54 protein-coding genes, 1 tRNA gene, 1 rRNA gene, 1 pseudogene and 1 riboswitch (1 of these 58 running past the window's edge) are annotated in these 57,671 nt (G+C 37.1%); of the genes and pseudogenes, 21 read left to right on the plus strand and 36 right to left on the minus strand.

Annotated features, from left to right (window positions below):
- Positions 1-106, minus strand: a 16S ribosomal RNA gene (locus PDT38_RS07250); the annotation flags it as partial.
- Between the two features lie 1,877 nt (positions 107-1,983).
- Here PDT38_RS07250 and PDT38_RS07255 point away from each other — a divergent pair.
- From PDT38_RS07255 to thiT, 5 genes are all read left to right on the plus strand, one after another.
- Positions 1,984-2,361: a lactococcin 972 family bacteriocin gene (locus PDT38_RS07255; protein ID WP_270800190.1), complete on the plus strand. Its 378-nt coding sequence runs from the start codon at positions 1,984-1,986 to the stop codon at positions 2,359-2,361.
- Positions 2,362-3,289: 928 nt separating this feature from the next.
- On the plus strand, positions 3,290-3,985 hold the full coding sequence (locus tag PDT38_RS07260) for an ABC transporter ATP-binding protein (protein ID WP_270800192.1): 696 nt from the start codon (positions 3,290-3,292) through the stop codon (positions 3,983-3,985).
- Complete coding sequence (locus tag PDT38_RS07265) at positions 3,982-4,341, plus strand: hypothetical protein (RefSeq protein WP_270800193.1); 360 nt, start codon at positions 3,982-3,984, stop codon at positions 4,339-4,341. The genes PDT38_RS07260 and PDT38_RS07265 overlap by 4 nt, the downstream gene beginning before the upstream one ends.
- A gap of 307 nt (positions 4,342-4,648) precedes the next feature.
- Positions 4,649-6,622, plus strand: a complete 1,974-nt coding sequence (locus tag PDT38_RS07270) for a hypothetical protein (RefSeq protein WP_270800194.1) — start codon at positions 4,649-4,651, stop codon at positions 6,620-6,622.
- A gap of 275 nt (positions 6,623-6,897) precedes the next feature.
- A riboswitch (TPP riboswitch) is annotated at positions 6,898-6,996 on the plus strand.
- 96 nt (positions 6,997-7,092) lie between these two features.
- The gene (gene thiT, locus PDT38_RS07275; protein WP_270800195.1) at positions 7,093-7,665 is read left to right on the plus strand and encodes an energy-coupled thiamine transporter ThiT; all 573 of its coding nucleotides are present in this window, start codon (positions 7,093-7,095) and stop codon (positions 7,663-7,665) included.
- Positions 7,666-7,697: 32 nt separating this feature from the next.
- On the opposite strand, the pseudogene PDT38_RS07280 reads toward thiT, so the two are convergent.
- Positions 7,698-8,005, minus strand: a pseudogene (locus PDT38_RS07280) (sortase); the annotation flags it as partial.
- A gap of 136 nt (positions 8,006-8,141) precedes the next feature.
- On the opposite strand from PDT38_RS07280, the gene PDT38_RS07285 reads away from it, so the two are divergent.
- The 5 genes from PDT38_RS07285 to PDT38_RS07305 all read left to right on the plus strand — a co-directional run bounded on the left by PDT38_RS07285 (position 8,142) and on the right by PDT38_RS07305 (position 11,659).
- A complete protein-coding gene (locus tag PDT38_RS07285) occupies positions 8,142-8,330 on the plus strand; it encodes a hypothetical protein (protein ID WP_270800197.1) in 189 nt (62 codons plus the stop codon).
- 47 nt (positions 8,331-8,377) lie between these two features.
- A complete protein-coding gene (pcp, locus tag PDT38_RS07290; protein WP_270800199.1) occupies positions 8,378-9,025 on the plus strand; it encodes a pyroglutamyl-peptidase I in 648 nt (215 codons plus the stop codon).
- Positions 9,026-9,132: 107 nt separating this feature from the next.
- Entirely contained in the window at positions 9,133-9,789 is a 657-nt protein-coding gene (locus PDT38_RS07295; protein ID WP_270800201.1) for a potassium channel family protein, read from the plus strand.
- A 2-nt stretch (positions 9,790-9,791) separates the two neighbouring features.
- Positions 9,792-11,111, plus strand: coding sequence for a TrkH family potassium uptake protein (locus PDT38_RS07300; RefSeq protein WP_270800203.1), 1,320 nt, complete (start codon positions 9,792-9,794; stop codon positions 11,109-11,111).
- 62 nt (positions 11,112-11,173) lie between these two features.
- Positions 11,174-11,659, plus strand: coding sequence for a DinB family protein (locus PDT38_RS07305; RefSeq protein ID WP_270800206.1), 486 nt, complete (start codon positions 11,174-11,176; stop codon positions 11,657-11,659).
- 108 nt (positions 11,660-11,767) lie between these two features.
- On the opposite strand, the gene PDT38_RS07310 is transcribed toward PDT38_RS07305, so the two are convergent.
- Positions 11,768-12,352, minus strand: a complete 585-nt coding sequence (locus PDT38_RS07310; protein WP_270800208.1) for an MOSC domain-containing protein — start codon at positions 12,350-12,352, stop codon at positions 11,768-11,770.
- Positions 12,353-12,457: 105 nt separating this feature from the next.
- The gene (locus tag PDT38_RS07315; protein ID WP_270800210.1) at positions 12,458-13,375 is read right to left on the minus strand and encodes a class I SAM-dependent methyltransferase; all 918 of its coding nucleotides are present in this window, start codon (positions 13,373-13,375) and stop codon (positions 12,458-12,460) included.
- 448 nt (positions 13,376-13,823) lie between these two features.
- Here PDT38_RS07315 and PDT38_RS07320 point away from each other — a divergent pair, with 448 nt between their 5' ends.
- Together PDT38_RS07320 and PDT38_RS07325 are read left to right on the plus strand one after the other, a co-directional pair.
- Positions 13,824-14,522 carry a DUF421 domain-containing protein gene (locus PDT38_RS07320; protein ID WP_270800211.1) on the plus strand — a complete coding sequence of 233 codons (699 nt, stop codon included), beginning with the start codon at positions 13,824-13,826 and terminating at the stop codon, positions 14,520-14,522.
- Between the two features lie 557 nt (positions 14,523-15,079).
- Positions 15,080-15,601 carry a peptidoglycan recognition protein family protein gene (locus tag PDT38_RS07325; RefSeq protein ID WP_270800213.1) on the plus strand — a complete coding sequence of 174 codons (522 nt, stop codon included), beginning with the start codon at positions 15,080-15,082 and terminating at the stop codon, positions 15,599-15,601.
- A gap of 160 nt (positions 15,602-15,761) precedes the next feature.
- On the opposite strand, the gene PDT38_RS07330 is transcribed toward PDT38_RS07325, so the two are convergent.
- From PDT38_RS07330 to PDT38_RS07385, 12 genes are all read right to left on the minus strand, one after another.
- Positions 15,762-16,994 (minus strand): peptidoglycan-binding protein, encoded by a 1,233-nt coding sequence (locus PDT38_RS07330; RefSeq protein ID WP_270800215.1) that lies wholly within the window; start codon positions 16,992-16,994, stop codon positions 15,762-15,764.
- 211 nt (positions 16,995-17,205) lie between these two features.
- Positions 17,206-17,514, minus strand: coding sequence for a hypothetical protein (locus PDT38_RS07335; protein WP_270800217.1), 309 nt, complete (start codon positions 17,512-17,514; stop codon positions 17,206-17,208).
- A 52-nt stretch (positions 17,515-17,566) separates the two neighbouring features.
- Positions 17,567-18,814 (minus strand): peptidoglycan-binding protein, encoded by a 1,248-nt coding sequence (locus PDT38_RS07340; RefSeq protein ID WP_270800218.1) that lies wholly within the window; start codon positions 18,812-18,814, stop codon positions 17,567-17,569.
- Between the two features lie 43 nt (positions 18,815-18,857).
- Entirely contained in the window at positions 18,858-19,202 is a 345-nt protein-coding gene (locus PDT38_RS07345) for an NADH:ubiquinone oxidoreductase (RefSeq protein ID WP_270800219.1), read from the minus strand.
- 530 nt (positions 19,203-19,732) lie between these two features.
- A tRNA-Ala gene (locus PDT38_RS07350) sits at positions 19,733-19,805 on the minus strand.
- Positions 19,806-19,961: 156 nt separating this feature from the next.
- Positions 19,962-20,990, minus strand: coding sequence for an aldose epimerase family protein (locus tag PDT38_RS07355; RefSeq protein WP_270800221.1), 1,029 nt, complete (start codon positions 20,988-20,990; stop codon positions 19,962-19,964).
- Positions 20,991-21,014: 24 nt separating this feature from the next.
- Positions 21,015-23,012: a transketolase gene (tkt, locus tag PDT38_RS07360; protein ID WP_270800223.1), complete on the minus strand. Its 1,998-nt coding sequence runs from the start codon at positions 23,010-23,012 to the stop codon at positions 21,015-21,017.
- Positions 23,013-23,666: a fructose-6-phosphate aldolase gene (fsa, locus tag PDT38_RS07365; protein WP_270800225.1), complete on the minus strand. Its 654-nt coding sequence runs from the start codon at positions 23,664-23,666 to the stop codon at positions 23,013-23,015. It abuts the gene before it with no gap.
- A 189-nt stretch (positions 23,667-23,855) separates the two neighbouring features.
- On the minus strand, positions 23,856-25,226 hold the full coding sequence (locus tag PDT38_RS07370; RefSeq protein ID WP_270801671.1) for a sugar porter family MFS transporter: 1,371 nt from the start codon (positions 25,224-25,226) through the stop codon (positions 23,856-23,858).
- A gap of 166 nt (positions 25,227-25,392) precedes the next feature.
- Positions 25,393-26,811 (minus strand): L-arabinose isomerase, encoded by a 1,419-nt coding sequence (araA, locus tag PDT38_RS07375; protein ID WP_270800227.1) that lies wholly within the window; start codon positions 26,809-26,811, stop codon positions 25,393-25,395.
- A 34-nt stretch (positions 26,812-26,845) separates the two neighbouring features.
- Positions 26,846-27,541, minus strand: coding sequence for an L-ribulose-5-phosphate 4-epimerase (locus PDT38_RS07380; protein ID WP_270800229.1), 696 nt, complete (start codon positions 27,539-27,541; stop codon positions 26,846-26,848).
- Positions 27,535-29,160 carry a xylulokinase gene (locus tag PDT38_RS07385; RefSeq protein WP_270800230.1) on the minus strand — a complete coding sequence of 542 codons (1,626 nt, stop codon included), beginning with the start codon at positions 29,158-29,160 and terminating at the stop codon, positions 27,535-27,537. The genes PDT38_RS07380 and PDT38_RS07385 overlap by 7 nt, the downstream gene beginning before the upstream one ends.
- Positions 29,161-29,580: 420 nt before the next feature.
- Here PDT38_RS07385 and PDT38_RS07390 point away from each other — a divergent pair, with 420 nt between their 5' ends.
- Positions 29,581-30,669, plus strand: coding sequence for a GntR family transcriptional regulator (locus PDT38_RS07390; protein WP_270800231.1), 1,089 nt, complete (start codon positions 29,581-29,583; stop codon positions 30,667-30,669).
- Positions 30,670-31,573: 904 nt separating this feature from the next.
- Here PDT38_RS07390 and PDT38_RS07395 read toward each other — a convergent pair.
- The 4 genes from PDT38_RS07395 to PDT38_RS07410 all read right to left on the minus strand — a co-directional run bounded on the left by PDT38_RS07395 (position 31,574) and on the right by PDT38_RS07410 (position 35,965).
- Positions 31,574-31,951, minus strand: coding sequence for a hypothetical protein (locus PDT38_RS07395; protein WP_270800232.1), 378 nt, complete (start codon positions 31,949-31,951; stop codon positions 31,574-31,576).
- A gap of 537 nt (positions 31,952-32,488) precedes the next feature.
- Positions 32,489-33,274, minus strand: a complete 786-nt coding sequence (locus PDT38_RS07400; RefSeq protein ID WP_270800233.1) for a 1-acyl-sn-glycerol-3-phosphate acyltransferase — start codon at positions 33,272-33,274, stop codon at positions 32,489-32,491.
- Positions 33,275-35,352: 2,078 nt separating this feature from the next.
- Positions 35,353-35,442 carry a putative holin-like toxin gene (locus PDT38_RS07405; protein ID WP_270800234.1) on the minus strand — a complete coding sequence of 30 codons (90 nt, stop codon included), beginning with the start codon at positions 35,440-35,442 and terminating at the stop codon, positions 35,353-35,355.
- Positions 35,443-35,794: 352 nt separating this feature from the next.
- A complete protein-coding gene (locus PDT38_RS07410) occupies positions 35,795-35,965 on the minus strand; it encodes a hypothetical protein (protein ID WP_270800235.1) in 171 nt (56 codons plus the stop codon).
- A gap of 298 nt (positions 35,966-36,263) precedes the next feature.
- Here PDT38_RS07410 and PDT38_RS07415 point away from each other — a divergent pair, with 298 nt between their 5' ends.
- From PDT38_RS07415 to PDT38_RS07430, 4 genes are all read left to right on the plus strand, one after another.
- Entirely contained in the window at positions 36,264-36,917 is a 654-nt protein-coding gene (locus tag PDT38_RS07415; RefSeq protein WP_270800236.1) for an ArsR/SmtB family transcription factor, read from the plus strand.
- 88 nt (positions 36,918-37,005) lie between these two features.
- Positions 37,006-38,292: an MFS transporter gene (locus PDT38_RS07420; RefSeq protein ID WP_270801673.1), complete on the plus strand. Its 1,287-nt coding sequence runs from the start codon at positions 37,006-37,008 to the stop codon at positions 38,290-38,292.
- A gap of 801 nt (positions 38,293-39,093) precedes the next feature.
- Entirely contained in the window at positions 39,094-39,717 is a 624-nt protein-coding gene (locus PDT38_RS07425; protein WP_270800237.1) for a TetR/AcrR family transcriptional regulator, read from the plus strand.
- A 478-nt stretch (positions 39,718-40,195) separates the two neighbouring features.
- Positions 40,196-40,894: an L-2-amino-thiazoline-4-carboxylic acid hydrolase gene (locus tag PDT38_RS07430; protein WP_270800238.1), complete on the plus strand. Its 699-nt coding sequence runs from the start codon at positions 40,196-40,198 to the stop codon at positions 40,892-40,894.
- Between the two features lie 814 nt (positions 40,895-41,708).
- Here the strand turns inward: PDT38_RS07430 and PDT38_RS07435 are convergent.
- From PDT38_RS07435 to PDT38_RS07485, 11 genes are all read right to left on the minus strand, one after another.
- The gene (locus PDT38_RS07435) at positions 41,709-42,929 is read right to left on the minus strand and encodes a right-handed parallel beta-helix repeat-containing protein (protein WP_270800239.1); all 1,221 of its coding nucleotides are present in this window, start codon (positions 42,927-42,929) and stop codon (positions 41,709-41,711) included.
- Between the two features lie 539 nt (positions 42,930-43,468).
- Complete coding sequence (locus tag PDT38_RS07440; RefSeq protein ID WP_270800241.1) at positions 43,469-44,494, minus strand: ADP-ribosylglycohydrolase family protein; 1,026 nt, start codon at positions 44,492-44,494, stop codon at positions 43,469-43,471.
- Between the two features lie 594 nt (positions 44,495-45,088).
- Positions 45,089-45,292, minus strand: coding sequence for a hypothetical protein (locus PDT38_RS07445; RefSeq protein WP_270800242.1), 204 nt, complete (start codon positions 45,290-45,292; stop codon positions 45,089-45,091).
- An 844-nt stretch (positions 45,293-46,136) separates the two neighbouring features.
- On the minus strand, positions 46,137-46,340 hold the full coding sequence (locus PDT38_RS07450) for a hypothetical protein (RefSeq protein WP_270800243.1): 204 nt from the start codon (positions 46,338-46,340) through the stop codon (positions 46,137-46,139).
- The gene (locus PDT38_RS07455; protein WP_270800244.1) at positions 46,333-46,530 is read right to left on the minus strand and encodes a hypothetical protein; all 198 of its coding nucleotides are present in this window, start codon (positions 46,528-46,530) and stop codon (positions 46,333-46,335) included. Before PDT38_RS07455 ends, PDT38_RS07450 begins: the two co-directional genes overlap by 8 nt.
- Before the next feature lie 3 nt (positions 46,531-46,533).
- Positions 46,534-47,004, minus strand: a complete 471-nt coding sequence (locus PDT38_RS07460; protein WP_270800245.1) for a hypothetical protein — start codon at positions 47,002-47,004, stop codon at positions 46,534-46,536.
- A gap of 10 nt (positions 47,005-47,014) precedes the next feature.
- Positions 47,015-48,448, minus strand: a complete 1,434-nt coding sequence (locus tag PDT38_RS07465; RefSeq protein WP_270800246.1) for a hypothetical protein — start codon at positions 48,446-48,448, stop codon at positions 47,015-47,017.
- A 10-nt stretch (positions 48,449-48,458) separates the two neighbouring features.
- Complete coding sequence (locus tag PDT38_RS07470; protein ID WP_270800247.1) at positions 48,459-48,761, minus strand: hypothetical protein; 303 nt, start codon at positions 48,759-48,761, stop codon at positions 48,459-48,461.
- Positions 48,754-49,464: a DUF5081 family protein gene (locus PDT38_RS07475; protein ID WP_270800248.1), complete on the minus strand. Its 711-nt coding sequence runs from the start codon at positions 49,462-49,464 to the stop codon at positions 48,754-48,756. The genes PDT38_RS07470 and PDT38_RS07475 overlap by 8 nt, the downstream gene beginning before the upstream one ends.
- A 14-nt stretch (positions 49,465-49,478) precedes the next feature.
- Positions 49,479-49,841, minus strand: coding sequence for a WXG100 family type VII secretion target (locus tag PDT38_RS07480; protein ID WP_270800249.1), 363 nt, complete (start codon positions 49,839-49,841; stop codon positions 49,479-49,481).
- A 17-nt stretch (positions 49,842-49,858) separates the two neighbouring features.
- Positions 49,859-50,245, minus strand: coding sequence for a hypothetical protein (locus tag PDT38_RS07485; protein ID WP_270800250.1), 387 nt, complete (start codon positions 50,243-50,245; stop codon positions 49,859-49,861).
- A 266-nt stretch (positions 50,246-50,511) separates the two neighbouring features.
- On the opposite strand from PDT38_RS07485, the gene PDT38_RS07490 reads away from it, so the two are divergent.
- The 3 genes from PDT38_RS07490 to PDT38_RS07500 all read left to right on the plus strand — a co-directional run bounded on the left by PDT38_RS07490 (position 50,512) and on the right by PDT38_RS07500 (position 51,473).
- On the plus strand, positions 50,512-50,838 hold the full coding sequence (locus PDT38_RS07490) for a hypothetical protein (protein WP_270800251.1): 327 nt from the start codon (positions 50,512-50,514) through the stop codon (positions 50,836-50,838).
- 227 nt (positions 50,839-51,065) lie between these two features.
- Positions 51,066-51,272 (plus strand): zinc ribbon domain-containing protein, encoded by a 207-nt coding sequence (locus PDT38_RS07495; RefSeq protein WP_270800252.1) that lies wholly within the window; start codon positions 51,066-51,068, stop codon positions 51,270-51,272.
- Positions 51,273-51,299: 27 nt separating this feature from the next.
- Positions 51,300-51,473: a hypothetical protein gene (locus tag PDT38_RS07500; RefSeq protein WP_270800253.1), complete on the plus strand. Its 174-nt coding sequence runs from the start codon at positions 51,300-51,302 to the stop codon at positions 51,471-51,473.
- Positions 51,474-51,494: 21 nt separating this feature from the next.
- Here PDT38_RS07500 and PDT38_RS07505 read toward each other — a convergent pair whose 3' ends face one another.
- A complete protein-coding gene (locus tag PDT38_RS07505; protein WP_270800254.1) occupies positions 51,495-52,967 on the minus strand; it encodes an alkaline phosphatase family protein in 1,473 nt (490 codons plus the stop codon).
- Between the two features lie 34 nt (positions 52,968-53,001).
- Positions 53,002-54,111: an MGDG synthase family glycosyltransferase gene (locus PDT38_RS07510; protein ID WP_270800255.1), complete on the minus strand. Its 1,110-nt coding sequence runs from the start codon at positions 54,109-54,111 to the stop codon at positions 53,002-53,004.
- 101 nt (positions 54,112-54,212) lie between these two features.
- Between PDT38_RS07510 and PDT38_RS07515 the strand changes: the two genes are divergently transcribed.
- Positions 54,213-54,767 (plus strand): YkoP family protein, encoded by a 555-nt coding sequence (locus tag PDT38_RS07515; protein WP_270800256.1) that lies wholly within the window; start codon positions 54,213-54,215, stop codon positions 54,765-54,767.
- Between the two features lie 28 nt (positions 54,768-54,795).
- Here the strand turns inward: PDT38_RS07515 and PDT38_RS07520 are convergent, their stop codons facing one another.
- From PDT38_RS07520 to PDT38_RS07530, 3 genes are all read right to left on the minus strand, one after another.
- Positions 54,796-55,611, minus strand: a complete 816-nt coding sequence (locus PDT38_RS07520) for a metallophosphoesterase (RefSeq protein WP_270800257.1) — start codon at positions 55,609-55,611, stop codon at positions 54,796-54,798.
- Between the two features lie 140 nt (positions 55,612-55,751).
- Entirely contained in the window at positions 55,752-56,573 is an 822-nt protein-coding gene (locus PDT38_RS07525) for an undecaprenyl-diphosphate phosphatase (RefSeq protein ID WP_270800258.1), read from the minus strand.
- A gap of 100 nt (positions 56,574-56,673) precedes the next feature.
- Positions 56,674-57,671, minus strand: the 3' portion of a protein-coding gene (locus tag PDT38_RS07530) for an AI-2E family transporter (RefSeq protein ID WP_270800259.1). The gene runs 154 nt beyond the window's last position; only the last 998 of its 1,152 coding nucleotides appear in the window; the start codon falls outside the window, past its right edge — the gene reads right to left on this strand; its stop codon occupies positions 56,674-56,676.

Genomic DNA, 57,671 nt, shown 5'->3' on the forward strand with positions numbered 1-57,671 from the left:
TCCGCCGCTAACCTTTCGGGAGCAAGCTCCCTATGGTCCGCTCGACTTGCATGTATTAGGCACGCCGCCAGCGTTCGTCCTGAGCCAGGATCAAACTCTCCATAAAATGGAGTGCAGATTAATTCGTCACTTGTGACGACATCTGCCCTGACTTGCACTAAATGTGCTTTGTATTTCTTGAATTAACAGGTACGTTTTGTCTTGTTTAGTTTTCAAAGATCATTTTCACCTCTCAAAGAGGCGACTTTATTAGTATAACATTCTATCAGAATCAATGTCAATACTTTTTTTAATCGTTTTTTTATAAAGCCGTCTTGTTAAGGACGAATATTAATATACCATCTATTTATGATTTGTACAATAGTTTTTTTAAAAAAATAATAATCAAAGTAAAAGAAACTTTTTCCTCTTAATACAGAGGCTGTTTTGATCTTGGCTAATTAATCTTGTAAATAGTCACTTACTATACAAGAAAATCTCTATAATTCTAGTTAAAAGCTTTTTCTTAGTCGTGATGAGATGTCTCATTTACACATTTAAAGGTAAACTTGCCTGTTGTAACTAATCTAAAATAATTCACTTGGCCATATCAATCGTCAAGTAATTGAATATGTGTATTTAAAAGAAAATCGTTGGTTTCTTAAAGCGGTTATTAAACTAGAAGAATATATAAGGAAAGTTTAAAACTCGATGCTGTTTAGGCTCATTGACAAAACGTTTAAGTTGTTTATATTACTTCAATTTAAATTCCTTATCAAATCAAGTTTTTTCTATATAAAGTATAGGTCCATTAATCGAGTTAGACAAAAATATTAAACTTGAGCATTGTAACCGTTGTTGGTTCTATCCTTATAATGTGCTTCTGCAACGCAGAAAACAAATGCTAATTTTGAGACGTAGTGAATGTAAACTTGCGAACTTTATGTTATAAAAAATAATCACTTAAAACTAGGAAAATATGAATTTTTTTCTAATATTATATATGTTACCTTGAATTTGTATAGATTTACAATTATTATGAATTTAGTTAATGGAAGATAAGGAGGTTAGAAAAATTAGTTAGCGGTTTCTCGTTTCCAGACGTATCGATCCTTCGGTATATTTGTTGAATGTATGCAAAGACAACCTGGGCTTGATGTCCATGATGTGAAAGGGAATCCGTAAAATGATTTGATCTTTGTCCGGTGTTTTCGATTTTGCTTCAGGTTTGCGTTCTTCAATTCTTGTAATACCACCTTGCTTTTAGCAAGTCAATTGTTACGATATTGAACTTTGTGACGGATCGTCTCTGAGAACAGAGAAAGCTGTTCTTTATCTTTGGCAATACACTTGTTTTCTAAACTCTAAATTTCTTGTTTCATTCATGTCCGAGACATTGCATTATGTGCTGAGGCATTCGTTTTCAATTTGGAGCCGTCGATGCACATATGCTCGCTCAATTTCATCGATTGTTTTTCAAAAATCGATATGTGACCCATCTGGAGGGTTTCCTTCGGACAAACAACGGAACAGAATGTTTTCGCGGAGGAAAGTGGTATGGTACCCATACAGGAAAATACTTACTTCAAACAAACTCCTCCCTAATGAAGCCAGCCTTAATGGTATGGTCCAGTGTTGCTAATCAATGGCTGAAAGTTGGAGCAGTTGCACATCTATCGGCTTGGTCCGCGCTACTAACTGGCGACCGTAGCAGAGACCACTGCGGTGCATGCCAACCATCAAGCCTCTCCTAGGAAATCAAAATGCTGAGTGATAGCATTGCGGTCAAAGTGAACAGGTGGTGGCCCGACAGCAAGGATCGCGGTTCGCAATTGGTTTAAAAAGGATTTGCGCTTCTAGCCAAAAGGAAGTTAGGCATACCACGGCATCACTAACAAGGACAAGAAAAGATTTTTCCCGCAATGACATGGTAGGTGGGCATTGACAAATTTGCTTGAAGAGTAAAATTATTGTCCAAAACAATGAAAGAGGAGGAATGAAATAATGAAAAATCTTTCGTATAAGAAAAATAGAAAACCCTTAACTCGAAAAGTCAAAGCTACGTTCGCTGTGTTGGGGATGTCCATCGCTTTGATGGGGGCTGCCACATTGCCTGCATATGCTTGGGTGAATCCGGGCTACCACTACCAATATCCATCTGAAGGGGGAACATGGAAATACGGATTTGTAAACGCTGGGCTCCGTTCCGAGTACAATCATCCAACGAAGATTCACGGATCAACGGTGCAAAAGCTTATTGATGGCAAAGTCGAAAAAACCAATAGAAGCATAGACACAGCTCCGGGGCGTTACTCTAATGCCTATGTCGGAACTATAAATTCACCGGGGTTGAAGGGCCGTTACTACTACCGTACCAACTAATCAAAGGGATACCGGTTGCAGTCGCCGCGGCCTAACATAGCGAGTTCAGCAAGCCCTTGGAAGTCCCGCTTTTGTATAAGCGATTATAGCGGGCTGCGTGGGGACATTTTTTACTACTTTGCTGTTAGCATACGATCATCACTGACCTATATAACCGAGACTTTCCGCATTCCATTTGTCAAAAAAGTTAACTTATATTATTTGCTTTAATTTAAAGATCAAAACATCCAGGTCAAATGATCTTGTCTTACTGCCCACCTGCCATGTCGGTGCGAGAATATTTTTCCCCAGAAGCATTTACTAGCTGGTCATTTTTATTGCTGCGATCCCTGCACAGTTTCATACGTTCTTAATAGTTGCTCTCCTTCCTATATATCGCATGGGAAGGAGATACTTTTTAGTGCCCTGCCAAAACACCAAACCAAGTTTTGAGTAGGAATTCTTTTGCTAGATCTAGTTCGTAGTTTTAATAGGAAGGAGTAGGATGTAAAAGTCTGAACAAGGGGGAAGGAAAAACACAACATTGTGTCCAGCTTATAAGGTATTAGTACAGTTCATTATTCAGGCGGTTCGACAAGAAACAATTTCATTGTTTCCCAGTCGACGATAGGTTTCTCAATTCCTTATAAGAACAAATGAGATTATTGTATTGATAAAAAAAGGAATTGATGCTTGTGACAAAGAACAAATAAGTATGTCACGGCACCACCAACAAGGACAAGAAAAAACCGCTTCCGTACTAATATGGAAGGGAACGATGATAAATTAGCGAAAAGAGTAAAAATAGTCAAATGAATGAGGAGGAATCAAATAAAATGACCCCCGTTTTTTATAGGCAAATGAGGAAAACCTTAAACCAAACAATCAAGGCGACATTCGCTGTGTTGAAGATGTCCTCAGTAGACATCAAATTTGATCGGAGGTGCAGATGTTGATTGAAGCCCAAGGCATTTCAGTAGCAATTGGTGGGCGGTCCGTGCTGGACGATGAAACCGTTCGTTGTACGCCTGGGATCATGACAGCCCTCGTTGGTCCAAGTGGATGTGGAAAGACCACGCTCTTGCACTGTCTCGGGCTGTTACTGCCTGTGGATAAGGGACGCATTTTGATCAACGGAGACGATGTCACAAACTACGGCACTACGGCACGGCGCAGGTTCTGGCGTGATCAAGCGGCGTTCATACTTCAGGATTACGGCATTATGGATGAGGAGACGGTCGCCTTCAATGTAACCATGCAGGCGACCGTCCTGGGACGACGTGTCACAGGAAACCAAGAAAGGTTGGCACAGGTGCTTGAGCAGACAGGTCTCCAAGGTCGAGAAGGTGAATTGGCCAGTCACCTGAGTGGAGGTGAGAAGCAGCGACTCGCACTGGCTCGTGCCATCTATAAGGACGCTGCATTCCTATTCGTCGATGAGCCCACCGCCTCACTCGACACAGCTAATAGACGAATGGTCATCGATTTGTTTGCAGACTTCGCCGCGCGCGGCCGTACCGTCATTGTGTCGACGCACGATTCTGAAATGATCGACGCGTGTGGAGCCAAGCATAAGGTTGGTTCCAACAGTGCGTCACATCACTCGGCGAATAGCGATCCTACTAGCTTAGGAGGGTCCTCATGAAATCATCCTCTAAAATCATGATCGGTGTTGTTGTTGGCTTACTGCTGGTAGTGGGGGCAGCTGCGCTCCTAAACGGTTGGATCCCATTATCAAGGGACACGTATCCATCGTGTGACAAGCTCCCAACTGTAGCAGAGGCCAATGCGGCACTCACCAGACATCAAGACCTCGCCGAGGAGATCAAATCGCTTAGTGATGGTGGCATTGATATTGAAGTAGGCAAGCCGTGTCCCGATGACCAGAATCGAGGGCTGATCATGGTCAGATATGGTTCGAAATCCGAGCGTGACAACATCTCCGATTTACTCAGCCGCCGCGACGGCTTTGGGATTCCTGTGCATCTGGTGAAGCGCTAAGGCTGACTTCTGCACAGCTATTCGGTGTAAATACTGCCTGTCGCTTGTGTGCAAGGCTAGCTTGCGTATATCGTCAATCCGAACCTGACGCTGACCACGTTGGCCGGCTGTACATCATGGGGCCTTCGGAATAGTAGGTAGCGGTTACATATTAGTTGAAGAGTAAAAATATTGACAAAAATAGTCGCATGAATGAGGAGGAACGATATGGAAAAACATGATTCGCTAATCAAGGCCATTACGCTAGGCCGCAGCGATACCCGGGGCCTAGTATGGCGAGTTTCAAATAGTTCTGGAGGACTCAATCGTGTATAAGCGTATTGTAGCAGCTGTCGCGGGCGCGTTATTTGCTTTACTCGCTCTACTGGCGGCGATCATTACCGACCTATATGATCGAGACTATCCTCAGTCCATTGGTGTCGAGAACAGGGTTAGCCTCAACTTCAGTGAATCGAATTTTTCCATCACTGAAGCGTTTAAGAAGCTGGAGGAACTTGATGCGCGCTGGGATCTAGGGCTGGTAAAGGTAGCGCCTGACTTAGCTAACGACGGCGATGGTCAAATATTCGTAGCACTTAACGATGGAAATCTTCCCGCCGAATTTACTTGGTTCGGTGGCGAAGGTGTAGGGAAAATTGTCGGCAAAGAACGACTAACCACCTCCTATCCAGATGGGTTCTATCTCGTAACCGGCGAAAGCACTCACTTGGGCGAATTCGAAGACACGCTGAAAAGTGCAGGTGTGAAGGTTGACCGCGGGGAAGCTTCAATTTTTAACAGCCTTGAATTTGTGGTGCGGGAAAGAGGATTTACTGCCGCCCTTCTTGCTGCGTTTGCGCTAATTGCAACGCTAGCACTGTTCTGGTTGTCACTGAAGGCGAGAGGGCGAGCCCTCCGGGTTCTTGGTGGTTGCCCGACCGTGCGTATCCAGGTACAGGATCTAGCCGGTTTCGGGGGTGCGCTACTGTTTTCAGCCGGCGTCGTAGCATTGGCTGCAGCGGGGTATGTAGGTTTGTTTCATGGCTGGGTGTACGTCGGCACCTTCCTCAAGGCGTTGGTAAGCCTACAGGTTGCCGTCATCGCCGTATCCCTGCTCGCTGCGCTTATTATGTCAGCCTCTGCATGGCCAAGTGCTACTATGCTCGCTACCAGACAACCGGCGATCAAGAGCCTCCGTTCGGCTGCGATCGTGATCCAGGCTCTAACGTTCCTCCTTGTGGTGGCTGCAGCTGGGCCTGCTTGGTCTGCATACAAACACTCATCCGCAATGGCTGCTGAGATGGCGCAGTGGAAGAAACTCTCAGACCAGGTCGCTATTGTGTTCGCAACAGACGTTAACGAGATGAAACACATGGAACCTCGGATTGGTAAGCTGGTAAAAGATGCTGAATCGCTTAATAAAGTCGCTCTTTCCTACACATACACTAAAGACATGCAAATGCCAGTCGATTTTGGAAAGTACTCGGCCATCTCTTTTGTAAACCAGCGTTGGCTCGACCTGGTAACCACGGATACACCACAAAAAGCTGTTACATCTGTACCTAACCACAGCATTCCAGATGGGCTTGTCAAAATGATTCGAGAAGAGGCTGAGCTTTTGTCGAGGAAAAAACTTTCCGATAATCGGTTCGCAAAGTTCAAGTTCTTGCGGCCGGTCGACGGGTTCCAGCTGCCGGTCGCCCAAGGAGGCGGCGGCGAAAGGCTACACTTTGCGGACGATGTTCTCGTCGTTGTCGTACCTTCGCTATACGACACCTATAACGATTCTACCTTGACATCTATGGTTTCGGGTAGCAACATCATGTTCACCGGCGTAACTCCTACACAACAATTGTTAAAGAAACATGGTCTTGATGTGAAGGCGTTGCGCGATCGTGGTATCAAAGGTGAACTGAAGGTTGTCTATGTGGCCGAAGAAGGAATTCTTCAGGCGCAGTTCGCAGCATATGTTGTGTGGTTGCTAAATCTTGCGCTGATTGCATTGGTTATTGCTTTCACTGTCGCTGCAGCGATCAGTGCGATGATTACCGCAATGCTACAGGCTAAGCGTGACTTCCCGCTACGGGTGGCAGGCCAATCATGGGTACAGATTCTCCAAAGCCGCGTTGCCAAGGAATTGCTTGCTGGGGTTGGACTCGTGGGCGTCGTTGTCTTGCTCCAAAGGCCTGATGAGATTGGGGCTGTAGTTGTGGCCGCGGTGTATGGGTTACTTGTTGTGCCATTGAGCCATCTGTTTGCCGCACGTTGGTGTTTCAATAGCGTCAGTAGACGCCGAATTTGATTGGGCATTGATTCAAGCCTAGGGCGTTTCAATTGCGAGCGGTCCGTGTTTGACGGTGGGCCGTTCGTTTCATGCCCAGAATCATGATACCCCTAAATGGTAGCCAGATGGTGTCTGAAAACGGAAATAGATTCATTATGTCTTTCTCAAATATAACAACATACTAAAATTAACTTCTACATATTATATTATGTTTTTGGTAAGCCTTTAAAACTTTGCAAAATGACTTGTCGACTGTATTTTTTTCTAGTATAGTGAAATATAATTAAATATATGATGACCACAAGGGGAGCCTTCAGGCTGAGAGTGAACATTGTTCTGACCCTTTGAACCTGTTAGTTAACGCTAGCGTAGGGATGTGGCAAAGTGATATATACCTCTGCATAAAAAGCAGTGCGTGGAAACTTATGCACCTTCCCCCGCACTGCTTTTTTATTTTCCCTTGTTGTTCATCAAAAGTGAGGGGAACTATGAATCATTCAAAACAACTTGTACAGCTGATTGAAATTGCAATGATGACAGGAATCGCCATTATTTTGGATACGATTTCTGGAATGTTTTTAAAAATGCCCCAAGGCGGCTCGATTGCAATCATGATGATTCCAATCTTTTTGATTTCTTTTAGACGAGGGGTGAAGGCAGGATTGACAACCGGATTTTTAACCGGGATTATGCAATTTGTTACTGCAAACCTGCACGTTTACCAACCTATTCAAGTTTTTCTTGATTATTTTATCGCCTGCACTGTCATAGGAATGAGCGGGCTGTTCGCAGGACTCATTCGAAAAGCTTCATTGGAAAAACGGACAAAAAAAGTGATGACATATGTAGCAATTGGTGTCTTTTGCGGGAGCTTTTTAAAGTTTCTTGCCCACCTGATTAGTGGTGTCGTCTTTTTTGGTGAATATGCACCTAAAGGGACACCTGTATGGCTTTATTCATTTATTTATAATGGAACATATATGCTTCCATCTTTTGTTGTTTGCGCAGTTGTCTCGGGCTTATTGCTACTGACAGCGCCGAGACTTTTGCAACAACGATAACGCAAAAAACAGCGGGTTGCCCGCTGTTTTTTTTATGATTCTATTAAATTAGCTACCAATACATAACGTTTCGGTGCTGAACCGATGAAATCAAACGGATAACAGGTTGAAACAGTTAACGTTGCTCTCAGCTTTGGAACAATAACTGTTCGATCATCCGCATCAACAATCCGAACTTTTTTCACTTTGTACGTGAAAGTTCCGTAAGCCGCCTCCACAATTAACCGATCCCCCTTCCCCACTTGACCAAGCTTTCTGAAAATGGTATTTCGATGACCTGATAACACGAATTATCAGCCTCTCCCGGTAGAACAGAACCCGCAAAATGCCCGACTCCTTTTTACAGTACATACCTTATCTTTTGATTATAATGGAATTATTTTATCTATAATATTTCATTCTATTTTCGTTATAAGGCATAATCTTTATCTCTATTGAATGTAATATAGTAAAGCTTTAGAAGAGGAGGTATAAAAGTGAACCCTTACTATATGATGCTGTTATGTTATCTTTTATCTATCTTCCATTTTTTAATAGGGTACAGGGAAGCTTTGAAAATCAGTGAAGCTGACGGATTGGTTAACGGGACAACAATGATCTCCTCTATTCCGTTCGGTGTCATTTTTGCTTTTTTCTCTCATTATTTTTGGAAGATGACAATATAGGATTTGTTAATAAATGTGGCGAATTCCATAATGAAAGGAGTGGTTTTATGAAAAAGAAAGTACTGCTAACAGGTTTTGATCCTTTTGGTGGCGAATCGATCAATCCATCATGGGAAACAGTTAAACACCTTCACGGAGAGACAATAAATGAGATTTCCATTATTGCTGAACAAGTTCCGACCGTTTTTCATCAATCAGCCCTTGTCTTGGAAAAAGCGATCCAAAAGCATTGTCCTGATGTTGTGATTTGTGTCGGACAAGCTGGCGGAAGACCACATATCACACCGGAGCGTGTCGCGATTAATATTGATGATGCTCGTATCCCTGATAATGATGGCCAGAAGCCCGTTGATGAACAAATTTCTGACCATGCGCCAAATGCTTACTGGTCATCCCTTCCCATTAAACGAATTGTAAAACAGCTGAGAGAGCATGGTATTCCGGCGTCTATCTCTCATTCTGCTGGAACTTTTGTATGCAACCATTTATTTTATCAGTTAATGCATTTCATTGATCGATCTCAATCAATGATTAAAGGCGGATTTATCCATATTCCATTCCTACCTGAACAAACGACTGATAAAAAAGAACCAAGCCTCAGTCTTGACATCATGATCAACGGATTGCGAATTGCTGCAGTCACTGCGGCCAGTCATGACATAGACATTCGTGAATCAGGCGGCTCACTTTGCTGACTCCCCGCCTTTCCTTCTTTTTACCCCACCTCAAAATAAAATCCATACGTGTTTTTCAGAAAAAAATGTCTACACTAACAAAAAAAACAACCTAAAGGATGAGCAGGATGCAGAAATCATATGCCGTTTTCGGGCTCGGTCAGTTCGGCGGAAGTCTTGTAAAGGCATTTCATCAAAAAGGAACAGAAGTGATTGGAATCGATAAATCAGAAGAGAAAGTGAACGAATATTCAGCCTATGCTACATATACTGTTTGTGCCAATGCTGTTGATGAAAACACGTTAAAACAAATCGGAATCCGAAACATTGACCATGCGTTTGTTTCGTTAGGCGATGATATTGAGGCCAGCATTTTAACCTCACTGTTACTAATTGAAATGGGGGTCTCACAAGTGTGGACAAAAGCACAAAATGATTATCATCAAAAAGTCCTTCATAAAATTGGTGTCAACAAAATCATCCATCCTGAAAAAGATATGGCGAAACGAATTGCCAGTCATATTACTTCAGAAAAAATGATTGATTATGTTGAGCTTTCACCAAATTACGGTATTGTTGAGATTGTTGCGACAGACAAGCTAGATGGGAAAAGCCTAGGCGAAATAGATGTACGTGCCCATTATGGATGCAATATCGTTGGGATTAAACGACAGGATCACTTTACTGTTGCACCAAGTGCAGAAGACATCATTTATAAAAACGATATTTTAATTGTCATTGGGCGAAATAAGGACATTGAAACGTTTGAAAAAAAGGGAGATTAAAGATGAAGTTTAAATTGATTCAATTAAACCCATCTCAATTGCTTGTACTTGTGTTCTTATTTTTTATTTTGTTAGGAACTCTCCTCTTGAAAGTGCCGATTGCAACACTAGAAAACGTAAGTTGGGTAGATGCATTATTTACGGCAACATCAGCCATGACCGTCACAGGTTTAACTGTTGTTGATACAGCAACAGATTATACTTTATTCGGTCAAATCATCATTCTCTTTCTGATCCAGGTTGGCGGCTTAGGAATTATGTCTTTTGCTGTACTTATTTATATTATGCTCGGAAAAAAAATTGGCTTGAAAGAAAGAATCCTGATCCAACAATCGCTTAATCAGACTTCATTAGGTGGTGTCATTAAATTAATCAAAAACTTATTTATATATTCTTTTACAATTGAAATGATGGCGATGATGATTTTAGCCTTCAAATGGGTTCCTGAATACGGCTTTAGAACCGGTCTATTTCATAGTGTATTTCATTCTATATCAGCTTTTAATAATGCTGGTTTTTCTTTATGGCGTGATAATCTTATGCGCTATGAAAGTGACCCGCTTGTCAATATTGTGATTACTGGATTGTTTATCATCGGTGGATTAGGGTTTACGGTATTATCTGATTTATGGCATAAGCGACGTTTCAAAAGCTTAAGCCTGCATTCAAAATTAATGATCATCGGAACGGTGATCATTAATTTATTAGCCATGATGATCATTTTCTCACTTGAATACCATAATCAAAAGACGATTGGTTCATTTTCATTAAACGGAAAATTGTGGGGGTCCTATTTTCAAGCTGTAACACCAAGAACAGCTGGATTTAACACTTTAGATATTGGGAGCTTACATGATAGCACACTTACACTCATGTTATTATTAATGTTTGTCGGGGCTGGAAGCGGTTCAACTGGTGGAGGAATTAAACTGACAACATTTTTAGTCATTCTTCTCTCCGTTCGCTCGTTCTTAAAAGGGCAAAGTCATATTTCAATTGCCCGTAAAACGATTAAAGATAAATTGATCATCCGCTCTTTGGCGATCTCGACCATTAGTATTTTATTTATTTTATTAACGGTTTTCATGTTAAACATAACAGAACCAGAACGATTTTTAAAAATCTTATTTGAAGTGGTTTCTGCCTTTGGTACAGTTGGATTATCAATGGGAATGACGGCCGATCTTTCGACAATCGGAAAAGTTTTGATTGTTTTTATTATGTTTTTAGGTAAGTTAGGGCCTTTAACATTGGCTTTTTCACTAGCAAAACCGCAGCAGGACAACCTTCGCTATTCAAGCGAAGACATTCTGACCGGGTAATACTATGCCCTGCCCCTTCTCTTCTTTGCATTATGATAAAATGAAAACAGGAGGGGATATTGATGAGCAGCATTTTTCATGAAGCGAGAAAAGAACTTTGGAGCGAAATTCAAGGTCTGTCAAATCAAGATTTGAATAAAAGACCTGCACTAGAAGAATGGAGTATTCAAGAAGTGCTTGATCACTTGAAAAAAATCGATTTAGTAGCGCTTCAACTGTTTAAAGAACAAGTTCCTGATGCACCGATCAAACCAATCGAAGAAAAACCAGTTAAAAACTCGGAAGATAGACGTTCTAAACGAAAAGCACCTTCTTTTGTTGAGCCTGAAAGTAAAACGATTGATGGAGAGGCAATCAAAAATGAGTTGGATCATGTCAGAACACAGCTAAATTCAGTGATCTCAGCTTTCGATAAAAAAGATTTCCAAAAGGTACTGCCTCATCCCATTTTTGAAGAACTAACCGTCAGCCAGTGGATTGATTTTATCGGCCACCATGAAATACGCCATCTTCATCAGATTCGGGAAATTAAACAAAAGTTATCTTAAAGAAAAAATCTAGGAATTTGCTCGCTTTCCGCGGGCGATCCGCGAGCCTCCTCGGAGCACGTTCCATGCTCCTGAGGGGCCTTCCAATTCCCCCCTGATGCATAACTTTTAGACAGCTCCGAACCTAGTATCTTTCACAACATTTGGTGTATATGACCATACCTCCACCAGATCTCCTTGAGAAATAGAACCCGGTCGTTCAACAACACAAACGATACCCCTTTTACCGAAAGCATGGCGAACAAACCTGGAAGCGAGCTTTGATTGATCTGGAAACTGGTTTTGAATGACCTCACCCGGCTGGCTGCACGGTTCATTTTCACCTTCAGATAAAAGAGACGCACCACTTGGAAAGACCAATCTGCTTCCTTCCCTCAAAGAAGTCAACTGAGGCAGTCCACTTAAAGCAAGATTAGCTCCAAGCCACTCCGGCAAAACAGCAGGAATTTTTAACTTTTCCGCAATTTCTAAACATTCTTCAACTGAGACGATTGAAATCTGTCGTCTATTAAAAATCTCGGTTCCTTTTTTATACATTGGCTCGCGAGCTCCGGCCGTCTTTGTTAGACCAAAATGTAAGTCACCGGGTATTCCTCCGTAATCAATTTGAATTTGTTTCCTTCTTTCGGTAACAAATGATGATGTTTCCGCTATGTAAACGTTCTCAGCTACTGCCATATGTCTTTGCCACATTCAGCTCAGCTCCTTTTTTGACTTAACATCAATTTTACAATAGTTACCTTTTTTCTTCAAACTAAAACCCGCTGCCTGATTTTACAACGGGTTTTAGTATTGTTGTTAACGTACAACAGCATGAATGTAATGAATCGTTTCAAATGCTGATAAGTAATCCTGGCGATTACGAAAATATAGATCATTCATTTTAGCCGGTGTTAAATGCTCATAAATCAACATTCCGGCTTCTTCCAGCAACTTCTCCATTTCATCATAAGAAAAACATGATTTCATAGGTTCACCACTTGCAGCAGCCATTTTCACCATATTTTCTACTCTATTAAAAGAACCTTTTTCCGCAAACAGGTTTTCGTCAGCATAGTCGATAATGATCGAACTTCCCGAAGGAACCTTCGCCATGACACTCTTAATCAGTCTGAGATTTTCCTCTTTTGTTAAATAATAAGAAACACCTAAAAGGCTAAACAACGTTTTTTTGTTCAGATCAAATCCATTAGCGAGTAAACTCTGATAGGAAAACGTTTTAGTAAAGTCCATTGGTACCAAATGAAGATGGTCTGGAATTTGATCATGAACTTGTCCAAGCCTCGTCTTTTTATTTTCCTGTGTAGCTGGATAATCAATCTCAAAAATCTCTAAAGTACTGCTTAGTTCTGGATGTCTGAAACAAAAAGTGTCTAACCCGGCTCCCAGTATGACATATTGTTTTAGACCTAGCAAAACTTCATGCAGGACAACTTTTTCACAATAAGCAGCACGTGCTAACGTAATTGGAGAAAGTTGAATCTGAGTGATCCACTTTAAAATTTCGTCTTGATCTCCGTTTAACTTTTGCACAATATCTTTGTTGAAGATCTTGACACCTTGAATCAAATTAGCTCTGATCTCAGCAAATTCTTTTGGTGATATTAAATCTTGAGCTAGATGATCAATAAAAATCTTAGGATGGTCAAATTGGCTATGATAAGCTCTAGCAAAAGCAGAGATTAATGAAGTTAAACTGGATTCACCTTTTTTCATACACCACTACTCCTTTATTCACAAAAAATAGGATTCCCCTGGCCAGGAGAACCCTATTATATACTCACAATGTATAAATGTAAATTATAGCATAAAATGATTTTTTTGTCAAGTGAACCCTTTTGAAAAGTGAGAGCCGTTGAGACCTTGATCAGTTGAGTGTCTTGGCATTGTCAAAGCTTATAAGATCCAACTAAATACAACCCCAAAATAGTCCATAAACACATCCTAGCTGGTGAATATCTCACCTAAAACTAAAAAAAATCATCAATTATTGACTCAGTATGTATGTCAGTTCACAGATTTATATCACGTTCTTTTATATGATTTAACAGCCTCATTGGATTCAAACAACCAAATAGCCTAAACTTCTATTCATTATTGGGATGAATTATATTATTATTTTTTGGAAAACTAAAAATAATTTCAAAAATAGGAGTATGGAACAATGTCAATATTTGAGTTATCGCTAAGAATTATGATAGCTTTTGTAACTTTATTAATTCTCACAAGACTTATGGGTAGAAAAGAACTGACACAAATGACTTTTTTTAATTTTGTTTCCGGTATTGCAATCGGTACGATTGGAGCTTCCCTTGCAATTGATTCAACTCTCAGTATTCGCAATGGTTTAATAGCGTTAGTAGGTTGGAGTATCATTACAATCGCTTTAGGATTTCTAGATATCAATTCTAAAAAAGCTCGTGTACTAATGGAAGGGCAACCAAGAATTCTTATAAAAAAAGGTAAAATTATGGAGGATGAACTACGAAAAGTACGATTAGATATTGACGCCTTAAATGCTTTATTAAGAAAGAAAAATGCATTTTCTGTTTCTGAAGTTGATTATGCCATAATGGAAACAGACGGCGAATTATCAGTTTTGAAAAAGGAACTTAAACAGCCTCTAACAATATCCGATATGGGTGTACCACAGACTACATTCAACGTATACCCTACTTCCACTCAAGTTATAACTGACGGTACAATCAATAAGTCGAATCTCGAAAAATTAAACCTCGATACACAATGGTTACAGCAACAATTACAATCATCCGGAATCCATTCAGTTTCAGATGTCTTTTATGCCGAAGTCCAAAAGGACGGCAATTTGTATATTGATAAAAGGGATGATGCATTACATTAAGTGGCGAGAGTCTCCTCTCTTTGTTTGGGTTAACCTTTTTCAATCAAAAATTTGTAGGTCTCTCTTCACTTTCAACCTGTAATCATTTTCTCTTCGGAATCTTCGTTCTCTCTTTTTTATCGCTTACGCCTTGTCCTCCAATGGAATAAACCGCTCTCTCTGATTCTCAAATCCGATATCTACCTCTGTTGGTGTAAAACATCTCCTATTTCATTAATCAACTCATCGTTGCCTGTTGTAAGCAGCAGATTCCTTTGACAACTCTTACACTCCAATCATCGAATTTTTTAGTGTAATGGCCTTTGTTCTTTTTTAGGTTCAGACATCATATACATTCACCGTTCCGATAAGAAAGATGCTAACATTTTAATCCAATCCACCGAGCGAAATCAGAGCTTCTCTGCTCTTTATATTGGGTTGATTGAATCCACTATAAGATACAGATCAGTTTTATAAATATGGTTAAATCCTCCAGACATGAATAGGGAAACTCAAATAAGGTTTAATTCAAGGTTAAAAGAGTCTTAACATATCTTTAAAAAGAGAAGGGGATTGCTATGCCAAATTGGGAATATGGAATTTTGTTTAATCAATCAGAGGAGTTTATCAATTGGCTAAAAAAAATAAAAATTACATCGAAAATCAACAAAGTACATGTTCATCATACTTACATTCCCACTCATAAGGACTTTAAAGGAAATAACCATAGAAAATTACAAGATGGAATGAGAGAATATCATATGAAGAAAAAATTGGCTGAAATTGCTCAACATATTACCATCTTTCCGGATGGTAAAGTGATGACAGGACGTGACATCAATAAAACACCAGCATCTGCAAGAGGTTATAATGGAAACAATAGTGAACATCCCTTTATGTTTGAAATGATTGGGAATTTCGACAAAGGTTCTGATCAGCTAAAGGGTAAACAGCTGGAAAGTGCAATAACTGTCACCCGTTACTTTCATGAAAAAGGTGCAGTAATTATCTTTCATCGAGAGTGCTTAATCAATGGAAAACCGCCTAAATCTTGTCCAGGGACCGCAATAGAAAAAAACTGGTTTATTAATTTGATATAAAAAACATTCAAGTTAAAAATCTCCATGAATAAGCTTCTGTTTTTCTTCAATATCTGTTCCTTTTGACTCACCCAATTCGTTTTATTAGGCTAGTCTACTGAAAATCTTTGGACTCATATCGACAAACATTCTTTCTTAATCCTTTACAGTATAAAATATATTATCTGTATTCTAATATAGAATAGTAAAGATTAGATAGTTTATACCATGTACGGAAATCTACAATTCCATCCTTAGGGATGATAAATATTTGTTGAAAAGCTTTTACAGCTTCTGCTGTGGTCTTTCCAAATTGACCATCCTCTTCAATTTTAGATATTTTTCTATAACTTTTAGAAATCTCGTTTAACATCATCTGAATTTCACATACATCAGAACCTGATAATCCTTCTTTTAAAATTCTTTGTTGAGGAGGAGTAGGTTTTCCTTGGAAAACCACACCTACAGCTGATGTCATTTTTATTGACCCATAACATAGATCATAAAAATAGTTAAGTATCTCTGAATAATTATATCCTTGTTTAGCAAGTTCTTGGCTTTTAAATTGACCTAGTTTACAAGGTTTTTTTCTTGTATAATGAGCACGATATTCTGCTAATAACGGTTGCATTTTATTAGGATCTGGATGTTTAATATATTGATTAAATATAGTATCTACTATTTCTATTATTCGTTTATAAGTTGTTTGAACATGATTGTATTTAAGATCAAATTGAGTTAGACATGTAACATCAAACCCTACATATGGTTCAGTAAATACTTTATTCAAGGTGTAAGAAACAATACAAATAATATTAGCTTTTATAGCTTCTGGATGCCAATTAGAAAACATTTCACCGCAAGCCACTTTTGTTATATAATCTGTAAATTTAACTTTATATGTTGGTGCGGTTTCTTGTGGTGCACCACAGTGTACAATAATATATTCAGGTATTAAAATTCCTATAGGAAGACCTTCGGGCCGAGGTTGTAAATGTGGTTGTGGATCTGGAATAGCTAATGGATCTATCGTGTGTTTTATAGCTTCTGGCTGAGTTAACTTATGCTGAGGGATTTTGTATTCTTCTGAAGGACGATATTCCTCTCTTAAAATATTAGGAGTCATTTGTATCTCTTGTATTCCTGTAGTATTTGGAACAACTTGAACACTATCAACTTTTATGAAATGATATCCACTTGCTGAAACAGTGACTGAATACTCAGAATATGGCTCTACAGCTGGTAATTCGACTGGATTAGTTTGACCTGATTCATTTGTTTGGAGTTTTATATTTTGATCGTGTCCCTTAATTGTTACTGTAGATCCAATAATTGGTTTTACTTTATCTCCCTCAAATACAAAGACCATTAGTTTTCCAGTAGACTGTCTAGTATATAAATTAGGATGACCCATTTATTTTCACCTTCCTTTATAGTTAATGAAATGCCAGTAATCGTATCATGCAATCTCATCTTATAGTATAAGAGTTTCACAAAATATCACTTATATACTTTGTAGATTCGATATCTTCAAATAAAAAAAAGCCAAATCCTTATTTCACCAAAAAAGGTTAGGTTCCAATAACATGACCAAGAATAAAACTTAGACCCGCGCCTTCTCATGGTTAAGAGCAAACTGCTCCTGGAACTCCAGATTGACTAATTTGAATCATATTTTTTGTATTCGTATAAAATGTGTGAAGTTGACCACCACTGTAAATTGTGTATGTTACATCTCCATAAATTGCTTGTGTCTCATCCAGCTCTGGAGAAACATAAGCAAGTTTAGCATTACAAATTTTTTGACCGCTATCTAACTCTATATCAACATAAAAACCGACTAAATTTATTATTTTATCAGGGTTCACGAGTCTGCGAGGAATAAACCTAGTGTAATAATATCGGGTGTACTCATAAGGGTTAATGTAATACATTAGACAGTCAACTCCTTTAATACTAATTTTAAAAAATATGCGTTGTTTTATATTAGGTTAAGCCATTTAATTTTTTGTATTTTAATATAGAAAAGTAAAGGTTAGCCATTTTGTACCAAGTTCGCAAGTCTACAACCCCAGTTTCCGGTATGATAAATATTCTTTGAAACTCTTTAACAGCATTTTTAGTTGCTGATCCAAATTTACCATCCACTTTCATTTTAGGAATTTGGGTATATTGTTTAGCAATTTCATTTAGATAGACTTGAATTTCACGTACATCAGAACCAGATGTTCTTTCTTTCAAAATTTGTTCTGGAGGAGGTGTAGGACGGCCTTGAAAAATTACGCCAGGGCTATGCGCTATTTTTATTGAACTATAACAGCCCTGCTTTTCATAAAAATATTTAAGAATAGCTAGATGTTCATATCCTTGTTTTGCAAGTTCTTGACTTTTATATTGTCCTAATCGGCAAGATGTTGGATAAGCACGGTATTCAGCTAAAAATGGTTGTATTTTATTAGGATCAGGATGTTTAATATATTGATTAAATATAGTATCAACTACTTCAATTATTTCTTTAAAAGTAGTTTGTAGTGGGTCAAATTTATGATCAAACTGAATTAGACATGTAATGTCAAATTTCCCTTCATAATATTGAGTAAATATCTTGTTTAATGTATAAGAAGTAATACAAAGAATATTAGCCTTTAAAGCTTCCGAATGCCAACTTGAGAAAATTTCACCACAAGCCACTTTTGTAATGTAATCTGTAAATTTAACTAAATATTTGGGTGCAGAATAATCTTTGGGCGCTCCACAGTGTACAATAATATATTCAGGTATCAATAGGCCTATGGGAGGGCTATCAGGACGACTGGAAGAAGATTGTGGTTGTGGATCAGGAATAGCAAGTGGATCTATAGGAGGTTTTATAGGTTCGGGTTGGGCTAACTTATGTTCTGGGATAGTGTAATGTTGTCTATCATTTCTCCCTCTCTGGATAGTCATTGGGATCTCTTGTATGCCTGAAGTATTTGGAAAAACTTGCACTCCATCAACTTTTATTGAATTGTATCCGTTGGCTGACACATTAACAGTATATGATGAATAAGGCTCTTGAGCAGGCAATTCAACTGATTTTGTTTGGCCAGATGCATTTGTTTCAAGTGTTATACTTTGGTTGTTTCCTGTAATTGTTACTGTTGCACCATGAATTGGTTTAGCTTTGTTACCTTCAAATACAAACACCATTAATTTTCCGGTTTTTTGTCTAAGGCAAAGGTTATAGTCTTTCAACTGATTTCACTTCCTAAATAATTTTATCCCTTAAACATAACTTTTATAGTTGATTTGCTGGTATATCTTTAATTGATTCATTCACGATCGTTCCATCTTTTTTAACAGGAGCTACGATTGTAACTAGTTCTTGACCTGTAGAGGTAATCATAACATTATGAATAAAAATTCGTGTTTTAGCTGGAATTGTATAACCCGTAGGAAGAGTGACAGGTTTTGAAGTAGTATAATATTTGCCGATCAGATCTGCAAATTTTGGAACTCTAATATAATAATCTTCCATTGGTCGATTTTCATACATATAATATGAATATTGTCTAGGATAACAGTAAGGGTTTTGATATATATTTGAATAAACATTAGGATAAATGTAAAAATTTTTATACATTTAATTTTTCTCCTTTTTTTGTAATTTTTATTACAATTTCTTATATATTCACAAAGGCTTGTGTGGGTGTATGTCTCTAAAAACTTTGAAGAGTGTTAAAGTCACCACAGATAGCTGTAAAAAATCCACTACCAAGAACCCCTTTATATTTAGATTCTCGTCATTTAGATAATCTGGAGCATTTCAATGTGTCCTTAAAACGGAGATGCCTTTCCTTTGGACTGCCCGATTGTAGATTCTGCACGACCTTCCAATCTCTTTATCACGCGGAACTGTACGAATAGACATCGAGATTAGTAGAAGTTTTTCGTAAAGTACGTTCCTTTTTCACTCGTTTACCCGATCTATTTGCGGACAAAGTCAACGCCTCCATTTCAATTAAGTCATCGAAGAGAAAACCGCAACCTTGTCGTTGATAGGACTGCACCCCTGCACAATGCCCATTCTGAGTCATCCCTTAAATCAACAAAAACAAAAAAACGGTAGGAATCCCGTTATATCAACGTTTTCCTACCGTTTTACTTTCGATATGGAGCATAGCGGGCTCGAACCGCTGACCTCTACACTGCCAGTGTAGCGCTCTCCCAGCTGAGCTAATGCCCCTTTTAATTGAGACATGGTTATTATAGATGGAATTTGGAATAAAAGCAAGTGGATTTTTGTTTTATTCTTACAAGCAACAACTAATATTTTTCAATCGGATGGAACTTCCTTCTTTAAAGAAAGGAAAAGTTCCATCCAAAACAAACATCGTAACCCCTAAAAAATGATGTTGTACTTTGTTTGAGAAGTGTAACTTTCGCCCGCATGAAGAATAATATTTCCAAAATCTTCGAATTCAATTGCACCTGGGGCCACTTGGGTTTCAAATGTGATTCCACCGTGTTGACTTAATTTTTCTCCATGCATAAGTGGCACACCTTCGACACAATTCGTAGTATACACAACGATTGCTGGCTCTTCTGTGTATACCTCAACTTTTATTTTTTCATCAGGACTGATCAATTTCGCTGCCATTTGCTCTAGATTTGAGCACGCCAGAAAGAATGGATGATCGATCCCTTGCACCTTGTTCACTTCTATATCATTGGATTCAAATGTTGATTTTAATTTCTTCGGAGTTCGAAAATCATAAGCCGTTCCAATGACACTTCTCTTTTCACCAGTTACCATGGTTTCGTCATCTACTGGTGCAAATTCTTTAGAGCATATTTGTAAAGCATGATCATCAATTGAATGGTTTGGATGTCCTGTTAAGTTAAAATAGACGTGATTTGTCGGGTTAAAAATTGTATTTTTATCACTTTTTGCTTGATAGCTTACAGACCAAATATTGAAGTTGTCTAATGTATAAGTCACACTGACTTCTATGTTCCCTGGAAAACCATTCTCACCATCGGGTGAATGTGTTGAAAAGACGATTGATGCACTTTGTTCCGTCTTCTTCATTTCATAACCCCAAGTTTTCTCATCGAAGCCAGGTTTTCCACCATGTAAAGTATTACCTAATTGATTGACAGACGTTTTGTAATGTATATCATCGAGAGAAAATTCACCATTTTTTATTCTTCCTGCAACTCTTCCGATTGTCGCTCCGAAGTATGTTTCTTGCTGATAATCCTCTATAGCATCAAATCCCAATACGATATTCTTACGACCTGAAGCAGTTGGGACATAAAGATTGACGATTCTTGCACCAAAGTTTGACACTTCTAATATGACCCCATGATCATTTTCAATCGTAAACAGCAAGTGATTATCCCCAAATGGTCTTTCGGTTATGTTCATTCTTCCGACTCCTTTCACTTTTCATTAAACGAATGCTTTATATTTTGCCATGACATTTTCTACTGTGAAGCCAAATGTTTCGTACACAATCTGTCCAGGAGCTGAGGCACCGAATTGATCGATGGTGACAGTTGCACCTTTTAGTCCTACGTATTTACCCCAACCGAAGCTTGAACCTGCTTCAATTGCTACACGTTTTGTAATACATGATGGTAAGACTGATTCTTTATATTCAATAGATTGTTGATCAAATAAATTGAAGCTTGGAAGAGAAACAACAGATACATCGATCCCTTCTTCACGTAGTTTTGCTTGTGCATCTAATGCAAGTTTGACTTCTGCACCAGTAGCCATCAAAATCCCTTCAGGTATTTCACCTTGTGCTGGAGAAAGAACATATCCACCTTTGGCCACGTTTTCTTCAGCACCACTTGCTGTACCAGGAAGAACCGGTAAGTTTTGGCGACTAAGAACTAATACGGTTGGCTTGTCAGTTGCTGAAACAGCTAACTTCCAAGCAGCACGTACTTCATTTCCGTCTGCTGGGCGAATCACGATTGCATTTGGAATAGAACGAACACTAGCTAATTGTTCAATTGGCTCATGTGTTGGGCCATCTTCTCCTACTGCTATAGAGTCATGTGTTAGCACATAAGTGACCGGTAAATGTTGAATGGCTGCCATACGAATGGCTGGAAGTAAGTAGTTAGAGAAAACAAAGAATGTTCCTCCATAAACTCGTGTGCCACCATGGAGTGCGATTCCATTCATAGCTGCAGCCATTGCGAATTCACGTACACCAAACCAAATGTTTCGCCCACGATAATTTTCAGAAGAAAAATCTGTCTCTGCCGCAACCATGGTATTGTTTGATTTGGAAAGATCAGCTGATCCACCCCAAAGTGTAGGAACTGTTTTTGATAAAGCTTGAATCATTTCTTGAGAAGTGACGCGGCTTGCAGCACTCGTTCCCTTTTCATAAACTGGCATTTCACTATCGTAACCATCAGGAAGAATGCCTGCAAATGCTGATAGATATTGTTCAGCTAAGTCTGGAAATTGTTTAGCGTAATCAGAAAATAAAACATTCCATTCACTTTCTGCACGACATCCACGCGCTTGAATCGTTTCACAGAAACGGTCGTACACTTCTTCTGGAACTTCAAAAGCATCGTGTGACCACTCATAAACACTTTTTGCGTGCTTGATGCCTTCATCACCTAATGGTGCGCCGTGAACACCGCTTGTCCCCTCATTCGGCGCACCATATCCAATCACTGTTTTCACTTCGATTAAAGTTGGTTTTCTTGTCTCTGTTTGGGCTGCCTCAATGGCCTTTCTAATCTCAGCTAAGTCATTTCCATCGTTCACTAAAATATGTTGCCAGCCATATGCTTCAAAACGTTTTCCTACATTTTCAGTAAAGGCTTTTGAAGTTGGTCCATCTAGAGAAATATCATTTGAATCATAGAAGGCTATTAATTTCCCTAGTTTTAAATGCCCGGCAAGTGATGCAGCTTCCTGTGAAACCCCCTCCATCAAATCTCCATCACCACATAAAGTGTAAGTAAAGTGGTCCACTATCTTGAATTCGCCTTTATTATAAGTTGCAGCTAAATGAGCCTCTGCCATTGCCATTCCTACAGCATTTGCAAAACCTTGTCCAAGCGGACCTGTTGTTGCTTCCACTCCATCAGTATGATCCACTTCAGGATGTCCTGGTGTAAGCGAATCCCATTGGCGGAAGTTCTTCAACTCATCAATCGACAAGTTATAGCCTGACAAATGAAGTAAGCTATACAGCATGGCTGAACCGTGTCCAGCTGATAATACGAAACGGTCACGGTTCGTCCAATCACGACCAGTCTTAGGATTGACGTTTAAAAATGTTGACCAAAGAACATAAGCCATTGGTGATGCACCCATCGGTAAACCTGGATGTCCTGATTTTGCTTTTTGAATTGCGTCAATACTCAAAGTACGAATTGCGTTTACTGCCAAATGATCAATTCTATCAAACACTTAGGCTTCCTCCTTCTTGAAGCTTTCCCAATCTTTCATGAATTGTGCAATCCCGTTATCTGTTAACGGATGGCTCCATAATTTAGGGAATAATGAACCAGGAATGGTTGCAATATGCGCACCAACTTTAGCAGTAGCTTCAACATGCTCAAGACTACGAATACTTGCGGCAATAATTTCAGCTTTTAATCCATAATTATTCAAAACTGTGCGTAAGTCTTCAATTAGTTTGATTCCAGGTGTGCCAATATCATCTAAACGACCTAAAAATGGTGAAATAAAAGTTGCACCTGCTTTTGCTGCCATCAATCCTTGTGCAACAGAAAAAATAAGTGTCACATTTGTCTTAATACCTTCTTGACTCAAAATGTGTGTAGCCTTTAACCCTTCTTCTGTCATCGGAATTTTCACAACAATGTTATCTGCCCATTTTGCAATTTTACGTGCTTCTTTCACCATCCCTTCAGCATCTAAACTAATCACTTCTGCTGAAACGGGGCCAGAAACAATTGAGCAAATTTCTTTGATGACTTCTTCAAAGTTGCGACCTTCACGACTGATAATCGTAGGATTAGTCGTTACACCATCAACTAAACCAAGGCTATGAATACGTTTGATTTCTTCTACATTCGCTGTGTCTAAAAAGAATTTCATCTTGATATCACACTTTCTTTATAAAGTTAGTTGCACATTTTCTTCCGCGTTTGTATTGTCATAGATGGATTCTTACATAGTATACGTTACATGAAAATCTTAAAAACTCAATCTTATGAGAATATCAATCTCGAGTTAAAAAATGGCCGAAGTACAACTCCGGCCTTAAGAAAAGCGTAAATAACTTTATTACACTCTAGCAGCCTCAGCTGATTTTTTTGCAGAACGAGCTGCCATTTCAGTTTCAATCTGTTCTAAGCTACGGCCTTTCGTTTCTACAACTACGAAACGGATGAAGAATAACCCTAAAACACAGATGATACCGAAAGCTGAGAAGATCACACCAAAACTGAACTTAGCTGCAAGGACTGGGAAAACAAGTCCAACTGCAAGTGAACCTGTCCAGTTGAAGGCTGATGAAATACCAGCACCGATGCCACGTACAGCTAGCGGGAAGATTTCCCCAACGATAATCCAAGTAAGTGGTGCCCAAGAAAACGAGTAGAAAAGGATGAAAAAGCAAAGTGCAATTAATGTTACCCAGTTGAGTACACCTTCATTCGTTCCTAATGCTTCAAGAATTGCTGGTGTAAAGAATGAAAGAGCCATACCGGCGCCGCCAATCGTCAGGATTGTCCGGCGATTATATTTATCTACAAATTGTAAGAAGATAACGGTTGTCACCACGAAGATCACACCGACAATAACTGTAAATCCAGCAGCTACCTGTGGTGCTAAACCAACTTTACGTGCAATACTTGTAGCATAATAAACAATTGAGTTTGCACCTTGAATTTGTTGAAAAGTAGCCATCCCAACTCCAATAATGAGAGCCATCCGGAATTTCTTATGGAATAACTGTCCGATACCTGATTCTTCATGTTCAGCAACATCTTGAATCTCAGAAATTTCAGCATCTACTTCGGCTTTTGAACTACGAAGAGATGCTAATACTTCGCGTGCTTTATCTACCATACCATTTTTAATTAAGTAGCGAGGTGATTCTGGAAGTTTTAACATACCAATGTATAATACGATGGCAAAAATACCAGCACTACCAAGCATTAATCGCCAACTGTTTGGAATTGGTTCAAAAATGAAAGCGACGATATAACTTAACAAGAGCCCAATTACAATCATTAACTGGTTCAACCCTGATAGTTTTCCCCGAATATTCGCTGGTGCTATTTCGGACATGTATGCAGGAACTAGAGAAGAAGCTGTACCGACTGCTGTTCCTAGGAACACACGAGCAATTGTCAAGAAGATTTCATCTGGTGCAAAAGCAGAACCTACTGCACCTACAAAGAAAATAACAGAAGCAATTAAGATTAGTTTTCTACGACCAAACTTATCCCCTAGTAAACCGCTTAAAATTGACCCAATGATAGCTCCACCCATTAATGAAGATACAACAATCCCTAACCATAATGGACTCAAATTAAAATCATGATTGATATGTCCTTCCGCACCTGCAATAATCCCTATATCATAACCAAATAAGATTCCAGCAAATGAGCCGAAGAAGAAAATAAACTTACTTGATACATTACTCATGATGCATTTCTCCTTTCCGTTGTCTGAATTTCCCCATAAGTAACATCGTTTCACGCCGATGTTTTAAGCGCTTTCATATCACCTTAAAAACCGCGCTCTCTGATGAATGAATATCCAACCTGAAAAATTCACCTCCAAGGATGCACGGCCTCCTTGGAGGGTCAAGACATTACTTAATCACTACGTATTCCAAACCTACTAGTTTTGCATAAGTGACAATTTGATCTGTTGTTAAATTCAATGAAACAACTGTATGGTGACCGCCACCATTCTCAATCCAAGCTTTAACCCCATCTTGAAAGTTTGGTTTAATGTTCCAAAGTACACGAGCGACTGGAAGTTTTGGTGCTGAAACAATTGGCTCAAATGCAGAAACTTCATTGATTAACAGTTTGAAATGAGTTCCAAAGTCAGCCATTGAAACAACCACACCATCGCCTGCTTGACCGTCAAACACCAAGCGAGCTGGATCTTCCCGATCACCAATACCTAGTGGAGATACAACAATTTTTGGTTTGTTACTTGCTAAGGTTGGATCTACTTCAAGCATATGTGATTGAAGGACTGATTCTTGTCCAACAGCTAATTCATAAGTGTAATCTTCCATAAAACCTGTTGATTGGTGATGGCTCATCACTTTAAGCAAGCGATCAAGCGCTGCAGTCTTCCAATCTCCTTCACCAGCAAACCCATATCCTTGTGCCATCAAACGTTGAACCGCAAGACCTGGAAGCTGTTTCATTCCATACAAATCTTCGAAGTTAGATGTAAAAGCATTGTAACCACCATCATCAAGAAAACGTTTAATCGCAATTTCATAGCTTGCTTGTACTTTTACACTAGCTTCCCAATCTTCCTTACTGTAAGTACCATAATCAAATTCATAAAGGTCTGCATATTCTGTAAATAGAGCATCAATTTCTTCATCCTTAACAGCATTGACATATTGAACAAGGTCTCCAATACCAAAATAGTCAACTGTCCATCCAAATTGAATTTGCGCTTCTATTTTATCCCCTTCGGTAACTCCAACATTACGCATGTTGTCACCAAAACGAGCGACTTTAATGTTAAAGCTTTCATTATAAGCAACTGCTACGTCCATCCAATCTGCAATTTGCTGTTGAACCTCAGCGCGTTGCCAGTAGCCTACTACAACTTTATTTTGTTTATTCAAACGAGCATTGATAAAACCATATTCACGGTCACCATGTGCTGATTGGTTTAAGTTCATGAAGTCCATATCAATGGTTTCCCAAGGAATACTTTCATTAAATTGTGTTGCTAAATGAAGTAACGGTTTTTGTAATAATTTTGTTCCACGAATCCACATTTTTGCAGGTGAGAAAGTATGCATCCAAGTGATGACACCAGCAACTTCATCACGATAGTTGACCTCTTTCATCATGCTTGTGATTTTATCTGCACGAACAGCTAAATCTTGCAACACAACTGGATATGGTAAGATACCGCTTTCATTTAATGCATCTGTCATTGTTTGTGCATGTGCTTTCACTTCTGCTAATGCTTCTTCACCATAAAGATGTTGTGAACCTACGACAAACCAAAATTGTTTTTTTGTAGTCATCTTGGATCCTCTTTTCTTCATTTAATAGTTTATATTATTTTTGCCCATAATAGGCATTTTCCCCATGTTTTCGTAAATAGTGTTTATCTAAGATGCGCTTTGGTAATTCTTCAGCAAAATGATTTAATTCTCGGGTAAATAAATTCATTTTCGAAACTTCTTCTAAGACTACGCTATTCATGACTGCTGACTTTGCATCTTTGCCCCAAGTGAACGGACCGTGTCCATGAAGTAAAATACCGGGTACTGCTAAAATATCTAATCCTCGCTCTTCAAATGTTTCGATGATGACACGACCAGTTTCTACCTCGTAACCACGATCAATCTCCTCTTGTGTCAAGAAGCGGGCACATGGTACAGGACCATAGAATGTGTCTGCATGAGTGGTCCCCATCGCTGGAAGATCAAGACCTGCTTGAGCCCAGGTTGTCGCCCAAGTTGAATGAGTGTGCACAATGCCACCGATTTCTCGGTAATGCTGATATAGTACTGCGTGTGTCGCCGTATCTGATGAAGGGTTTAGCTCTCCTTCAACAACATTGCCATCTAAATCAACAACGACCATATCACTAGCTTTCATCGTCTCATAATCAACACCGCTAGGTTTGATCACAAATAAACCGCTTTCACGATCGATAGCACTTACATTTCCCCATGTGTATTTCACAAGTCCATGTTTAGGTAAATCCAAATTCGCTTGCAATACTTCTTCTTTTAGTTGTTCTAACACGTAAATTCCTCCAGTTTTCCACTGAAATGATCTACAGCGGCCTGCTCAATCACTAAACCTTTTTTGTAACGTTCGATAAATGCTTCAAATCCTTTAACATCAAATTGATCAGGATAAATTTCTTGCCTATCAACCTCTTTAAAAACTTTTTTGTCGAGGAAGTCTTCTAAACTATATTTATCTTTATCCATCATGTAAGAAGCAAGAATTGCCATGCCCCAAGCCCCACCTTCTCCGGCTGTTGCCATAACTGAAACTGGAGCATTCATTGCAGCTGCAACAATTTTTTGTCCAACAACAGGGGTTTTAAATAAACCACCATGTGCTAAAATGCTATCAATTGCAACTTTTTCTTGCTTGATCAAAATGTCCATACCGATTTTCAAAGCACCAAAAGCAGTAAAGAGATGGGTCCGCATAAAGTTGGCTAAATTGAAATGACTCACAGGTGAGCGGACAAAAAGTGGTCGGCCTTCTTCTATTCCTGTAATATTTTCACCTGAAAAATAACCGTAGCTAAGCAAACCACCACCATCCGGATCGGCTTCCAACGCTTTATTCAACATCACATTGAATAGTTTATCCGTTTCAACCTTTTGTCCCATTGCCTCCGAAAATTCCCGGAACAACCCTAACCAAGCATTCAGATCACTTGAACAGTTATTGGCATGTACCATTCCAACTGGACTACCATTTGGTGTTGTGACCAAATCAATTTCTGGATGAACTTTTGAAAGTTCATTCTCTAATACAATCATGGCAAAAACTGAAGTTCCTACTGAAACGTTTCCTGTACATTTCCTCACACTGTTCGTAGCAACCATCCCTGTTCCAGCATCACCTTCTGGTGGACAAAGCGGAATGCCTGGTTGTAAATTTTGTGATTGATCGAGAATTTTTGCTCCTATTTCGGTTAATTCACCTGCTTGCTCACCTGACACATAGACTTTAGGAAGAATATCTTTTAGCTTCCAAGGATAACCTTTGTGCGCAATGAGTTCATCAAACTGCTTCACCATTGATTCATTATAATCTTGCAAAGACTCGTCAACTGGGAACATGCCCGAAGCATCACCAATTCCGATTGCTTTCTGACCAGTCAATAACCAGTGAATGTATCCAGCTAAAGTAGTGATAAAATCAATACGACGTAAATGTTTTTCTTCATTTAATATAGCTTGGTAAAGGTGAGCAATACTCCACCGTTCAGGAATATTAAATTGAAATTGATCAGTTAATTCTTTTGCAGCAACACTGGTAGTTGCATTACGCCAAGTCCGAAACGGAACAAGTAGCTCACCAGTATTGTCAAAAGCCATATACCCGTGCATCATTGCAGAAAATCCAATAGAACCAACTGTTCGAATCGTCATTCCATAATTTCGTTCAACTTCTTGCTTCATTTCACGATAAGCTGCCTGCAGGCCAGTAATAATATCTACTAAGTTGTATGTCCAAAATCCATCCTCCAAGAGGTTTTCCCACTCATAACTTCCAGATGCAATTGTTTCAAAATGATGATCAATTAACACTGCTTTAATTCGCGTGGAACCGAATTCGATTCCAAGTGAAGTTTCTCCATTAGCAATCACTTGTTTGATGTTTCGATTCGTCTTCACATAATCACCTCTATGATAGCGGTTTCAATTATAATCGAAAGGGAGCGCTTTCCTTTTTGCATAAGCATTTCATCGACTTATTTTGATGTTACTCCCCCTTTCTGATAGCGGTTTCAATTATAATTGAAAGGAGGCGCTTTCCTTTTCGTTTAACTTTACTTACAACATTAGTATATTTTTTGTGCGTACATTTGTCAAACAAAAAATAATATATGCTTACAAATTACCTTTTCGTTCACATTTCTCTATATAAAACTCTATTAATGTTAGAAAAATTAGATAAAAATAAAACCGTTTGTTAATTTGTATGCAAATCAGGTCATAACCTTTTCATTCACACAAACCCATGCTAAAATATGTCCATACAAATATTCCGACCAAAAACATTAGCATCTGAACAATTATGAAAGAAGTGATAAAATGAAACCAAAATATCAGATCATTATTGATGATATTAAAAGTAAAATTCTTTCAGGAGATTACCGTATAGGAGAACAAGTTCCTACTGAATCTGCTATGCAAGAAACGTACAAAGTTAGCCGACATACTGTTCGAAAGGCGATTTTAGAGCTATCCAACGAGGGGTTCTTAAGAAGTGAAAAAGGGTCCGGCACTTATGTTAGTAACCAATATCAATTAAAATCTGGTGGGAGTCCTAACAATAAAACAATCGGGGTCATCACAACCTACATTTCTGATTATATTTTCCCATCCATTATTCGTGGAATTGAAGGAAGATTAAATGAGGAGAATTATTCGTTATTGTTAGCTAGTACAAATAATGATGTTGAACAAGAAAAAAAAGCTTTGGAAATGATGTTGTCATTTGGTGTGGATGGTTTGATTGTTGAACCCACCAAAAGCAATCTATACAATCCCAATATTGCTTATTACCTATCGTTTAAGGAACAGGATGTTCCATTCATTATGATCAATGCTTATTATGAAGAGTTAGATGTTCCATTCTTTTGTCTCGATGATGTGCAGTCCAGCTACCTCGCAACAAAAAAACTGATTTCGAATGGACACACACAAATTGGACTCATTTCAAAAATGGATGATTTACAAGGAAAGTATCGAATGAAGGGATATATTAAAGCGCTTGGAGAAGCAAAATTACGATTCCAGCCAGAGCATGTGCTTTCGTATAACACAGAGACGAAGCTTAATCTATACACAAACTTGAAAGAGTTTCTAACTAAAAAAAGAGACGTCGTGACGGCAATTGTTTGCTATAACGATGAGGTCGGGCTTGAAGTATTAAATGTATGCAGACAAATTGATATATCTGTTCCAGAAAATTTGTCAATTATCGGACAGGACAATTCTTACATTGCCAAAAATGCAAACATTAAACTAACAACATTGACACATCCACAAGAACAAATGGGTCGTGATGCAGCAGATTGGGTCATAAAGAAATTACAAGGAAAAAAGAGTTTACCGAACGAAACCTATTATCAACCGGAGATCGTTGAAGGTGAAACGGTAAAGGAATTAGAAGGATAAAATCTTTGTGCTAAAGACAAAAATAAAAAAGCTTTGCGAAACATCCTTACTAGGGCACTCATTAAAAGGGGATACAAACCCTCAAGCAGAGAAAAAACATATGAGTCAGCCCTTGTTAGGATGAGTGATAAGACCTCTTTCACCGAAATAAAAAGTTTTTGAGTAAAACTCAAATGTTGAATACCCCAAATAATCCCCAGCTCCTAAAACAACGATCGGACTGTACTGTCTAGATTCTCAGAAGAAGTATCAGTGACTCCATCGTCTTGCCCATCATTAGCAACAATCAAATACTTTCGCTATCTTCTGTAACCTTTACAGAATTCGCTCCAAACCAGTAATAAATGTCCCTGAAATCCTTCAACTCCTGCCTATTCAATTATTTTTTTTAATCGATTTATGTATCAATCCTTGGAACAGTGCCAAAGAAAAAATGAAAGAATAAGCAAAGGTTAAAGTTTAATGTCGCTCATCCTCTCTCCTCTTCTTTTAATGTAATTATAAGGATCGTTGGAATGTTGATTTTAAAGTGTCCAATTTTATTCTTTAGAATAAGACAACTCAAGTGCTTTTTGCATGTATACTACTTCTGTGATTTCTCCACGATACCGTCTTTCTAAAAGCTCTTCCTCTTTTTCTGTAAGCTCTAAACCTTCAAATCCAAGGTCGCTCGCACATAGCTCATGGCTTTTTCAAAGTCAATTTTTCTTTAGTCCTTCTATTAGCCAGTTTAATAAAATTGTCGATTAAAAATTTATGTATTCTTCCGGTAAAATTATATTATTTTCAATTTCAAATTCTCAATTTTCACTATTTATTTTTGCCATATTAACTGCTACTTTAATATAGATTTTAAATTAGAAACTAGTTACCATGAGCTTTTAGTTTTCACTTGAAATCCTGTTTATGGCTCATTTCGGCGGACACGATTGTATTCAACCATTTCTCTAGTAGCCTCCACTAACCAAGCCCAGAAATCATTGTACTCTGTTCTTTGCTCATATCCCCTTGATGCAAAGTCATGTATAATTTCAACCTTTTCACCTTTTCCTATTTCAAAGCATGCTATGTCATCATTATCATCTCTTCTTGCAAAAGGTATCAAATTTCTATTAGGATATCTGTTTTTAAGTCCTTTTAATCTTTCTAGCACTCTTTCTTCATTCATGATATACCACAAGTCAAAGTCTAGTAAATTTAGTTCTATAGCTTTTCTAAATGATTTTGGATAATAAAATCCATCAAATCCTATTCTATCTTCTAAAGTTTTTATATTCATCATTTCAACACCTTCATTATTCATATTATCGACTAGCATACATTACAAGAAAAGTCGGTTAGTATGAATACCCATGATAAATCTTTATGTTTTATCTATTCATGTCCAAAGTTCCATCGTTCATGCACCTTAAAGCTAACAATCATTTTACATTGTAATTGATCGCTAGCCAACGTTTGCTTTCATTATGAATCTTATCAATTTTTATTATTACATAAGTCACACTTTCTTGACGAAAGATGTAGTCTATACAGGCCGAGTTAGGAAGAATGTTAGAACAACACAATTCAATATTGAAAGAGGAAGTGTGACCGTCAAGTAAAATGGTGCAGTTTTTGATCATTAATTTGGAACACTTTCTTGCTTGAAAAATACGATAACTATCACCAGTTAAGTGAATAATTTCTGCACGATGAATCATGCGATCAGAATAGCTGTTGTATAGCTGGGTCGCCCAATAACTCTCCCCATTCTTTTGGACCTATATCATCCATACTTACGGGTGTTCTTGCTACAGCTTTTATCTGAAACATTATATAATTACCTGATTAGTTGGTTAAATCTTTTTCTTGTTTGATGATCTTCATCAAGTACAGCATCTCTTGCTGGAATTCCCGTGAGTGTACCTAATTCATTTTGTGCTTCAATGACTCTTTCTAACCATAATTGTTTATAGTTATCAAAATTTCGGCAGTCTTTGGGTATAAAAATCGGCTTCCCAAATACTAAACGATTCTCGACTCCTTCAACAGCTTGCTCAATAAAAGCCGGTAAAACAGGAATACCCAGTAATCTGGCTAACCAGAATGCTCCTGCTTCAATATCTTCTGCTCTATCTTTATTTATGTCATAAATTGTTCCTTGAGAGAATATCAGAAAATGCTTTGGTTGTTCACCTTCAGCAAACCACTTTCCTGCAGCTTTCATCGCCGCCATTGATCCACTAAAACTTTTACGATCAACTGCAAAAATTTTTTCGAACTCTAATATTGGCATTAATTCTTTAGGTATGGAAACACCATTAAAGCAATTTTCTTTAGCGAAAACAAATAACTCCGGATAAGTATCTATAACTTGATGCATCAGCTCATAATAATAACTCATAATTAGCGGAGCATCAGAATCAGTTAAGTGATTAGTTGCTATTATATAAGATGTAGTAGTAAAATCTTCCGGTACATTATAACCTTTAAAATTGTACATTTTTAATAGCATTTTCTTTGCTTCAATTAATCTATTTTTTAATTTTTCCGGATTATTTACTAGACTTAATATTTCTTTTATAGCATTTTCATTAAACATTGAACTGGCATTAAATAAATGCATAATATTCCTCCTCAATTAATTAAAACTCTTGAATATTGAAGTTATTCGCCAATAGTTTCATATTAAGCCCCTAACCATATTATGAAATGCTCAGAAAATATAAATTTTCTGCATAGCATTATCTAACCATTATACTTAACAATAAAATAATCTCTCAAAAAAAGCTAGAAGCCTCCTTTACCCTGCTCACTTCTCCTTAATTTCATTACTGCTCTACTTGCTGTAATATTCAGAAAGGCTGACCGCTTTCTTGGAATGTCAGGCTCAGTATTCCAGAGTGATAAAATAGCTTGCTCCTGCTCTGTGAAATCCATTGCCTGTCATAACTTCTTATATACTTCTTCATTGTCAAGTCTATCTAATATAGTTTCGTTATACAATGGGTTTTCCTGTCTGGAATATCATCACCATTCACAAACATCTGTTCAATGCTCATCACCGGTGAAGAAGCTGTGCCATGTTCATGGGGTTTCCATAAGTGGTTAGCTGACCAAAAAGTAATCGGTTGAAAAGATTTTTCAGATCCACTTGGAATTCAAGCTATGAAACGGCAGTATAATAGACGTGGCGTGAAGGTAAGAACGTACGGCATCACGAATTATGACAATGAGTCACTGGAGATCTTGTACCGTCAAGACATACAAGGCAACGACTCATTCAAAACATAACACCCAGTAAGTAAAAGCGTCTTAAATAGACAGTTAAAGCAAATCAATCATGGGTAACAGATATCACGTATAGTCCGACCCTGGCTGGTTATATTTAGAGTGTAATCAAACTGCGGAATGGCGTCATTCATCACTCTGACCGTATAATTCAATATGCCTCTTCTGAGTATTAAAAATGAATAATAAAGTTTAATATGATCAGCAGTTTGAGCCAGAAAGGAAATTGTTACGACAATGCTTGTATCGAATTCTTTCATGGAATCCTGAAACAGAACTTATTTATCCAACCACTTATAAAACTAGGGAAAAAGCAAAAAAATCATTGTTTGGATATATTGAGTTTTTCTCTACATCCCAAGCTATCCAATCGACTTTGGCTACTAAATACCTAATGAATTTTGAGAGAATATATCGAAATTCAACATTTTAATTTTACCAAGCGATAGCATGGTAGACGAGAAGTTTTCTTTGATAGACTCATGACTATTTCAATTACAGCACAGCCTAAAAAAAACAAGTAATTTCCATTCCTTGCGTAGTTTTTTTTATGGACTGTAATAGAAAATGTCCAATATAGGTTGGATTGTTTTTGTATTTTTGTTTTTATTTACTGATCAACCGAATGATTTTTTAATAGGGTTTGTCAAGAAAAGTGTGTAAGTTATTCTAAATATTTCAACACACGCTGCTTTATGTGGTCATGAATTAAAAGCTGATTCATCACCATAGCCCATCGTTGAACATGGCCATCTTTCCAATACCGTCAACGCTTTTTTTGATTTTGGCGATTTCTTCAGATTGAACTTTTAATTCGTCCAGCGTTTTATCATTCCTTCACGCAATACCTGAACATCAAGTGTTTTCATTCCATTCTTCCTTCTTTAAAGTAACTTACACAAAAGTTTACCACTCTTTTTATAAATGTTGTGGGATGAAAAGACATATCTAAGAAAAAGTTAGGGTTAGGATATTATTCCTATTATAACCGGCTGGAATTTTTAGAAATTTCTAACGCATTTTCCTCAAATAGACGGTCGTATTTCCAAAAGATCAATCATTATTCATCAAATCAGCGAGGTTATCTAAGAGCTTATTGTTTTAAGAGTCAACAAACAAGAACGTTTACAAATGAAAATATCCTCACTGTTTCTCCTGCGGATTATAAAAAAGTGGTTTGGAGGGTTTCGAATCACTTGCTTTAAATAGTGGATTTGGCGCTATCTCATTGCAAAAAAACGTTTTTTGCATTATCATAAAGACAGAATAAGGATTATCTTCTAAAGAAATTGCATAAAATAAAAAAGAAGACTCGACCGCTCTCAACATTCGAGTCCATGTACAAAGTGGCCCATCAAAGGGCTGGCTCATGCAAAAATTCAAGAGTAGACTTCTCTAGAACTTTCGTCGGTCTCAAGGGAAGTCTACTTCTGTTTTATAGGCAAGAATGAACATGCCAAAAGCAATCATTAAATAGATTGCTTGAAAAGTTGTCATTAGCATCCCCCCCTTTCCATAGGGTAGGGGATGAGCCAGCTTCCCTTGAGTGAGCCAAGACTTTGTACATTGAATATTTTACCTCATCCTTTCTAAGGATGAGGGTGTTTTTTATTGCCCAAAGGAAAAATGTTATAGGAAGTATACACTTCTTTGTGAAACATACATAATTTGAATTAGCAAAAAATCGATAAACCCTGATTTAGAACTCTTTAAAGTCTTCTACAATAGATCAATTAAGCTCTTCATAACTACTGAAACAATCCACACTAGTCATCCCCATCGTTATCATATATAACATCTTCACATTTCATCGAATTGTTTTTCTAGAAGTCGCTTCTCAATAACACAACACTCATTAGTTAAAATCCGCTTTGTGCTCCATGAATTTTTTTCCACAGTCATGGCACTTATATCTCATGTCGTTCATTCCATATATCCCCGTTGTAAGCGTCCAACCTCTTTTTTTCTTTGTTAAATTGGCACTGCCGCAGAATGGGCATTTAGCTTTTTTTATTTGTTTAGTCATTTTTGTTTGCTCCTATCATGGTTATCTTAAAAATGCTCACTCGTTGAATGAACTCAGCGACTTTCTGTTTATTAACTATTTCATTAAGCTATTTTTTCTATCCCAGTTATCATTGTACTGAATTAAGAAACAAATATCCAACTAGTGTTCCAATCAGTACAATATCTTCAGAAGTAAATTTCCATCGGGTTACACACAATTTTTATTTATCTCTATCGAAAAGGTTTTTTGACAAAATTTGGAGCAAAGAGTATAATTCAACCATTCAATAAAATACTTGAATAGTTTGGTGAATAATATGCTCAATGAAAGAAATTTAAAAGATTTGTTATATCATGAGTTCGCAAGAATCGGTAAAAGTCTTTCTAGTCCAAAGCGTTTGGAGATTCTTGATATTTTATCTCAAGGTCCTAAGTCAGTGGAAGCATTGTCGAAAGCAACTGCGATGTCTGTTGCGAATGTTTCCCAGCATTTACAAACCCTTGCTCAATCCAGATTAGTAAAATTTCAAAAGCAAGGTAACTATGTTATTTACGAATTAGCAGATGAAGCCATTTCTAATTTTTTAAGTTCCTTGCATACATTAGCAGAGAAACAGTTTATTCAGGTTCAACAAATCAAACAAGAATTTTTAAATACCCATCTTGGTATGGATGGGGTTTCACTTTTAGAACTTCATGACCGAATTGATAAAGGTGAAGTGATATTGTTAGATGTTCGACCGAAAGAAGAATATGAAAAAGCTCATATTCCGGGTGCTATTTCTATACCAATTGAGGAATTACAGGATAAACTGTCTTCTTTACCAACCAACTGTGATGTTGTTGCCTATTGTAGAGGACCATATTGTTTAATGTCGGTAAAAGCAGTAGAACTTTTAAAGATGAAAGGTATAAATGCCTATCGTTTAGAAAGCAGTGGTCAAGATTGGCATCAATTTCAAGACATTTAACAAAAAAGCTTAAGGTGAATGTGAATTGACCATAGAGCTTGTAGAGTCGGTTGAAATCAAATATGAAGGAAGATGGTGTTTAGATAAGATGTTGAATGAATCGAATGAGTTAGCACAAAGTTATATCAATCATCCAGAGAAACACAAAAAATTATATAACCGTACATTAATCATTGTCGTTATTTCTCAAATGTTTGGTGGGGCAGGATTAGCTGCGGGAGTAACAGTTGGAGCACTTCTCGCACAAAAAATGCTTGGAACAGATGCATTTGCGGGACTTCCCGCCGCATTATTTACTTTAGGATCGGCAGGAGCTGCATTATTAGTAGGAAGGCTCTCTCAACGTTTTGGGCGGCGTACTGGTCTCGCAACTGGCTTTATAGTAGGAGGTCTTGGTGCGATTGGTGTTGTGATTTCTGCTTTAATCAATAATGTTTTTCTTTTATTTGTATCCCTACTTATTTATGGTGCAGGCACAGCAACAAATTTACAAGCTCGTTATGCAGGTACAGATTTAGCAAATAAAAAGCAGCGGGCCACTGCTATTAGTATAGCAATGGTGGCAACAACGTTTGGTGCAGTTGCAGGTCCAAATTTAGTAAATGTGATGGGAAATTTCGCTCTTTCAATTGGTATTCCATCGCTTGCAGGTCCTTTCATTTTATCGGCAGCAGCATTCATCTTAGCTGGTCTGGTACTTTTCATCATGCTTCGCCCAGATCCATTAGTTATGGCTAGAACAATAGAAGCGTCCAATCAAGCACACAATCCCGACGGATCTCCGTTACATACAACACAAGCAGAAAACAAAAGAGGCGTTATCGTTGGTGCAACGATTATGCTTCTTACTCAAATCATAATGGTCGCTATTATGACAATGACACCAGTTCATATGAGACATCATGGACACGCTTTAGGTGAAATAGGCCTTGTCATTGGATTTCATATAGGTTTTATGTATTTCCCTTCCCTGGTGACAGGAATCCTCGTTGATAAGGTTGGTCGTACTAAGATGGCAATTGCTTCTGGAGCTACATTGCTTCTAGCAGGTTTTATAGCAGCGGTTGCTCCAAGTGATTCTATGATTCTCTTATTAATTGCTCTTTCATTACTTGGTTTAGGGTGGAATTTTGGTTTAATAAGTGGCACTGCACTTATTGTTGATTCAACTAATACTTCAACACGGGCTAGAACTCAAGGTACTGTGGATGTTTTAATTGCGTTGGCAGGAGCTTCAGGTGGTGCTTTATCTGGAATGGTGGTTGCTGGTTCAAGTTATGAAACATTGTCATTGGCTGGAGGGATTTTGTCTTTCATACTTATTCCTGTCGTGATTTGGTCTCGTCAAAGTAAAAAGGACATTTTTCAGAAATGAAGAATCAAAGAAAGGTGACATGCTTTTTATGCTTCTTGGTGTCTTATGTTGGTTTATTCAATAGGACCAAGAAATGCGCCACAGTTCATTAAATGAGTTTAGCTTCATTCTCATTTTCATACAGGGAAGGGGTGTCCTGAAAGTAGTATGGATGAATAAAAATTGGGAATTGGTCGCTTTCCGCCACATTCCTTGAAGCATCTAATTCAATAAAATGACTAGATTTTTGAATTTTGATCTTCATATTTCGGTTGTGACCAATGATAACCCGACACTATTCTTGTCATACTTCATATCAAAGGTGACAGTACCTTTCCCTTGAAACGTTATATTCTTTTCTCCATTGTATTTTCCTATACCCCTAACTTTGCCGCTTTTGATGGACGAATTAATTGAAAAATCGATTTTGAGTTCCTGTTTTTTTCTTTTACGATCTTTACGCCATTTTGCACCTCAATTGTTAGATTTGATGGAACTACCAAGCGTTGCTAATTGTGTAGGTTCCCTTTTTCAATACTAATTTCCCTCCACCTTTTTTCTCTAGCTCCTCAAGATAAGAATGAACAAGATAGTAATGTTTTTTTAGCATTTTATTTATTGGTTTCGTGTTTGGAAAAATCGTGTAAGTTGGCTTACTTGCTGGTTGAGAGAGGCATACCTTTGATAATGAGGCTTTTTACCTTTTTGTTTTTCTTTCACACATAAGCCACCTTCAATAACTTGATTTACATAATATTATAAGTTAAAATGTGAGTATACTCATAAATGATTCAACTCATTTTTTTATAGGGAGATTAAAAAATGTCAGGATTAAGAAAAAAGAAGAAAGAAGAAACTCGAAATAAAATTCTATTTGCAGCAGAAAAGATTTTTTTAGTGAAAGGTTATACCCATACAAAGACTTCAGAAATTGCCAAAGAAGCCGGTATTGCTGAAGGTACAGTTTTTAATTATTTTTCAAATAAAAGTGAGATCCTTTTTTCACTTATTAGTAAAATGTTTTGTGTAGAAAAATATGAATTCTCTTCCTCAAAATCAGATCCAAATCAAATTAAACCAGAAATCTTCGCATTTTTAGATCACTATTTAAGTCCAGCCAAACATATAAACAAGTCTTTACTACGAGAAGTGTTTTCTGCTGTATTTAAGTACACACCGGAAAGTAAAGTCATATTTGAAGGTTTGTTGGAATTTGATCGGATAATCATTCAAAAATTAAGGTACCATTTACTCGAACTAAAATCACAACAGCTCATCTCTAAAGACGAATCAATTGATCAATTTTTAGATCTTTCTTACGGAATAATCATGTATTTGTTTAGCAAATTTGTTCTAAAGGATGATATGACGTTTGAAACATTTTTTAAAGATCTTTGTGTGAAGTTAGACATTCTTATGACTATATTGCTAGAAAAGAAGGAATAAAAGATGACAAATAAACTTCCCTTAGTGAAGTAGAAACGCATCATCAATATGGAAAACATTAAAGATGAAAGAATCCAAGAAGTCGTAATAAAAGTTATTATAATTTGATTATTTAAAGGATTGGTTTTAAATCGAAAAAAGATAACCCTATCGCTTGTCGTACGGCTTAGACTACAGCAAAGAAGCAGGAAAAGATTTTCCTTAAATTGTAGGAATGTATGGAATCCTTTCTGGTTGGAAAGATGAACAATCTGCATATCCGTTTTTAAAAAATTATGCAGAAATCAGCTAAATATCAAATACCAGATTTATACCCATTATCAGAATTAAGAAAATTGAGACCTTTAAAAGGTTGAATTGTCTATACTTTCAGATGATTACTTCTTGTGTCATTTGTGAATTTAGCCTCTATCGGAAAGAACATGAACCTAAAAGATCATACAAAAATAAATGAAGCAAAATGTACGGAGGGATAAGAATGAAAAAAGCAACTTATGATAAAGCCAAACTGATGAAATCGTTTGACAAGTATTTCAATTTGGCTGAACAAAAGCTCCAAACTAAATATGGTAAAACTGAGGCTCTCAATATAACAGCCGAAGTTCGAAATGAGTTTGAAAATCTAATCCCTAGAATTCCATATATTGGGGGTAGAAAAAATATGTTTACTCCTGTCATGATTATTAATGGTTGGATTATCGCTTTATATCGAGTCATAAAATCCAAAGGTGGAACCGTTGAAGACGTCATTCAAATTTCTCATGAAGCATCTGATGATTTTTTTAAGTCATTATCTCCTTGGGTTGCCAAAATAATCAGTCATTCGGTATTTACAAAATTGTCAATGCACTATATGCAAAAACAGGCAAAACGAAGTCAGAAGAAAATATATACGGAAGATTTTGTCTACACATGCAGCATCAATCAAAAAGGTCATGAAACAGAGGTGGAATTAGAATTTACAGAATGTGCTGTACAAAAGTATTACGAAGCTGAAGGTGCTGAGGAATTGAAGCCTTATTGTAATTTTTTTGACCCCATTTACAGCAAACGTTTCGGTATGGGAGTGCAGGCTGAACATACATTGGGTTTAGGCTGCGAAACATGTAAGTTAAACTATAACAACCGTCGTGAAACCAAAACACCAGCGAATTTAGTAGATATTGTCGAACGTTAGATCTTTATTGCATATAAAATGGTTATGTGCATTTTTTTACATGAATCTATAGAATCAGCTGAAATTTGCTTTGTGTTTCTGTCATGTTGTTATCATTATAATTGTGTCCATTTCGAGCAAAGAGACAGATTGGGATGGTGACTTCATTCCATTAGATGAAGTCTTAGAATGATTTGACATAAATCCTTTACACTCTGCTCGGTATACTCTAGATGGCAGTCTCCTTGTGCTTAGCACTTTTTTATCTTCTTTAAACCGATCTAAATATGTTATATTGAAGGATAGATATAGGTAACTCGCGCAAGATCTTCCTTGAACTGATTCTCCATCCATATAAACATAATCTAGTAATCTTCCTTATCTATCAAATTCTAATTTTATTTTACTGCTCTGTTACTAGTTGTTTATTTCTTGCAGAGACATCTTTTCCGTAGGGATGCGCACCACACAAGAATTTCTTTTTTTGTTTCTGGTGGTGTGTCAACTAAATAAATATCGGACTGTTTTGTCTTTCCCTTTATATTTTACTTTAATTGTGTCTCCATCCACTACATGGACAAGCTTGACTGGAACACGCTTAGTGTCTATTCTGTTCGTTTCTTGTCAGATGTGTTTTCATTAGTTGAAAAATGAATATTTGAGTTACACGTTGCCAATGAAAATAGTAAGGTAAATGTCATATTTGCCAAAAGTTATTTTTTTAACTCAAATTCCCCCTTTTTTTCTAATCATATATATGCCAAAATAATCAAACAATGAAGAGGAAATATCATCAAGTTGAATTTTTCCAAAAAAAGACAAGGGATCAATTCCCTTATCTCAGTTTGATTTTTTGGGTGTATTTTGTGAATTCGTTGTATTTGTTGTTGATTCGGATGAAACGTTCAGAAATGTTTGTTGCTTTGTTTGTTATAAGGGCTTTTTTGTTGGCTGAGCTTAGTTTATTGTAGGTGATCCCGTATCGAGATCCTGGACCACTGTTTTTCCAAGGCATAAATTGAATGACTCGTCCTACTTTATGAAATGTATTGTTTCGAATCGTAGGGTTTTTGGCTCCACTCACTAAAATTCCTCGTTTGCCAGAGTTACCTCCTGCAACATGATCAATCACATTTCTTTCAATGATCGAATTGGACCAGTTCATGACACGAATAGCATCAGAGCGGATAGAGCTAATTTTATTATTGCGAAGAACCACCCTATCATGATATTTGCCACCGGAATATTTGTGGGTTCCGATTGAACGGTCAAGACCTTTAAAACGATTATTCTCAATTGTTACAATTTGATTTGCTGTTTTATCATACTTGCTCCACTTTTGACTCCAGCCTTTCGTCGTTTTATCAGGCGTATCAAGATTAATCGCTTCCTTATTGACGTTAGCAGAAGCCTTGGATCCAACAAATGAATTATTTCGAATGTCAACATTCCTGGAAGCATCTAATTCGATAAAATGACCAGAATATAGATTTTTGAATTGAATATTTCTGATCTTCACATTTCGGTTGTGACCAATGATAATTCCGACACAGTCTTTGTCATACTTCATATCAAAGATGACAGTGCCCTTCCCTTGAAACGTTATATTCTTTTCTCCGTTGAATTTTCCATATACACCTGACTTTGCCGCTTTTGATGGCCGAATTAATTGAAAAATAGATTTTGAAGCACCAAATTTACGAGTTCCTGTTTTTTTGCCCTTCACAATCTTTACGCCATTTTGCATCTCAATCGTTACATTTGATGGAACATACAAAGCGTTGCTAATTGTATAGGTCCCCTTTTTCAACACCAATTTTCCTCCACCTTTTTTCTCTAGCTTCTCAAGATAAGAACGAACAAGATAGTAATGTTTCGTATAGGTGTTGTATGTTGTAAATTTTAGCATTTTTTTATTTGTTGGTTTCGTGTTTGGAGAAATCGTATACGTTGGCTTACTTGCTGCCTTGGCTGAAAGGGGCATCCCTATCCCCAACAGGCTAAATATTAATAGAATGGATGTGAATAGCATCGTTGTCTTTCTCATCTTTGACATGATCTTGAACACTCCTCTTTCTTCTGTTTTATTTTTAGATTCGGAACCCAGCACTTTTATTTTTGTGCTCTGCACCTTATGTAGCCATTTTAAACTTACTTTTATTATCGGCAGTTGTTAAGCTGTTTTGTACTGGTTGAAGATGACATAGTCACAAGAGTGATTTCAGAAATTCGCATCGATATTTGATACTTACTACTCTATCATATCTATTAGCGATTTTTAGCTTTTGAAAACAAATATCTCCAAGTTTTTGTTACTTATCTCTTTCTAGGACAAATTACATCATCTATATTATCTGTCCAAACTTATTCCTGAAAAATCTTGTTTCTTCGAAAGGTACTGCATAGCTTCAACTAAATATTTCTGTTCAAATGCGGTAAGGTCATTTCATGAAATTATTTTTCCCTTTTATTTTCCTAATGATCTTCCAGAAGGAATTTGCTTGTTTATGTATATTGCTGATAATCGTCTTTAGAATCTTTTCTACTTAGTATTTTAAGAATCTCATATAGTTTCATGTTGAGCCAATAAATACTTTACAATCCACCATATTCCTCTATCATCGCTTGATTAACACAGTATTCGTAGAACCTTTTTATTAACTGATCAATATCTTGTTTTCTAACTATTTTCTCTAACCACTCTTTTGGAATTCCATCAATCTTATAATACATGCCTGCCAATGTTCCTGTAATGGAAGCTATAGTGTCTGTATCTTCTCCTAAATTTACTGCCTTTAAAACAGCATCTTTAAATGAAGAAGTATTTCCTAAACACCATATGGCTGCTTCTAAAGTATCAACTACATATCCACCTGATTGAATTTCTTCTTGTGGAGTTCTTAAAACATTATGATCAAAGATTTTCTCATAATGTTTTAACTCTTTTATGTAAACATGATCGCCTTCAAAAGTTTCAACAAAAAGATTATGGACTCTTTTTAATGATTCCTCAAGCGAATTATTGTGGTATAACCTTAATAATAATTCAATGTATATAATTGAGCCTACTACTGCACGCGAATGGGCATGGGTCATTTCAGTGTATTGTTTAATGATTTCTGTTTTTTTAATAAAATCAAACTCATTGTATAATCGAAAGATCAAAGGTGAAATTCTCATAATAGCACCATTGCCATTATCATATTCAGATTGACCACCGCATTTTTCAGCCTGAATTCCTTTTTTAAACCGAGTAATAGCTTCAACTGTCGTTCTTCCAATATCAAACATCTCGTCAAATGGGGTCCAATAACCTTCTTCCTGATATTTAAGAAATTTTCGCATCAAATGCTCTATGTTTCCTTCTTCTATCATATTTTCAACCATACATAAAGTTAAGGAAGTATCATCAGACCAAGTACCAGGAGGTTGATTATATGTGCCATACCCCATTACATCTTGTACTTTGAATGTGCCTCTTTTCTTAAATTCAACTGGTACCCCCATTAAATCCCCTATAATTCCACCATATAATGTAGGAAACAATCTGTCCTTAATACTTTCACAAAGAAACATTTTATTATCATCTTCCCATCTATCTATCAATCTTCTACCTGTCACTTATTCCACCTACTTTGTTTGAATGAATTCTATAAATGAAGCGTATTGAGCAAAGGATCACTAAAGGAATCAGAGACACGCCAATTACATGTAGCCACAATTCCTATTTGTATATACCTAAGTTCTCTTCGTATTGCTTTATTCTATTGAAGTATTACTTCAATCCTCACGATAGTATGTATGTATCTCGGGCGACATTTCATAAAAAATTTAAATTTGATGACCCAATTCGGCAGAGTAACAAAGACGTTTTCCCTTCTTATATTTAATTTACTAAGATTATCAAGGTTTATCTATCAGCAAATAAACTCAACGTCTATTCTATCCACCCGTATTTTTACATATTGATTATGAAGATATCCATAGTCAAATAGAAATTCACCATCTACCTTAAATAGTATACCTGCATCAATAATTCCTGTATCAATATTCAAAGTACCTTTAATAAAATAAGAAAACTATCTCCTATTCTTTCTATACCTTTTTCAACTGAATCATTTTTAGAAATTACGAGGTCATCTAGTATAGTCAATTCCATTTCAACGAGGTAATGTTCTCCTTGTTTTATCTCAAAAGGACAAAAGATAAAACATACTAACCAATTATTTGGACAGGTTGTTTAGATACCGAACCAACCCCCTCACTGACACCTTTCCCAACCATATTCAACTGGTAACTTGAAAGTTGACCGCTTTTATTCATGGCTTCCGCAATGTCTTTAGCTTTTTCTACATCGGAAAGCTCATTGCTGAATTGAAGATATTTAGCGTTTTTGAAAGCAAAGGCTGTGGGAGCCAACTCGAGTACACCATAAGTGAATCTTTCAAACTTTTCACCATCATCCAGCTTACGGTGGGTTCCAAAATCTTTCTGTCGTTTTATTAGTGTTCAATCGGTTTTTTGTCGTATAACTTGCTTCTGTTTGATCCTTTTGGCTTGCTGAATCCTTTCTCCGATTCCTGCTTTTACGCTTTGCGGGCTTTTTTTAACGAATAGCAAGTATTATACGAATGTTTCTAGTAAAAATCCAAAAAACAATCTACCTTATTAGTTTTACCCATTGTTTATCACCGCGAGTATGTACGCTCTCGTTAGTTTGTTAGTTATTCCAAGTCAACTACCCCTGCAATGTAAAATGTCATCTCGCCTATATCTCGTTCCCTGCAAGCCAATCCAAGTACAATGATTCGTTAGGCTTAAGTTTGAATAAAAAACCCTGTAAAATATAAATAAGGTTTCTCCTCAATAAGGTTTCGCAAAATGCTTTGCTTCTTAGTTTAAGTTGATTAGAAACTGAAAGCTACTCTATTAAGAGATTCAAGGAGCTGTTTGAGAGCCCCTTACCCGCTACATAACTCCATCAGAAAGTGTAAAATCTTATTTGAATAAAAACTGTTAATTATAATATAGCAGTATCTTACAGTAGTTTTTAATCATAGTTATCTTGGATTATTAAAGATATTTTAGTGCATAAAAAAAGATTAATGCTCAATTACTGAAACATTAACCTTTTTAATTATTTTCACTACCTTATTTAAGTTATGCATTTTTTATTTGATTTACTTAGTTTATTATATTTTAATTTAAAATAATTATATGCAGTTTTAAAACTTAAAGTTTTGCAGTGATTTTGAATTAATAGCTATTTTATTTCTTTAATAATTTTAGTAATACCATTAGTCACCATTCTTCCTACTTCATTAGCATATGTTGAAGTAGCAGATTTTTGACTATCAAGCTTTTTCTTAAATCCTCCTTTAATCATTATTCTTATACCTATAACTTTTTCTTCAGTTTCAGAATTAATTAATTCATCCTGAATAATCTCAAATGTATCATCATTCATTTCTACTCTCTCCTTTAATCAGAGCATCTATTATTAATTCAATATACCCTGAATAATGAGTTTTTTTCTCTATTATCTTGTCAAATATTTTCTTTACATCACCATCTATAACAATAGTAACTCCTATTACTTCTTCATTTGTTTTCGAATCAATAAAACTTTCCTCTAGCAATTGTAAAGCCTTATTCATATGCTACTCCCTCCAATACACCATATTTCTAGGTATTATTTTTTCCAACTCCTCTGTTAAGATTCCTTGCCAACCGTCTGGAATGTATTCTTCATAAGAACCAGGTTCAGTATAAAATGAATAAAATAATTCTTTATCAAAATCAATATAAAATAAAGGTAAAATTTCTCTAATATCATCTTGTGGTTCCTTTATTAATTGAAATAATTGATAATAATCTTTCAATTCATCATAACTTACTTCATATCTTTTTATTTTATCTTTATATATACTATATTGTTCTTTTGTCAAAACATCAAATCCCATTCTCTCATCTTCAATCAAATTCATTTGATACCCCATTATTTGAAATGCTAATTTTAATTTATTTAAGTCTAAAACCCATAACTCTTTATCTGTAACATAATATTGGTATTTTTCATTATATTTAATCAAGACAACTACATTATCATAATCTGACGGTTCTAAATACATATAATCACTCCTATTTTTCTAGTATTTTAGCATTGTGCGCTACTTCTTCAAAGAAATCATTCCAGATTGGTGGAAATTCCAATGATATACTAGAAGCGTTTGGTCTTGGTTTCGTTGGGTCAACTATCTTAGGAGCTGTTTTTCCTTGATTAAATACTGATTTTTTATATCCATATTGTGGTATTGCACTTTCCATAACCATATCATGATACCAATAATCCACCTCAAATTCTATAATATATCCATTTCCTTTTCTCACTTCATTCAGAAAATATTGTGCATGTTCATCTGTAACTGCGCTTAGATTCAAGCTAGAATTTTTAGTTAAAACAGATATACTTCCATCTTCATTAACAATTAATCTTTTAAATGAACCACTTTCTCCATCACTTTGAACTCTATAATACTTTACTTTTTTAGGGCCTAGCACTCCCTCAGTCCCCTCACCCACACCTTTCCCAACCATATTCAACCGGTAACTTGAAAGTTGACCGCTTTTATTCATGGCTTCCGCAATGTCTTTAGCTTTTTCTACATCGGAAAGCTCATTGCTGAATTGAAGATATTTAGCGTTTTTGAAAGCAAAGGCTGTGGGAGCCAACTCGAGTACACCATAAGTGAATCTTTCAAACTTTTCACCATCATCCAGTTTACGATGGGTTCCCCAGTCTTCTCCTTCGATCGCACTTCTAATGTGGGCCGATCCGGCCGTGCCGGATGCTAATGTCAGAATCGTACCAGCCGCAGGTGGACAGAGGATCGCTGCAGTGGCGTAGACAATGACAACGGCTCCTGTAATAAGCAAATCCCGCCAGCTTTCTTGTTCCTTTTGCACGTCACTGATCGATTTGTATTCAAAACCGCGTTTAGATACGACTGCTTTTGTAAAGTCAGATTGACTGAGTTTAACATTTGGATTTCTCTTTATAAATTCATTATACTCTACTTCCAGAATTTCAGTAAACTGCTGTGAATTTGAGACAATATCACTATAGTTGATTTCCGCTTTTTCTGTCTGTACATAATCCTTATGATCACCATAGCCGACAGTCGTCGTTTCTTTAGCGTTCAAACGGTTTTTTGTTGTATAACGATGAATCGACAGGCCTTTCATTTTATCCGCAAAAGCGTCTATCTTATTGTAGAACGGCTTGTCAATGTTGCTTGCCACTAAATCGCCAGCTTTCAGACTAAAATCGGCGAGTTTTTCATAATCATCAAACAAATTATTAATATTGTTCTCTTGACTAAAATGAGTAAAATGAATGCAATTGTCACTGTCCAGTTCACTAATCCTCGACTCGATATCTTCCATGATTTCATTTAGCTCTAGGAAATCTTTTCTCGCCCCGCTATAGTCTTTATTTCTCCCACCGGTAAACTGATCCAGGTGGGTTTTCATCGCTTGCCAGTCAGCGGGGTCGTATTTCACATCCTTAGCCATAACATCTGCCTCATTTCTTTAAATTCATGTATTTTGCAAGTCTTTGATCTTTCTCTTTCATCATATTAATCGTTGTTCCCACCAATATTTGGGCCTGGACATAGTTATCCGGCAATTCTAAGGTTTTTTCTAGAATTTTCCGGTATATTTTAAACACTTCATCAGCTTGTCCCGCTTTATAATATTTGGTTTTCACAAGGCTTTCAATTGCCGGCACAACGTCTTTTCCATAAATTTCGCATATTGACTGAAGTTCATTGAAAATCTCATTCAATTCTAGAAACTGCACCTTAATTTCTTGGTTACTAGTCATTCAGTGCCCTCCTTTCGCCATACACAATTTTCAATGTGTCAAAAAGACGTTTGTTCAACATGTGGAGGCTGATCCATTCATACCGATCATGTAATGGGTCGACAGCAACAAAGTCTTCTCCTTTTGTAAAATAGAGAGCGGATTCGTACAATCCGTCATTTGTAAGTTGATGTTCAGGCGCTCGCTTGAATGTCTCTACGGCGAGAACCTCTTCATTTGTTAAATCCATTTCAGACACTTCTGCTCGTTCTTTCAAGCTCATTCGTTTTAATGAAAACGTCTGATCTTTTTCCCTTGGCTCTCTTAATAAAAATGAGACCGCGGAAATGATCGTTAAATATACTTGTCGTTTTTCCAAAAAATCAACTGTGTAGGCTGTTTCTGCTTTAATTTCGGTAATTGCAATGATGTGTTCATCATCATCCGGAAGAAAAGCGCACATCACATTATTAAACCGCGCATACTCGCTGCTTTTCTGATAACATTTCAGTGCTTCTGCTAACTGAAATGCGGCATCGGTCATTTTCCCTTCCGAAGTGAGCACACCTTTTTTGATCAAACCATCCTTTGCTTTTTCGGCACAGTCAGGATCAATTAAGGCAAGCTGCTCCCGTTCTGGAAGACCGAATAGGTAGGTTACCCCGGCTGCTCCACCTAAAGCATACAGCTCCGCAGCTGTCAATGAATCTATTGTCACCGGCATAGCGATCCCTCCATTTATAATCGTTTTATAGCGTTAATCTCTGGATTTTCTAAAAAGTCGACCATCGTCTTATGCAAATCTTTTACTGCGGATGTATGATCTTTCACTGCGCTATCTATATCTTCGTGAAATTGAACGATCAGTTCCAGATAACATAAAAACGCATCCCGTGTCTGTCCACTCCATGTCCCATCTTCAACTTTTGTTTTCAAATTCTTTGCTTTTTCTAATGAGTCTGTCACGCCTTTTTCGATTTTCTTGGCATGCTTAATGGCCTCTGACAATTCACTGTGATCAATGTGCACCTTGTCACCGTTCACTTTTGTCTCAGCCTGGCTCTCGTTATTGCCATAATGTCCATATCCGAAACCTTCCATCGTGTAACTGCCCTCCTTTATTCAGCTTTTTCAGCTTTTACAGCCTGCTTATATTCCTCCCATTTCAGCTTCGCTTGATTTTTAGCACTTTCAACATCATCAACTAGATCGGTAAAGTGTTTTAATAAAAGTTTTAGCTCTTGATCCTTTTCCTTGCGTTTCGCTTCAAATGCCCATGCAGGAATCGCATCAGCCAGCTTTTTTTTACCTGACAGCAAGGTGTCACAATTATTTAAATAACCGTCTTTTTGTATTTTTAGTTCTGACAACTTTTTATCCATCTTATCTTTTTGTTCTTTTAAATCATCATATAATTCCTCGTACTCATCCCGCTTTCGTTCATTATCGGTATAACAAATACCAAGACTATTTCCAAGTGAATCTAGCGCATCCAAAAATCCCATGGCAGCGGCTCCTTTCAAATCAATGAAAACGATTTCCATTTAGCAATTTTAGTTTAAATACATGAACATATTCATGTTACAGAAAGGTCCCGAAGGAATAAATAGGTGAAATGGATGGTTTCCCAGATGTCTAAACAAAGATTAACAGGTCTATCGATCTATCAAGTGAGCATAAAGAATCATGACCTATTGATATGACATCTAATCTCAACATGTTAGACATAAAACGATCAAAGGAAATCATTTACTTGTGTTGAACTTATTAGTTGAATACAATAAATAAAGGAGTGGCAAACAGGAAACTTCAAAAAACAGTTGTTTCAATGTTGTCTGTTTCTGCATTGGCGTTTTCACTCAGTACCTCAGTTTCTGCAGAGGTGTCCACACATTCAAAGCCATTCAAGCAAGCACCTGATATTCATGTTAAAGGGATCGAAACAGTCGGGGAGTGGAATAAAACAATTTCAACTACCGGCGGAGAAATTACATTAGATACTGTCCAGTATAAATTCAGCACTGTGCTGTCGGATCACTGGTTAAAGAAGCACAAGGAACAACGGCAAGGGTTCGGTATCAAATACGGGAAAAAGTAAACCATAATGTAGTTGGTCCTGTTAAAGAATATCTTGATGTCTTTTGTGTCAATGGCTATTTTTCCAGAGCGTTTAATCCAATCATTAACGGCCGGAAAAACGTATGCGATTCAAGCGACAAACTATACAGGAAACGCCGTTGTCTATTATGATTAGAACATGAATGAGTTAAAGCTGTTCATTACGATTCGAATAGCTTTTTTTCTAAAAAAAGGAGATGTTTGGCTGTGCACGAACGGAAGGGTTGTATAAAATGTGGAAGTACAGAAGCTGGTCAGAAAGAAATCGCAACGACAGGTACCGGATTGTCGAAAATGTTTGATGTTCAACATAACCGGTTTTTAGTCGTTTATTGTAAAAACTGTGGCTATTCAGAACTGTACAATAAACAATCTTCAAAGGCAGGTAATGTGATCGACTTGTTCTTTGGATGAGGATCGTTAAAAAAGGAGAATTTGTTTATGATGGAAAAATACGGATTGCACATTGCGATATTTATTTTAGCGCTCTGTGTTCATTCCAATATCATCGTTGAAAGCCCTCTACTTCAAGAAATCATTAAGATCGGTTCTTTAATGATAATGGTTTTAGCAGTCGTTACAGCCATTCTTAAAAAAAGCAAACAATCAGTATAAAAAGCAGCGGGGCCGTTCACTTTAACCCCCGCTTTCTACTATATTTAAAATCCACTCTTTCATATCAATTAATCGGTTATGTTTTGGAGTTGATGTGGTTCCAGTGATGATCATCGGAATCAGTGAATCTTGTTTATGCAGTGCTCCATGGCTTGCACCACCAAGGTGTGTTGGTGAACCTTCACCAATAAATTCGTGACCTGGCTTGGCTGAAACAATCAAAAAATCCCCTTCATGTGAAAAACATGAACTGTGAAGCCTTGCGAGTGCATCCGGGTATTCACCGTATGTGATGGTGTTGTCGTTTACTGTCATATCGAGTAGTTTGACATCTCCTTCCAGTGTCCATGATTGCTCATATTCATCAACCATGTTACCCCCTGATTTAAATCTAAGTTCTCCAGCTTGCTTACCTGAATTGACAACAATTGAACCATGATCATTTTTCCAAGATATGATGTCTATTCGCGCATCTTTTTGCAAAGTTTCAGCAATTTTGATAAGTGGTAAAGTTTGAGGATCGAGTGAATAAATAAATGCCATTCTTTCGTTGACAGCAAGGACAATTTGATCATTTGCTGTGACACCATCTTTTAATTTGACAATTTGATATCCATCGAGAAGACCTCTTAAATCTATTAATGCTTCTGTTTTATTTTGGCTGATCCATGCCTGTCCATTATCCCCTAAAACGATCCAGATGTGATTTGCTACAGCTTCTTCCCAAGAAGAGAAACGGTTCAATATTTTTTGTATATGCCCGTCAGCTTTTGCCACTCCTTTTACATCATGGCTTCCATGTTTATGTACATGTTGGTCAAGATCGGGAAAATAGACAAGGGCAAGGGGAGGGATTTTATTCAAATCGATCAGGTGGGTTAATTCCTTGACAGAAAATCGATCGTTAAAGCCGAATTTCTTCCACAGTGACCGGTTGAGCGGATTGATTTTTGAAAAGCCTCCATAAGAAAAAAGCTTAGGAACATTGAGCTTGACCATCTGATTCAATCCGCTAATCCATGAGAATAGGAGTGGAACATGTAAATACCCATCTTGATTGCCTCTATGCAGGAGCGCATTAATTGAACATGTTTCAATCCCTTTATCAGCTAACTCTTCATGAATCGTTTTTACTTGTTTACTTAAATGAGTCTGATTCAAGCGGTAGAAAATATCTTGTGATGACTGCTTGATACCTAGTTTTAGCAATTCTCTAATATGGCTTCCATAATTAATGATCCGTTTTTCCTCGGTATTGAACCAAACTAATCCCGGAATTTTATGACGATCACAATAAACGCCTGTTAATAGTGTGCTATCTACATTCACTGACATCGTCGGAAACGGGCTGACGACCTCTGCTTCATAACGACCATGATCAAGGAGATATTTCATGGCGGGAGCCTGTCCTGTTTTCATCGCTTCTTGTAAGGGCTCATGCATCAGCGAATCAACCAACAGCATGATAACAGATCTCTTTTGAATGTCGGACATTGTTTCCTCTCCTTTCTTATCAATGAGTTTCCCCTCATTTTCCGTCGTTATGAATAATATTTGCTAATACTTTAGCAACGTCGGCTTCAGACTTTTCCTGCACATACTGCTCAACGTGCATTTGGTAGCCATTAAATGCATCCTCAGATTGAAAAAAGTGTAGCAGCTGTTCTTCTATCGGTTTTTCAATTCGATTTTTCAGTTCGATGATCAAGTGTTTTTTCTTTAATAATCTTAAATTCATTTCTTCTTGGCCTGGCAGTGCATGATAAATGAAAACCGGGAGTTTTTTCTCGATTGCTTCGCTGATCGTGACACCACCCGGCTTTGTGATGATGCCTGAGGCAGTTCCGTATAATTGATTCATGTCTGACTTATTTTCAATGTAGGGAACGGCATTGATTAATGGATGATTTAACCGGTTGATATAGTTAAAAAGTTTTTCGTTTTTCCCACACAATATTTGATATTGTATTTGTCCTTTGGGGGCAAGTTCCTGAATAAGTTGAAAAATCCCTCCTACCCCCATACTTCCTCCAGTGATTAAAATGTTATAAGCTTTCTCACTATTCACTCCTGTTTTGACATCCATTTTGTAAGAGCGGTGGACAGGAATTCCAGTGAGAAAGATGTTTCGATCAGCCACTCCCTCAGAGATCAACTGCTCCTTTATTTCTAAGCTTGGTGCAAAATGATAATCAATATGCTCTCTTCCCCAAATTCGATTGACAAAAAAGTCAGTGTAAACATTAACCACTTTCATTTTTGGGAATTGAGCTTTTAATTGATTAAGCAAATAAGAAGGCAATGCATGTGTACAAAAGACAATATCTGGTTTTTTCTCATTTAAAATCTGTTTCATCCCATTTAAAAACATGAACTCATACATAAAATGACGTTTTTTCGTTTGATGATGCCCACATGCTAAACACGAATATAAAGAGCTATACACTTTGGGTAAGTATTGAATCCATTTTAAATATGCGGCAGATGATACTTTTTCAAGCCGTTGATAGTAATGAGAGAAAATATCAATTTTTTCACATTGGTGTGATTGTTGAATCAACTCTGTTTGCAGTGAATCAGCCACATGATGATGACCGGTTGAAATACTTAGAAAAGGAAGTATCAGAATCGTCGCCATCTCCATCCCCCACTCTAAAATGAAATTGATTACCAACTATATTTTTTAAATATCCTAGACAAAATATGAGTGTATTTTCGAAATAAAAGGAAGGTGACATTTTGAAAAGGTTTTTTCTAACGATTTGGCATTTGATCGATCCATTTTATTATTTTTTTTCAAGACTGACATTTATTGATCGTAGTCGAAAAAGTATCTTCCGTGTCCGATTAACAAAATATAAAGGCATCGATGTCATGCTAAGTGATGGAACCACAATTAAAAAGAATGATGTTCTCATCAAAATTCATCTTCACAACCTTAAATTGATCAGAGAGTTTCAAAATATTGAGAGTGCAGTAAGAAGAGGAGTCCTTATTTACCAAAAAGTATTATCTTCAATGCCCACATTGGCGGAATATGTAAGTAACCATCAGAAAGCAGAACAAATTAAGGGAATTATCGGAATTACAACTCTTCATAAAGGTGTAGACAGACTTGGTTTCGAAGCCGTTCAGCCCTCAAATCGCTTCTACAAATGTTTAAAAAAGATTACACAATTACCAATTTTATTTTTAACAGCAAGGCCATTTTCCTTTCGCAACATTCCTCCCTCCCAATATTTATTTATTTCAAAAGAAAAGCTATTTGATTCTTATTTGCACCCAAAAAACTAAAAAAAGAACTGCACCTGGTGCAGTTCTACTATGAAATATGATGGAATGTTACTTCAGGGCGGCTGCCGATACGGATATTGGCGCCTGTCTGGCCTAAACCTTCACTAATATAAAAAGGTTTGTCATGGTGATAATGCAGACCTTTAATCATATTCATTCGCACAAGCTTTCCCATCTTCACAAGGTGATAAGGCTTCGGCCAATGAATTTGTCCGCCATGAAAATGTCCTGACAGAAGGTAATCAAAGTGATATTCTTTCATATGAAGCACGACATTCGGGTCATGTGTCAAGACGAGATTGTAGCCATCCTTTAAACCTTGATAAGATTTCGCTACTTGACTTCGTTTCGTGCTATAATCATCAATTCCTATAATATTGAGGGTCTCATTCTCCATTTGTACAGAGACATGTTGATTTTGAAGTGTGACACAGCCGTTTTCCTCTAAAACATGTTTTAGTTTTTGAAAGTTGGTACCTTTTAGTACATAGTCATGGTTTCCAAATACAGCATACATTCCGTATGTTGGCTTCAGCTCCTGCAAAGCCTTCAAATACTTGACAAGCTTTGGAATACTTCTTTTTCGATCCAGAAAATCTCCTGTTAAGGCAATAAGATCAATTTGTTTTTTATTTGCTAGTTCAAGAATTTGTTCTGGTGAAATTGAAATATTCTCTAAATGAAGGTCTGATAGATGAAGGATATTAAGTTTCTTTGGGAATGTTTTGGCATTTGTCCGAGCAACAGAAATCGTGTTTACTTTTACATCTTTTGTATTGTGATTCGCTTTATATAAAATCGGGATTAAACTTACAATCAATAATCCAATGAATATCATAAACATTTCATATCTCCTCCCCTTTTATAGTATAGTAAGCTAATCAATTGTTTAATAGTGGGAAATAATAGAAGATAATATAAAAAACCGATTTCAAAACGCGAAATCGGCCTTTGTTATGTTTATTTGGCTATAAAATCCTCATTTTACAGAAAAAATACAACTAAGATCATTCCTAAAATAATCCGATAAATAGCAAACGGCACAAGTTTGATTCTATTAATCAATTTAAGGAAGAAACGAACGACAAACAGGGCGACAATGAAGGCACTGATAAACCCTGCAATGAAAAATGGTAAAAGATCTGAGCTAAGGAATTCCCAGTTTTTAAGCAATGAAAGAAAGCTTGCTCCCATCATAATCGGGATTGCCATAATAAAGGTAAAATCTGCAGAAGCCCTATGGTTTAAGCCGAGCATAACACCACCGGAAATCGTCGAGCCTGAACGAGAGAAACCAGGCCATAGTGCAAGGCATTGGAACAATCCCATTCCCAGTGCCTGTTTATATGTGATCTTGTCAACTGAGTCTGTTGTCTGTTTTCTTTTATTGATCCAGTCCGCAACAAGCATGAGGATGGCTCCTGCAATCAAACCGATCGCAACAGTACGAACGGAAAATAGGTTTTCATCAATATAGTCTTCAAATAAAAATCCTAAAACCGCTGCCGGTACTAGTCCAACCGCAATTTGTGCAAGCGATAATCTACTTCCTTGTTTTTGAGTTTCAGTGATGTTTTTCTTCATACCAAGTAAATTAAGAATTCGATCTTTGAAGACAATGGCAACAGCAAGTATCGAACCAAGCTGAATGACTACTTTAAAGGTATTGGCCGCTTCCGGTGTGAGCAACTCCTTCGATTTCAATAAAAGATCATCAACAATGATCATATGCCCTGTCGAAGATACAGGTGCATATTCTGTTAATCCTTCCACAATCCCTAAAATAATTGCAACAATAATATCCATATGTCCTTCCCTTTCTATCAGCGCATGTTTTATGCGCTTCTCATGACTTGTCCTCTATTATCATGTATATCGGTTGTAGAGGTTGTTTATGTCAATAACATCATACCTGTTTTTCATCTGTTTTTTGATACAGGGTTGAGCGTTGTCTAAATGCTTCGAATACATGTGTAACGACAACTTTGATGACAGCGTATCCGGGAATCGCAACAATAACGCCGACTACACCGAACAGTTTAGCTGATGTTAGTAAAACAAATATAATCGTAACCGGATGAATATGCAAATTCTTCCCCATAATTTGTGGTGAAATAAATTTCCCTTCAATTAGCTGAACAACCGTCCAAACAATAATCAGTTTAATGAGCATAAACGGAGATGTAACCAAAGCGATAATGATTGCTGGTGTAATCGCGATGGTCGGTCCTAAATAAGGAACAATGCTCGTACATGCAGCCACAAGTGCTAAAAGAGAGGCATAATTAAGACCGATAATTAAATAGCCGATGAACAAGAGGCAGCCGATACAAAAACTGACAATGATTTGTCCCCTAATGTAGGAACTTAAACGGTGATTCATTTCTGCCATTACCTCATAAGTCTGTTCCCGTAAACGTGTAGGAACATACTTTAAAATAAATAACGGTAGCTTTTTTCCATCTTTTAATAAATAAAACAAAATAAAAGGAACTGTCACAATCGAAATAAAAACTTCTGTCACCGCTCCGATGAAAGTTCCCACACCTGTAAATGTACTATTTAAGATTGTACTTGCTTGATCTGATAATTTACTGGCTAAATCTGTTAAATTTATATTTAATGTCTGTTGAACCTGATTAAAAAACTTGCTACCGATCATTTGTTTAATTTGGTCTTCAACAATATAAACATATCTTGGAAAATTATCAACAAGGCTCATAATCTGTTCTCGCAGTAATGGAATAACAGAGACGATTGAAATGGTGATCAAACCGATAATGATGATGTAAAGTAAAAGAATGGAGTAAATCCTTTTCACTTTTTTTCTTTCTAAAAAATCTACCACAGGATTTAACAAATAATAAACGACACCTGTTAATATGAGCGGTAAGGCAATGGTTT

It is taken from the genome of Bacillus changyiensis, assembly GCF_027706145.1.
GTDB lineage: Bacteria > Bacillota > Bacilli > Bacillales > Bacillaceae > Bacillus > Bacillus changyiensis.

Coding starts and splice junctions, on each gene's coding strand:
- PDT38_RS07255 (WP_270800190.1), top strand. CDS start 1,984: ATGAAAAATCTTTCGTATAAGAAAAATAGAAAACCCTTAACTCGAAAA.
- PDT38_RS07260 (WP_270800192.1), top strand. CDS start 3,290: ATGTTGATTGAAGCCCAAGGCATTTCAGTAGCAATTGGTGGGCGGTCC.
- PDT38_RS07265 (WP_270800193.1), top strand. CDS start 3,982: ATGAAATCATCCTCTAAAATCATGATCGGTGTTGTTGTTGGCTTACTG.
- thiT (WP_270800195.1), top strand. CDS start 7,093: ATGAATCATTCAAAACAACTTGTACAGCTGATTGAAATTGCAATGATG.
- pcp (WP_270800199.1), top strand. CDS start 8,378: ATGAAAAAGAAAGTACTGCTAACAGGTTTTGATCCTTTTGGTGGCGAA.
- PDT38_RS07295 (WP_270800201.1), top strand. CDS start 9,133: ATGCAGAAATCATATGCCGTTTTCGGGCTCGGTCAGTTCGGCGGAAGT.
- PDT38_RS07300 (WP_270800203.1), top strand. CDS start 9,792: ATGAAGTTTAAATTGATTCAATTAAACCCATCTCAATTGCTTGTACTT.
- PDT38_RS07305 (WP_270800206.1), top strand. CDS start 11,174: ATGAGCAGCATTTTTCATGAAGCGAGAAAAGAACTTTGGAGCGAAATT.
- PDT38_RS07310 (WP_270800208.1), bottom strand. CDS start 12,352: ATGTGGCAAAGACATATGGCAGTAGCTGAGAACGTTTACATAGCGGAA.
- PDT38_RS07315 (WP_270800210.1), bottom strand. CDS start 13,375: ATGAAAAAAGGTGAATCCAGTTTAACTTCATTAATCTCTGCTTTTGCT.
- PDT38_RS07320 (WP_270800211.1), top strand. CDS start 13,824: ATGTCAATATTTGAGTTATCGCTAAGAATTATGATAGCTTTTGTAACT.
- PDT38_RS07325 (WP_270800213.1), top strand. CDS start 15,080: ATGCCAAATTGGGAATATGGAATTTTGTTTAATCAATCAGAGGAGTTT.
- PDT38_RS07330 (WP_270800215.1), bottom strand. CDS start 16,994: ATGGGTCATCCTAATTTATATACTAGACAGTCTACTGGAAAACTAATG.
- PDT38_RS07335 (WP_270800217.1), bottom strand. CDS start 17,514: ATGTATTACATTAACCCTTATGAGTACACCCGATATTATTACACTAGG.
- PDT38_RS07345 (WP_270800219.1), bottom strand. CDS start 19,202: ATGTATAAAAATTTTTACATTTATCCTAATGTTTATTCAAATATATAT.
- PDT38_RS07355 (WP_270800221.1), bottom strand. CDS start 20,990: ATGAACATAACCGAAAGACCATTTGGGGATAATCACTTGCTGTTTACG.
- fsa (WP_270800225.1), bottom strand. CDS start 23,666: ATGAAATTCTTTTTAGACACAGCGAATGTAGAAGAAATCAAACGTATT.
- araA (WP_270800227.1), bottom strand. CDS start 26,811: ATGACTACAAAAAAACAATTTTGGTTTGTCGTAGGTTCACAACATCTT.
- PDT38_RS07390 (WP_270800231.1), top strand. CDS start 29,581: ATGAAACCAAAATATCAGATCATTATTGATGATATTAAAAGTAAAATT.
- PDT38_RS07395 (WP_270800232.1), bottom strand. CDS start 31,951: ATGATGAATATAAAAACTTTAGAAGATAGAATAGGATTTGATGGATTT.
- PDT38_RS07400 (WP_270800233.1), bottom strand. CDS start 33,274: ATGCATTTATTTAATGCCAGTTCAATGTTTAATGAAAATGCTATAAAA.
- PDT38_RS07405 (WP_270800234.1), bottom strand. CDS start 35,442: ATGCTAATGACAACTTTTCAAGCAATCTATTTAATGATTGCTTTTGGC.
- PDT38_RS07410 (WP_270800235.1), bottom strand. CDS start 35,965: ATGACTAAACAAATAAAAAAAGCTAAATGCCCATTCTGCGGCAGTGCC.
- PDT38_RS07415 (WP_270800236.1), top strand. CDS start 36,264: ATGCTCAATGAAAGAAATTTAAAAGATTTGTTATATCATGAGTTCGCA.
- PDT38_RS07420 (WP_270801673.1), top strand. CDS start 37,006: ATGTTGAATGAATCGAATGAGTTAGCACAAAGTTATATCAATCATCCA.
- PDT38_RS07425 (WP_270800237.1), top strand. CDS start 39,094: ATGTCAGGATTAAGAAAAAAGAAGAAAGAAGAAACTCGAAATAAAATT.
- PDT38_RS07430 (WP_270800238.1), top strand. CDS start 40,196: ATGAAAAAAGCAACTTATGATAAAGCCAAACTGATGAAATCGTTTGAC.
- PDT38_RS07435 (WP_270800239.1), bottom strand. CDS start 42,929: ATGTCAAAGATGAGAAAGACAACGATGCTATTCACATCCATTCTATTA.
- PDT38_RS07450 (WP_270800243.1), bottom strand. CDS start 46,340: ATGAATGATGATACATTTGAGATTATTCAGGATGAATTAATTAATTCT.
- PDT38_RS07455 (WP_270800244.1), bottom strand. CDS start 46,530: ATGAATAAGGCTTTACAATTGCTAGAGGAAAGTTTTATTGATTCGAAA.
- PDT38_RS07460 (WP_270800245.1), bottom strand. CDS start 47,004: ATGTATTTAGAACCGTCAGATTATGATAATGTAGTTGTCTTGATTAAA.
- PDT38_RS07465 (WP_270800246.1), bottom strand. CDS start 48,448: ATGGCTAAGGATGTGAAATACGACCCCGCTGACTGGCAAGCGATGAAA.
- PDT38_RS07470 (WP_270800247.1), bottom strand. CDS start 48,761: ATGACTAGTAACCAAGAAATTAAGGTGCAGTTTCTAGAATTGAATGAG.
- PDT38_RS07475 (WP_270800248.1), bottom strand. CDS start 49,464: ATGCCGGTGACAATAGATTCATTGACAGCTGCGGAGCTGTATGCTTTA.
- PDT38_RS07480 (WP_270800249.1), bottom strand. CDS start 49,841: ATGGAAGGTTTCGGATATGGACATTATGGCAATAACGAGAGCCAGGCT.
- PDT38_RS07485 (WP_270800250.1), bottom strand. CDS start 50,245: ATGGGATTTTTGGATGCGCTAGATTCACTTGGAAATAGTCTTGGTATT.
- PDT38_RS07500 (WP_270800253.1), top strand. CDS start 51,300: ATGATGGAAAAATACGGATTGCACATTGCGATATTTATTTTAGCGCTC.
- PDT38_RS07505 (WP_270800254.1), bottom strand. CDS start 52,967: ATGTCCGACATTCAAAAGAGATCTGTTATCATGCTGTTGGTTGATTCG.
- PDT38_RS07510 (WP_270800255.1), bottom strand. CDS start 54,111: ATGGCGACGATTCTGATACTTCCTTTTCTAAGTATTTCAACCGGTCAT.
- PDT38_RS07520 (WP_270800257.1), bottom strand. CDS start 55,611: ATGTTTATGATATTCATTGGATTATTGATTGTAAGTTTAATCCCGATT.
- PDT38_RS07525 (WP_270800258.1), bottom strand. CDS start 56,573: ATGGATATTATTGTTGCAATTATTTTAGGGATTGTGGAAGGATTAACA.